The organism is Streptomyces sp. NPDC127092 (assembly GCF_042722475.1).
GTDB lineage: Bacteria > Actinomycetota > Actinomycetes > Streptomycetales > Streptomycetaceae > Streptomyces.
This window is the reverse complement of sequence record NZ_JBHXFE010000050.1, coordinates 8,398-61,180: the sequence shown is the minus strand read 5'-3', so window position 1 is coordinate 61,180 and position 52,783 is coordinate 8,398. Positions and strand designations below refer to the sequence as shown.

Sequence of the window (52,783 nt, the reverse complement as noted above, 5' to 3'; positions counted from 1 at the left end):
GCATCGCGCTCCGCGGCCGTCCGCCGTTGCGTCGGGTGCCACTAGCTCCAGGCGGCCACGAAGTAGCCGACTCCGTAGGGAGCGTCCTCGTAGAGCAGCCGCCCCGCGAGGCCCGCGCCCTCGGCTGCGCCCGCGAGCACCTGCCAGGGGGCCCGCCCGGCGGCCTTCAGTTCGTACGCGAGCTCCGCGTCCAGGCCGAGCAGCGCGGCCGGGTCCGCTGCTCCCAGGGCCCGGGCGGCGGCCCCGTCGAAGGCCTCGGCGCGCTCGTCCAGATAGCCGGGCGCCTTGACCGTACGGCAGGCGCTGCCGTCGCCCATCACCAGCAGGGCGACCCGGTCCGCCGACCCGGCGATCTCGCGGCCGGTCGCGGCGCAGCGCGGGGCGTCGAGCGGCTCGCCGACACCCAGTCCCTCGACCGGCGCGTCCGCCCAGTCGGTGTGCTCCAGAAGCCAGGCCGCGACGGCCAGCGAGGCGGGCAGCGGCCGGTCACCGCCGGGCCCGCTGCCGAGCCGTACGGTCAGGTCGACACCGAACCCCGCGAAGGAACCGGCCGAACCCGCCGGATGCACGCCCCGGCCGTCCTCGGCCGCGGGCCCCACGACGACCAGCCGGTCGGGCCGCGACGCGGCGAGCACCCCGAGTGCGTCGGAACACGCCGTCCGCGTCTCGTCGAGCTCGGACGCGGCCCCGGCCGCGACGGCGGGAACGAGGAGCGGAGGGCAGGGACAGACGGCGGCTGCGACAAGCATGATCCGAGCCTAGCGGGACCGCGCCCCGGCAGGCCGGACGGGCCCGACCGGGCCGACCGGGGCCTAGGGGGCCTAGGGGGCCTAGGGGGCCTTGCAGCGAGCTCGACTCAGCTCAGCCCGGCTCAGCCCGCCCCGGCTCGGGTCAGCTCGCCTCCCGGCCGCGTCCGCGTCCGCGTCCGTGTACGCGTCCGCGTCCGGCTCAGTGGCTGCCGCAGGCCGGCGCGTCCGCGACCGGGAGCGGTTCCGGCACGCCGATCTTCGGGAGGCCCAGCAGGACGCCCGCCGGCTTCGCGGCCGCGGCGGCGGTGCGCTTCTCCCAGGCGTCGCCCGCGCGGGTGCGGCGGACGGCGGTGGTCGGGCCCTCGGCGAGAAGGTGGTGCGGGGCGGCGTAAGTGATCTCGACGGTCACGACGTCACCCGGACGCACGTCCTCGTCCGGCTTGGTGAAGTGGACGAGACGGTTGTCGGGGGCGCGGCCGGACAGGCGGTGGGTCTCGCCGTCCTTGCGGCCCTCGCCCTCCGCGACCATGACCTCCAGGGTGCGGCCGACCTGCTTCTTGTTCTCCTCCCAGGAGATCTCCTCCTGGAGGGCGACGAGACGCTCGTAGCGCGCCTGCACGACCTCCTTCGGGACCTGGCCCTCCATGGTGGCCGCGGGGGTGCCGGGGCGCTTGGAGTACTGGAAGGTGAAGGCGTTCGCGAAGCGGGCCTCGCGCACCACGTGCATGGTCTGCTCGAAGTCCTCCTCGGTCTCGCCGGGGAATCCCACGATGATGTCGGTGGAGATGGCGGCGTGCGGGATCGCGGCGCGCACCTTCTCGATGATCCCGAGGAAGCGCTCCTGCCGGTACGAGCGGCGCATCGCCTTCAGGACCGTGTCCGAGCCGGACTGCAGCGGCATGTGCAGCTGCGGCATCACGTTCGGCGTCTCGGCCATGGCGGCGATCACGTCGTCCGTGAAGTCGCGCGGGTGCGGCGAGGTGAAACGGACCCGCTCCAGCCCCTCGATCTCGCCGCAGGCGCGCAGCAGCTTGCTGAAGGCCTCGCGGTCGCCGAGGTCGGAGCCGTACGCGTTGACGTTCTGGCCGAGCAGCGTGATCTCGGAGACGCCCTCGCCGACCAGCGCCTCGATCTCGGCGAGGATGTCGCCGGGACGGCGGTCCTCCTCCTTGCCGCGCAGCGCCGGGACGATGCAGAAGGTGCAGGTGTTGTTGCAGCCGACGGAGATCGAGACCCAGGCGGCGTACGCGGACTCGCGCCGGGTCGGCAGCGTCGAGGGGAAGGCCTCCAGGGACTCCGCGATCTCGACCTGCGCCTCCTCCTGGACGCGGGCGCGCTCCAGCAGGACCGGCAGCTTGCCGATGTTGTGGGTGCCGAAGACCACGTCGACCCAGGGCGCCTTCTTGACGATGGTGTCGCGGTCCTTCTGCGCCAGGCAGCCGCCGACGGCGATCTGCATGCCGGGCCGGGCGGCCTTCTTCGGCGCGAGGTGGCCGAGGTTGCCGTACAGCTTGTTGTCGGCGTTCTCGCGGACCGCGCAGGTGTTGAAGACCACGACGTCGGCGTCGCCGTTGGAGCCCTCGGGGGCGCGGACGTAGCCGGCGTCTTCCAGGAGACCGGAGAGCCGCTCGGAGTCGTGGACGTTCATCTGGCACCCGTAGGTGCGTACTTCGTAGGTTCGCGTCACGCCCTGCTCGGCCACGGCTCCGGTCCCGTCTTTGCTGCTGGTCACCTGACAAGGGTAAGGGGGGCCGAGGGTTGCCCTGCTACGGCCGACGGCCGCTCGCCTCCAGTACGGCGGTGAGCTGGGCGGCGAGGCCGCCGGCGGCCGGGCGGACGGCCCCCGCGAAGGCCGCCGAGCCGACCGTGAAGGCGTCGGCGCCGGCCTCGGCCAGGGCCCGGATCTGGGCGGGGGTGGTGAGCGAGCCCGCGACGACGAGCCGGCCCGTGGTCGCCGCCCGGGCGGCCCGGAGCAGGTCGAGCGGGTCGGCCTCGGTGGCACGGTGGGCCAGCAGGTCGACGCCCGCGCAGCCCGCCGCCTCGGCGCGGCGGCAATCCGCGGCGATACGGGCCGGGGTGCCGGCCAGCCGGGTCGGATGGCCGTGGGGCTCGCCGACGAACGGCAGGTAGCGGACGGGCGTGCCCGAGATCAGGGCGAGCGTCTCCTCGATCCAGGTGCCGCCCATCAGCCAGTCGACGCCGAGGTCGGCGGCCGCCCGTACGGAGTCGAGGGCCTGGTCACGGCCGGTGGCGACGACCTCCAGGTGGCTGGTGGCGCCGAGCTCCCTGATCTGCTCGTGGAGCCGGCGCAGGGTGGCGAGGTCGACGCCGACGTCCTTGAAGCCGATGTGCGTGATGCCGAGCTCGCGGACGGAGTCGAGGACGTGCAGGCAGTCCGTGACGGTCCGGTCGTCCCGGGTGAGCATGAAGACGAAGTCCATGAGGGTCCCCTTGGCGTGGGCGGTCAGCTCGGTGGCGTGGTGCAGGCGCTCAGCTCGACGGCGTGGCGCAGGCGGTCAGCTCGGCGGCGTGACGCAGGCGGTCAGCTCGGCGGCGTGGCGCAGGGCGGTCAGCAGGCTGGTGTGATCGGCGGTGCCGGTGCCCGCGAGGTCGAACGCGGTGCCGTGGTCGACGCTGGTGCGGACGAAGGGCAGGCCGAGGGTGATGTTCACCCCGTGCTCGAGGCCCAGGTACTTCACCGGGATGAGCCCCTGGTCGTGGTACTGGGCGACGACGGCGTCGAACTCGCCCGCCCGGGCCCGCATGAAGACGGTGTCGGCGGGCCATGGGCCGCTCGCGTCGATGCCCTCGGCCCGTGCGGCGCGCACGGCGGGCGCGATGACGTCCAGGTCCTCGCGGCCGAAGAGGCCGTTCTCGCCGGCGTGCGGGTTCAGTCCGGCGACGGCGATCCGGGGCGGGGCGGTGCCGCCGGTCCGGCGCAGGGCGCGGTGGGCGAGGCGGATGACGTCCAGCTCGCGGGCCACGGTCAGCGCGTCGACCGCGTCGCGGAGCGACTGGTGGACGGTGACCAGGACGACCCGCAGCTCGTCGTTGGCCATCATCATCGCGTAGCGCTCGGTGCCGGAGAACTCGGCCAGGATCTCGGTGTGGCCGGGGTGCGGGATCCCGGCGAGGCGCAGTGCCTCCTTGTTGACGGGTGCGGTGGTCAGGGCCCGTACCTCTCCCGCGAGCGCGAGCTCGATGCCCTTGCGTACGTACGCGAAGGAAGCGGCCCCGGCGGTCGCCGCGACGGTGCCCAGGGCGAGGTCCTCGGGCAGGGCGGGGCCGACCGGAAGCACGTCCAGGACCCCGGGTGTCCGTCCGGCGCCGGCCGCGGCCTGCACGGAACGCACGTGCAGGGGCACGCCGGTGGTACGGCAGGCACGACGGAGGGCGCCGGGGTCGCCGATGACGAGGAGGGGCGCGAAGGCGGCGGAGGGAGAGACGGGCGGGGAGGGAGAGAGGGCTGGGGAGGGTGCTGGGTGGGTGAGGGCCTGGAGTCGAGGGTCGGCGCAGGCCTTGACCGTGATCTCGGGGCCGATGCCGTGGGGATCGCCCATGGTGACGGCGATGGGGCGGTCGGTCGGCGGCTCGGTCGGAGAGCCGGTGACCCGGCCGGTCGTGCGGCGGTCGCTTGAGGGCCCGGTCAGAGGGCCGGTCGCTCGGCCGGTCATCGGGGGCCTCCCGCTGTGAGAAGGGCATGGAGGCGGACGAGGGCGTCGTCGTCGCCGAAGCCGCCCGCCTTGACGAGGACGGGGACTGGGACTGGGACCGGGAGCGGGGTCGGCGTCACGGACCCGCCACCGGTCTCGTGCGGCGCGGCGGGGGCGTGGAGGGTGCCGCGGGCGATGCCGGGTTCGGGTTCGTCGTAGAGCTCGATGCCATCGGCGCCGAGGGCGCCGAGGACGGCCGCGGCGGTCTCGCCTCCGGTGAGGACGAGGCCGTCGGCGCGGCCCTCGGCGACCGTCCGCCGGACCTCCTCGACGAGTCGGGCGAGCAGCGCCGCGGGATCGGCGCCGCGCTCCTCGGGGGTGTGGAGGACGGCCACGGGGTCGGTGAACCGGGCCTGCAGAGCGGCGAGTTGACGGCGGCTCGCGGGGTTGGCGCTGCCGACGACGGTCAGCGGGCTCCGCACCGGCGGGAGTTCGGGCGGTGCGGCGGCCGGGACACGAGGGTGACGGCGGGCCAGGGCGTCGGCGAGGCCCGGGGAGCCGACCCAGAGGACCTGCTCCGGGGTGGGCACGGCGGCCACGATCGCGTCGATTTCGGCGTCGGAGACCGCCGAGCAGACGAGAACCCCGCCCTTCGCGACCGCTCCCGGCAGTTCCTCGGCCCCGACAAGGACGGCCTCCGGGAGGATCCGGGCAAGGTCGGCCGTACGTACCGGGTGCGCAGGGTCGCGAGCGAACTCGCTCTCGTCGACCCGCACACCGCGGACGTACTGGACTCCGTCGACCGTCGTCCGGCCCTCGGCCGGAAAGGCGGGCGCGACGATCGCGGCGCGGCGGCCCGATCCGGCGAGTGCTGCGCGCACTTCGGCGGCCACGTGGCCGCGCAGCGTCGAGTCGACGGTCTTGATCAGCAGGTCGGCGCCCGCATACGCGCCGGCGGCCCGGCGCGTACGGGCGGCCGCCTCGGCCGCGTCGACGAGACGGGTGCCGAGGTCGACGGCGGTGACGCCCTCCCCCGGCGGCGCGGCGATCGGACCGGCGATCGGACCGGCGATCGGACCGGCGATCGGACCGGCGGTGGAACCGCCGATTGGCTCGCAGAGGACCACGGCGCGGTGGCCGGTCCTGCGGAACGGGGCGGCGCCGTCGGCGGCGCTGGTGAGGTCGTCGGCGAGGACGGCGACGGTGGCGGGCGGCATGGGCGGCTGGTCCCTCTGGGTCGCGGACGGAGTGGCTGGCGCGGCGGGCCGGCGGGCCGGCGGGTACGGGCAGTGGGTGCGTCGAGTCGGCCGGGGCGGCAGGTCGGTCGGTGCGGTGGGGCGTCGAGGCGTGGAGGCGGGCGTCGAGGCGGGAGGCGGGCGTCGGGGCGGGAGGCGGGCATCGGGGCAGCGGTGACGCGATCAACACTGGTGCAACATGAAGCCGCAGGACAAACGATTCTTTCTCACTCCACCCGTGAGTAGATTTCACACATGACCCGGCCGGACCTGCCCCCGCTGAACACCCTGCTCCCCTTCGAGGCGACCGTCCGCCACGCGAGCATGACCCGGGCCGCGCGGGAGCTCCACGTCACCCACGGGGCCGTCAGCCGGCAGGTGCAGAACCTGGAGAAGGCCCTCGGCGTCGCGCTGTTCGAGCGCGGGCCGCGCGCCCTGCGGCCCACCCCGCAGGCCCGCCGGCTCGCCGCCGCCGTCCGAGAGGCCCTCGACGTGATCGAGGAGGCCACCCGCGAGGTCTCCGGCCGGGAACCGGACGGTCCGCTCGCCCTCTCCTGCGAGCCGACGCTGCTGATGCGCTGGCTCATCCCCCGCCTGCCCGACCTCACGGCCCGGCACCCGGAGCTGACCGTGCACCTGTCTGCGGGCGGCGGACCGCCCGCCTTCGACCGCGACACCGTCGACGCGGCCGTGCGGCGGGACGACTTCCCGGTGCCGGAGGGAGTGAGCCGGGTGCCGCTCTTCGAGGAGTGGACCGGCCCCGTGTGCCGTCCGGAACTCGCGGAGCGGCTGCTCGACGGCGCGCCCGTCACGCTGCTGCACACCGCCACCCGGCCGTCCGCGTGGGACGACTGGCGCCGCCTGACCGGCCACACGCCCCACGGGACGTCGGAGCAGCGCTTCGAGCACTTCTACCTCGCGCTCCAGGCCGCCGTGGCCGGCGTGGGCGTGGCCGTCGGACCGTACGCGCTGGTCCATGACGACCTCGTACGGGGCCAGTTGGCGGCCCCGTACGGGTTCGTCGCGGACGGTACGGGCTACGGGCTGCTCAGCCCGCGCCCGCCGGAGCGGGACCCGCGGGTCGCCGCGCTGCTCGACTGGCTGCGCGAACAGACGGCGTCCCTGACCCCGCCCTCCCGGTACCGGTCCGGGATCAGCTGAGCGGGACGGTGCGGATGCCCCGTACCGTGCGGGTGTCGGCCGGAGGAACGCTCTTCAGGAGCCCCTTGTCGGAGGAGTAGGCGGCCGACCCCGCGTCGACCGGGGTGGTCGTCGCGGGCCGGGCGGCGGCGCACCGCTGCTTCTCCGCCTCGGACATGGGTCCGGTGCGCTGGAGCAGCCGGTCCGGCGCGCCGCGCGAGGGCCCGTCGATCACGGCGTGCAGCCGGTAGTCGTCCTTCTTGCTCAGGAACCAGCCCTCCACCCGCTCGCGGCTCGGCTGCAGCTCCACCCAGCTGACCTCGCCCGGCTGGATCCGCTCGACGACCGTGCGCCGGTCGCCGCTGAACCACTGCCAGGCGCGCTGCCAGCTCTTCTCGTACGCGAGGGAGAACTGGCCGACCGTCGGCCGCTCCCTGATCCGCTTCTCGTCCTCCGCGCGGTCCCCGGACGTGGGCAGTTTGGCCACGTCGTTGAGGGGCAGGCCGTCGGCGGCGTAGGTCTGGGAGATGCTGTCGTGGCTCCGTTCCGAGAAGGCGACGACCCGGGTGTGTTCGAGGGTGTTGCGGGTGCAGTTGACGAAGGCCTCGCCCACCACCCGGGCCCGGTCGTAGTAGCGGAACGACATCCGCATGTCGGGGCGGAAGACGCAGGCGCTGTCGCCGTTGCAGGCGGCGGCCGCGTTTTGCAGGGTCTTCTCGCGCTCGTTGCCCTTGTACGCCTCCGCCCGCCCGAGGCCGGTCTTGTCGACGGTCCTGTCGAGCGGGACCGGCACCTCGGTCGCCCGGACGCGGGCGATCATCGGGGTGCAGGTCACATGGGTCTTGGAGTCGGTGACCTTGGAGGCGAAGGTGAGGAGCGGCTCGTTCTCGCCGGCCGTGAAGGTGTAGCTGCGCTTGGTCCAACGACCGGGCCCGGGCTTGCCCTTGACGCGGTCGGGGTCACCGGCGGTGGTCACGAGCCGGGCGGCGCCGCCGGAGCCCTCGACGGTGTAGGGCTGGCCGTCGACGACGTCGGCGGCGTTGCACTCCTTCGAGACGGCCGGGCTGTCCTCGTAACTCACCGTCACCTCGGCACCCTTGCGGACTCCGCGCAGGCGCTGCCGCAGGGAGTTGCCCTCCTTCTCGAGGGCGACGCCGTGGGCGGTGTCGGCGCGGCCGGAGGCGGACGGGGAGTAGCGCTGGTTCCGGCCGTCCCAGAAGTCGAGGCCGACGGTGGTGGGGCCGTCGCCCTTCATCACGGGGTCGGCGAAGTCACCGTTGAGGACGTCCACGGCCTGGGAGGCGGGGGCCTGGACGACGGTGGCTTGGGCAGCGGGGCCGTGGGCGACAGCGCGGCCGTGGGCGACAGCGGGGGCGTGGGCGACAGCGGGGCTATGGGCGGCAGCGGGGGCTTGAGCAGCGGAGGTTCGGGCGGCAGCGGCCGTGGCCGGCACTTCGGCGGGCGCCGCGGCACCGGCCGCCGGCCCGGCCGTGAGGGCGGGGAGAAGAAGGCCGGTGGCGCCGACGGCGGCCAGGGTGCGGAGGGAGCAGGTCAGGGAGGAAGACATGGGGACGGACTCCTCGGTGGGGGGTGGTGCGTGCCAGGGGCGGGACGTCGCAGGGAGGGTGCTTCAGGAACCGGCGGGCCGCAGCACCTCGACCCGCTTGGGCGCGACGCCGGGGACGAGGGCGTCGCGGGCGGGCAGGGAGCGGTCGGGCGCGGAGCGGGGGGTCGACGGCGGCCCGGGCTGCGGGTTGTTGCCGCCGGCCGTGTTGCCCGTGGGGCGCGTACGGCCGCACAGATTGGGGGGTGCGGCGTAGGTCTGGGCGACGAAGGTGCTGGAGTTGACCATGGACGGGCTGTCCACGGCGATCCCCAGGATCTGGGCGCCGGTGTTGGCGACGAGGCTGCCGACGACCCGCCGCATGGCGGCGCTCGCGCCGAACACCAGCATGTCGTAGGCCTTGACGGTGGTCTTGTACGTCGTCGCCTCGGTGTTGTCGACCGTCCACGACTTGGAGTACGTGGCCTTGAACGCGGCCTCGAAGGCGAGTTTGGCGGCCATCGAGCCGGCCACCTTGCCACCGGCCGCGACGCCGGTCTTGGTGCCGTTCGTCGAGGTCGGCCCGTCCTTGAGGTTCGGCGTCTTGTGCTCGCTGGTGATGTCGTTGGTGAGGTTGGTGGTGACCTCGCCGGAGGCGGTGATGGTGCCCTCGGCGGTGATTTTGCCGGAGATCTCGCCGCCGATGTTGTCGGTGCTGGACGTGCGCAGGGTGACCGTGCGGTCGACGCTCATGTCGCTGTCCGTGCAGTTGACGACCGCGTTGCCGAGGGACCGTACGGCGGTCGCGAACTCCCGCCCCTGCTTGGGGTCGATGGCGAACCGGCAGGCGTCGGCCTTGGTCTCGCAGTACTTCAGGATGTCGGCGATCTTCGCCGGACGGCCGTCGGCGGTGACGGCACGCGGGGTGGGCGGCTCTCCGGGCCCCTCCTCCGCGCCGACGGCGGGCGGGGCGAGAGGCACGGCGAGGCCGAGGGCCAGGACGGGCAGGAACACGAGCGCGGGACGGCGCGAGGGCATGGGGGGACATCCCTTCGGGACGGAGCGTGGGGGTGGGGGTGGGACTCAGAATCGGCGTGGGAGTGGGGGGGTGGGAGTCGGCGTGGGCCCGGGCGTCGAGCGGGCCCAGGCGTCGAATGGGACCGGGACCGGCCCCAGGAGGGAGGCCCCGAGCGGGGAGGCTCCGAGCCGGGGAAGCTCCGAGCGGGCAGCTCAGGAGCCGAGCAGCGAGCACAGCTGGGACACCGGGAACGGGGACTGGCCCGGGTCGGTCGATCCCTCGGGGAGCGAGGCCGGGAAGCCGGCGCAGGTGCTGGTGACGGCGGACTGGGCGTTGTCGCTCGGGTCGGGCCGGAAGCCGTCGATGGTGGACGTCATGCCGGCCAGGCCCTCCTTCTCGCCGTTGCCCTTGGCCAGCTTGCCCATGCAGGCGCCCGAATCCTCCGCGTCGGGCTTGCACGCCTCCAGGTCCTTGCCGACCTTCTTGATGTCCTTGTCGGCCTGCGTCGCGGCCTCCTTGGTCTTCTTCTGCTGTTCGTCGATCTCCTTGGCCTCGTTGGCGTTGGCCTCGTTGTCCTTGCACGCCTGGTCGTCGGGCTTGCACTCCTCGACGGGTACGGACGGGGGCGCGGCCCAGACGGCCGGCGCTCCGGTCAGGGACAGCGCGGCGGCGAGTGCGGCGGCGCCGAGCACGCGTCGTACGGAGGCGGCTGCGGGCAGGGCGGAAGGCATGGCAACTCCCTGGGGACGGGGGCGAATTCCGGATCGTGTGAAGGGCGCGGGGATCACGGCGGGGACTCGCCAACCAAGATCGCCAAGCGCACGCCGACGCTAACCGGACCGGTGTCGGCGTTCCGGCGCGACACACGGCGTGGCGCGGGCCCGGAACCCGGCTCACCACATCGGCGGAGCGCATCCGCGGTCGGCCGAACGGCCCGCCGGACGGTCGCGCGGAGGACGGCCCGCGCCTGCCCGTCCGACACCCGTCCGGATGGTTCCGGGGTCCCTGCGCGAGAGCCTCGTACCCGCCCCGGCCGGGGCTCCTCACCCTGCCGGGCGCTTCCGATCGGCGGCCTTCCGCCGCGGGTCGGCGGGACCGGCGCACTCGACTCGATCCGGTGAAACCGGCACCGCGGTCTGTTTCCCGAACGGCCGTCGGGCATACGGGTGTTTCGGGCGATCCGGCTCGCGCCCATGATCATTGTCGGTCAGTCTGCTCATGTGTCCGGCGGTCCGTTCCAGGCCGTCGGGCCAGGTCCCGGGCACCCCATGCCCGTGGTCCGCCCTCCCGTACGTCCCCCACGAAGGAGAGCAGACCCATGTCCCGATCACGACGCGTTCCCCTGCGCCGCAGGCTCCGCCGGAGCCTCGCGGCCGTCACCGGGATCGCCGCCCTCGCCGCGCTGCCGGCGCTCGCGCCCCCGGCCCTCGCCAACGAGGGCAATCCGACGGTGCTGAGCTGGGGCGCCGGCCGCACCGGCCAGCTCGGCAACGGCACCCTCGCCGACAGCCTGTCCCCCACCTCGGTCACCAGTCTGTTCCGCGGCGACGTCGACCAGATGTCGGCGGGCGGCACCTCGTCGGCCGACTCGTTCGTCCTCGCCCGTACCGACAAGACCGTGAAGTCCTGGGGCCACAACTCCTCGGGTCAGCTCGGCAACGGCGGCAACGACAACCAGACCGTCCCGGCCACCGTGCCGCGCCTGACGAACGTCAAGGACGTCGCGGCCGGCGGCCGGCACGCCCTCGCGCTCGACACCAGCGGCCAGGTCTACTCCTGGGGCGACAACTCCTACGGCCAGCTCGGCAACAACCGCACCGGCGACAGCCGTACGGTCCCCGACCGTGTCCAGGGCATGCCGAAGGTCAAGCAGATCTCGGCCGGCTGCGACTTCAGCCTCGCGCTCCTGGAGAACGGCAAGGTGTACGCCTGGGGCCGCGGCATCCACGGCCAGCTCGGCAACGGCAGCCGCGCCACCAGCTCCGTGCCACGGCAGGTCGCCGACCTCACGGACGTCGTCGCGATCGACGCCGGCTGCCACCACGCGCTCGCGCTGACCGCCGACGACACGGTCAGGTCCTGGGGTTACAACCTCTACGGCCAGCTGGGCAACTCCAGCACCAAGTCGTCCACCGTCCCGGTCGACGTCGACTGGCTGGAGGGCGTCTCCGAGATCGAGGCGGGCGCCTTCCACAACTACGCCAAGACCAGCGACAGTCACGTCTGGGGCTGGGGCAACAACCAGTACGGCCAACTCCTGGAGGCCGACGAGGCCTTCGACTCCAACGTCTCCCGCACCAACCGCACCGCCCCCGTCGAGATCCCCCGCCTGGAGGGCGTCCAGCACCTCGCGGCGGGCGCGCGGCACGGCGTCGCGGTCACGGCGGACGAGGTGTTCGCGTGGGGCCACAACGGCGAGGGCCAGCTCGGCAACGGCACCACCGTGTCCCGCTTCGAGTCGGTGAAGATCCTCAACGAGGGCTCGAAGGTGAAGGACGTGGTCGCGTCGCTGGGCGGCAACTCGACGTACGCCTACTGAGCGGGGTGCGTACGTGATGACGCGCCCTGACGCGGGGCGGGCCGCGGTCGTGCTCGCGCTGAGCGTCCTCGTCCTGACGGCGGGCCCCGCGAGGGCCGCCGAACCGAGCGACCCGTGGGTGCAGGCCTGGGGCCACAACGGCGCCGGCCAGCTCGGCAACGGATCCACGCTCGACCAGCCGACGCCGTCGGCCGTGAAGGGCCTGGCCCGCAAGGACGTACGCGAACTGGCGGGCGGCGGCTACAACTCCACCATCGCGTTCGCGGTCGCGGTGCTGCACGACGGCACCGTCCGGAGCTGGGGCGGGAACTCCGACGGCCAGCTCGGGGACGGCACGACGACGTCACGGCCCCACCCGGCCGCCGTCGCCGGTCTGTCCGGTGTGACGGAGGTGGCCGCGGGCGGCTACTTCGCCTACGCCGTGAGCGGCGGCCGGGTCCTGGCCTGGGGCGGCAACGCCCACGGCCAGCTCGGCGACGGCTCCACCGACCCGGCCGCCCGTCCGGTCCGCGTACAGAGCCTCGACAAGGTCAAGGACGTCGCGGCCGGCTGCCACCACGCCGTCGCCCTGCGGAAGGACGGCACGGTCTGGACCTGGGGCCGGAACGACGAAGGCCAGCTGGGCGACGGCTCCACGACCGGCCGGAGCACCCCGAAGCGGGTCGCCGGACTCCGGGACGTGGTGGCCGTCGCGGCCGGCTGCCACTGCACCCTCGCCCTCACCGCCGACGGCACCGTGCAGGCCTGGGGCCGCAACAAGAGCGGGGAACTCGGCAACGGCTCGACCGATGCCAGTCCCGTCCCCGTGGCCGTGCGGCACCTGGAGAACGTCTCCTCGGTCTTCTCCGGCGGCTACCACGCGTTCGCCGTCCTCGACGACGGCACCGTCCGCGGCTGGGGCGGCAACTGGGCCGGCCAGCTGGGAGACGGCAGCACCGTCAACCGGACCACGCCCGTCCCGATCCCCGCCCTGACCGGGGTGGTCGCCCTGTCCGGCACCTGGCGCCACACCCTGGCCGTCCTCGACGACCAGTCCGTCCTCAGCTGGGGCGACAACGGTCACGGGCAGCTCGGCAACGGCACCACCACCGCCTCTCCCACACCGGTCCTGGCCCTGCCTCCCGGCAGCGGCGCGACCCGGGTGGCGACCTCCACCTCGTGGACGAGCAGCTACGCCTACTGACTCCCCCGAAACGAAAGGCACGCAGATGACCCCACCCCTGCGTCTCACCCTCCTCGCCGCCCTGTCCCTGGCGGCGGCCCTCCCCCTCACCACCACCCCCGCGAGCGCCGCCGGCACCGACCCCTGGGTCCGAGCCTGGGGCGACAACGCCCAGGGCCAGCTCGGCAACGGCTCCTCCCTGGCCCAGCAGACGCCGGCGGCCGTCAGCGGCATCGCCCGTGACGACGTGCGCAGGCTGTCCGGCGGCGGAGGCATCGCCGGCAACACCAACAACTCCTTCGCGGTCGCGCTCCTCAAGGACGGCACGGTGAAGGCCTGGGGCAGCAACGCCACCGGCCAGCTCGGCAACGGGACCACCACCGCCCAGAGCTTCCCGGCCACCGTCAGCGGCCTGTCCGGGGTCAGCGCGGTCTCCGCCGGCCTCAACCACGTCCTCGCGGTCAAGGGCGGCCGGGTCCTCGCCTGGGGCAGCAACGCCTCCAAGCAGCTCGGCACCGGTCAGGACACCACCAACCCCTACAAGGCCCCGATCCCCGTGCAGAGCCTGGACAAGGTGAAGGACGTCGGCGCGGGCTGCGACTTCAGCGTGGCACTGCGCCAGGACGGCACCGTCTGGACCTGGGGCAAGGGCGACAACGGGCGGCTCGGCACCGGCAGCAACACCACCCGCGAGACCCCGCAGAAGGTCGGGGAACTGGAGAACGTCGAGGCGATCTCCGTCGGCTGCGACCACGTCCTCGCGCTGACCGCCGACAACACCGTCAAGGCCTGGGGCAAGGGGGGCGAGGGCCAGCTCGGCGACGACCGGCGGGCCGACAGCAACACTCCCGTGGACGTCGCCTACCTCGACGCCGTGGCCAGGATCTTCACGGCCAACGCCACGAGCTTCGCCGTCCTCGACGACGGCAGCGTGGCGGGCTGGGGCAGGAACACGGAGCGCCAGCTCGGCGACGGCACGAACGCCAACCGCACCACCCCGGTCGTCCTCGACCACCTCAGGGGCGTGCAGGAGATCTCCGGAGGCGTCGACTTCACCGTCGCCGCGCTCGACGACGGTTCGGTGGTCGGCTGGGGCGCCAACGCGGCGGCCCAGCTCGGTGACGGCACCACGACCGGGACGACGGGGACCTCGACGGTGACGGCGCTGCCGCCGGGCAGCGGCGTCTCGCACGTGTCGGCCACCACGACCGGGAAGTCCGCCTTCGCCTACTGACCGTAGCGGTGCCGTGGCGAGGGGACAGCGGCGTCGTGGCGGCACGGGTCCTGGCCGGGGTCGGCCTGGCCAGGACCCTCCACGAGCTGGCAGGATCGCGCCATGTTCACCGCGATGTCCCGTTCTGCCCGCCGCCGCCTGATCCAGGTCTCGGCGGCGCTCCTGGTGCTGGCCGGGGTCCTCGTCTGGTGGCTGGTTCCGTTCGGTACGAAGACGCCGAGCGGGCACATCACCTTCAGCACCGGCGTGCCCACGGGCGTCTACCAGCGGTACGGCGAGCTGCTCCAGGAAGCCCTCGCGCGCGATCTCCCCAAGGTCTCGATAACGCTGAAGAACAGCGAGGGCTCCCAGCAGAACCTGGCCAGGCTCGCCTCCGGCGAGGCCGATTTCACCGTGGCGACGGCGGACGCCGTGGCCCAGTACCAGCGGGACCGCAAGCCCGGCTTCGAGAAGCTGCGCGGCTGCGCCCGGCTCTACGACGACTACGTCCAGCTGATCGTCCCCAAGGGCTCGCCCGTGGAGAAGGTGGCCGATCTGCGCGGGCTGCGCGTCGGCGTGGGCCAGTCCGGCTCGGGCGTGCGGCTGATCGCCGACCGGGTGCTCGCGGCGGCCGGGCTCACCCCGGACGTCGACATCGTCCCGGTCTCGGCCGGCATCGACACGATGCCGGGCCTCATGGAGCGGCGCCGGCTCGACGCCTTCTTCTGGTCGGGCGGTCTGCCCACGCAGGCCGTGCAGGCGCTGTCCGAGCGGCTGCCGGTCCGGCTGGTGCCGCTGGACGCCGCCCTGGTGGACAGCCTGCACGACGTGGGCGAGTCGACCCGTCACTACCGCTCGGCGACCATCCCGGGCGACGCGTACAGCCTCGCCCAGAGCGGCAACCCGGTGGACACCCTGGCCGTGGCGAACATCCTGGTGACCACGGACGACGCCGATCCGGACCTGGTGGAGGGCTTCACCCGTACGGTGATCGCCAGCCGCGACGGGATCGGCAGCCAGGTGCACCCGGCACAGCTGGTGGACCTGCGGACCGCGATCTACACGGAGCCCGTGCCCTTGCACGAGGGCGCCCGGCGCTACTACCGCTCCGTGAAGCCGTAAGCCTCGGGAGCCGTAAGCCTCGGGAGCCGTAGGCCCCGGTCCGGGGGCGGGCCGGACGCCGTGATCCCGGACGCCGTGACCCCGGACGCCGGACCTCAGACCCCGACGCCCGGCTCGCCGCCCGGCCGGCGGTCCGTCCGCGGGTCCTCGCGCGGCACGGCGACCGTCACCCGCAGGCCGTGGGGCGCGTTGCGGGCGTACGCGATGGTGCCGCCGCCCGCCGCCAGCAGCACGCGCGAGATGGACAGCCCGAGGCCGGAGCCCTTGACGTTCTGGTGCCGGTTGGAGCGCCAGAAGCGGTCGCCGACCCGTTCCAGCTCCTCGTCGGTGAGCCCGGGCCCGTGGTCGGCGACCTCGACCTCGACGGTCGCGCCGTCGGCGGCGAGCCGGACCGTGACGCCGACGTCCTCGCCGGCCGGAGTGAACTTCAGGGCGTTGTCGATCACCGCGTCGAGCGCGCTGGACAGCGCCACCGGGTCGGCCCAGGCCGTGACGGCCGCGGTGTCCGCGACCAGCGCCACGCCCTTGTCCTCGGCGACCGCGCGCCAGGAGGCGACCCGCTCGGCGGCGAGCGCGCCGATGTCGGTGAGCCGCAGGTCGGCGGCCGTGTGCTCGGCGAGCGCGAGGTCGAGCAGGTCGTCGAGCACCTGGGCCAGTCGCTTGCCCTCGGTGCGCACGGACGCGATCTCCTCGTTGCCCTCGGGGAGTTCGAGGGCGAGCAGCTCGATCCGCAGCAGCAGCGCGGCGAGCGGGTTGCGCAGCTGGTGGGAGGCGTCGGCGACGAAGGCCCGCTGCTGGTCGAGGACGTCCTCGACGTGGTCGGCCATCTCGTTGAAGGAGCGGGCCAGGCGGCGCAGTTCGGGCGGGCCGCCGGTGGCGGCGACCCGGGAGTTCATCCGGCCGGTCGCGATGTCGTGGGTGACCGCGTCGAGCACGCGGACGGGCCGGAGCACCCAGCCGGTGAGCCGGAAGGCGGCGCCGACGGCGAGCAGCATGGCGGCGGCCTCGCCGGCGAAGATCAGCAGCCAGTCGCGCAGGATGCGGGAGCGCAGCTGCCCGGTGGGCGATTCGGTGACGACGACGGCGACGACGTCTCCGTCCCGGACGACCGGGGAGGCGATGGTGAGCCAGGCGTCGCCCTGCCAGGGCCACACCTGCGGCGGGTCGTGGCTGCGGCGGCCGAGCAGGGCCTCGTTGAAGGCGCGTCTGCCCTCGCCCTCGTACGGCACGACCCAGTCCTCGGGGGCGGCGGCCATGGCCCGGTTGTCGCGGTAGAAGATGCCGGCCCTGATCCCGTACACCTCGTGGTAGCTGGTGAGTTCGCCGCTGAGGGTGGAGCGGCGCTCGTCGGGGCCGAAGCGGCTCTCGCTGACGAACTGGGCGAGGGCCGCGAACCGGGCCGCGTCGTCGAGCCGGTCGACGACCACCCGCTGCTGCTCCGACGCGGCGGTGCTGGCGGCGAGCGGGAAGCCGAGGGCGAGCAGGACACCGGCCATCAGGACGATGAGGAGCGGGAGGAGTCGGGTGCGCACGAGCGGACGGGCGGGGGTTTACGCGGCGGGCGGGACCAGGCGGTAGCCGACGCCCCGCACGGTCTCGATCAGGGCGGGCATGCGCAACTTCGAGCGCAGGGAGGCGACATGGACCTCCAGGGTGCGGCCGGTGCCCTCCCAGTTGGTCTGCCAGACCTCGCTGATGATCTGCTCGCGGCGGAAGACCACGCCGGGGCGCTGGGCGAGCAGGGCGAGGAGGTCGAACTCCTTGCGGGTGAGCGGCACGGCGTCGCCGTCGACGCTGACCCGGCGGGTGGGCAGCTCGACGGTGACGGAGCCGAGGCGCAGGGTGCTGTCCTCGGTCGAGGTGCCCTGGTCCTCGCCGCCGGAGCTGCGCCGGCTGACGGCGTGGATCCGGGCCAGCAGCTCGCCGGTGTCGTAGGGCTTGACCACGTAGTCGTCGGCGCCGAGGTTGAGGCCGTGGATCCGGGAGCGCACGTCGGCGCGCGCGGTCACCATGATCACGGGAGTGCTGGTGAGCTTCCGGATGCGTCCGCAGACCTGGTAGCCGTCCTGGTCGGGCAGTCCGAGGTCGAGCAGGATCACCCCGTACGAGGGACGCTCGCCGTGCGCGGCGGGCAGCACGGCCTGCAGCGCCTCCTCGCCGTTGCGGGCGTGGGTGACGGTGAAGCCGTGGCGGGCGAGGATCGCGGAGAGCGCGGCGGCGACGTGGTCGTCGTCCTCGACGAGCAGCAGTCTCATGGGCCCTCCTTCGTGATCTCGTGCGGGCTCGTGGGGTGGGGATGCGTGCGCGTGATGACTATCTGTGTACCAGGGCGTGAACAGCGGGGCCATCCCGTTCACGCAGAGTGTCCGGATGCGACCGTATCGTTATGCTCAAACTTCGCTCAGATGTGGTGACGCCCCTTCGCCCCGATCTCTAGTGTCCTCCCCAACCGAGCAGGACGGAGCAAGAAGCCGATGAGCGGAGTGTCAGTGACCAAGGGTTCGGAGGGCGCCGTGCAGGCCACGGACGACCTGGTCGTGCTGTCCGACGTGAACAAGCACTTCGGCGCGCTGCACGTGCTGCAGGACATCGACCTGACGATCCGCCGCGGCGAGGTCGTGGTGGTCATCGGGCCTTCCGGGTCCGGCAAGTCCACGCTGTGCCGCACCATCAACCGGCTGGAGACTATCGACTCCGGCAGCATCACCATCGACGGGAAGCCGCTGCCCCAGGAGGGCAGGGAGCTGGCGCGGCTGCGGTCCGACGTCGGCATGGTCTTCCAGTCCTTCAACCTCTTCGCGCACAAGACGGTGCTCGAGAACGTGATGCTGGGGCAGATCAAGGTCCGCCGCACGGAGAAGAAGGCGGCGGAGGCCAAGGCCCGCGCCCTGCTCGACCGGGTCGGGGTGGGCACGCAGGCCGACAAGTACCCGGCGCAGCTCTCCGGCGGTCAGCAGCAGCGCGTCGCCATCGCCCGCGCCCTCGCGATGGACCCGAAGGTCATCCTGTTCGACGAGCCGACCTCGGCCCTCGACCCGGAGATGATCAACGAGGTCCTGGAGGTCATGCAGCAGCTGGCCAGGGACGGCATGACGATGGTGGTCGTCACGCACGAGATGGGCTTCGCCCGCTCGGCCGCGAACCGCGTGGTCTTCATGGCCGACGGGAAGATCGTCGAACAGGCCTCCCCCGACGAGTTCTTCAGCAACCCGCGCAGCGACCGCGCCAAGGACTTCCTGTCGAAGATCCTCCACCACTGAGCGGCGCGCCCGGAACTCCGTAGTGACAGCGTGCGACTTGCTGCACACTGACGATCAACCAACCACGACCTGAGGGATGTTCACGATGAAGCTCCGCAAGACCGCGGCCGTGGCCGTCGCCGTGCTCGCACTGACCGCGACCGCCTGTGGCGGCAAGGAGGGCTCGGCCGGAGACAAGCCCGCCACGAAGCCCGGTGACGCCTCGGCCCCCAAGCTCCCCACCTACACCGTCGCGAGCGGCGTGTCCCTCGACTCGCCGACCTTCAAGAAGGCCAAGGAGCGCGGCAAGCTGATCATCGGCTCGAAGGCCGACCAGCCGTACCTCGGCTTCGAGGACCAGGCGACCAAGAAGCGCTCCGGCTTCGACATCGAGATCGCCAAGATGATCGCCGCCGACCTGGGCTTCTCCGAGGACCAGATCGAGTGGAAGACGGTCGACTCCAAGCTCCGTGAGACCGCCATCTCCACCGGCCAGGTCGACTACTACGTGGGCACCTACACGATCAACGACAAGCGCAAGGCGCAGGTCGGCTTCGCGGGCCCGTACTACAAGGCCGGCGCCGACCTCCTGGTCCGCAAGGACGAGGCCTCCATCACCGGCCCGCAGTCGGTGAAGGGCAAGAAGGTCTGTTCGATCACGGGCTCGACCCCGCTGCAGGAGATCAAGAAGCCGGAGTACGGCGCGGAGACCGTCGAGCTCGGCAAGTACTCCGACTGCGTCCAGCAGCTGCTCACCAAGCAGGTCGACGCCGTCACCACCGACGACTCCATCCTCAAGGGCTACGCCGCCGCCAACGCCGGCAAGCTCAAGGTCGTCGGCAAGCCGTTCACCGAGGAGCCGTACGGCATCGGCATGAACAAGGACGACAAGGTCCTGCGCGACAAGGTGAACGACATCCTCGCCAAGTACGAGGGCGACGGCACCTACAAGAAGATCTACGAGGCCACCCTCGGCCTCTCCGGCTCCGCGTACGTCGCGCCGCCGGCGATCGTCCGCTACTGACGACGCCCGAGCCCTCAAGAGTGAGCGCCCCGCACGCCCCGTGCGCCGCGGGGCGCCGCGCCCCCTGCCCGTACGCCTGCCGCACGTAAGCCTGCCGCACGCTCGCCCGCCGCCGACTGCCGACGCGGAGTCCTCATGAACGTACTGCTCGACCATTTCGCGGAGTTCCGCAACGGCTTCATAGGAACCGTGGAGATCACCGCCGTCAGCTCGGTCATCGCGCTGCTCCTCGGCATCGTCGTCGCCGGCTTCCGGGTCTCCCCCGTCCCCCCGCTGCGCGCCTTCGGCACCGCGTGGGTGACGCTGCTGCGCAACACCCCGCTGACGCTGCTCTTCCTGGTCTTCGTCTTCGTCGTACCGGAGATCCTCTTCCCGGGCATGAGCCCCTTCGTGCTCGCGTCGCTCGCGCTGGGCTTCTACACGTCCTCGTTCGTGTGCGAGGCCGTCCGCTCCGGCATCAGCACCGTGCCGCTGGGCCAGGCCGAGGCCGCCCGTTCGCTCGGTCTGACGTTCTCCCAGACGCTGCGCCTCGTCGTGCTGCCGCAGGCCACCAGGACCGTACTGCCGCCGCTGAGCTCGATCTTCATCGCCCTGACGAAGAACTCGGCCATCGCCGGCGCCTTCAGCGTCACCGAGCTCTTCGGGTGGCAGACGCTGATGAGCGAGCAGGGCTACGCGATCATCCCGATCTTCCTCTGGGTCGCCGCCGCCTACCTGGTCATCACCTTCGCCATCAGCGGACTCTTCCGTCTCCTTGAGCGCAACCTGGAGGTCGCCCGATGAGCGCCAGCGTTCTCTTCGACGCCCCCGGCCCCAAGGCCCGGATCCGCAACCGGATCTACGCCGTCGTCGGCAGCCTCGCCATCCTCGCGCTGCTCGGGGTCAGCCTGGTGCGGCTGGCCGACAAGGGCCACCTCGCCCCCGAGATGTGGGACATCTTCAACTACGCGGGCATCCGGCAGAACATCGCCGACGCGCTGCTCGCCACCCTGAAGGCCTTCGCCCTCGCGGCCGTCGGCTCCCTCGTGCTCGGTGTGCTGCTCGCGGTCGCCCGGCTCTCCGAGCACAAGCCGGTCCGCTGGTTCGCGACCGCCTTCATCGAAGTGTTCCGCTCGATCCCGCTGCTCATCACGATCTTCGCGGTGTGGGTCGCCTTCCTCACCGACTACTCGATGTGGGCGCTCGCGCTCGGCCTGTCCGTCTACAACGGCTGCGTCCAGGCCGAGGTGCTGCGCGCCGGCGTCAACGCGGTGCCGCGCGGCCAGCGCGAGGCCGCCTACGCGCTCGGCATGACCAAGACCCAGGTGATGACCTCCGTCCTGCTGCCGCAGGCGGTCCGGGCCATGCTGCCGACGATCATCAGCCAGCTGGTGGTCACCCTCAAGGACACCTCGCTCGGCTTCGTGATCCTCTACCCCGAGCTGCTGTACTCTGCCCGGCTGATCGCCTCCAACACCCTGGTCAACGGCCAGTACCCCTACGTCTCCGTGATCGTGGTCTTCGGCGCCATCTACATCGCGCTGTGCCTCGCGCTCTCCGCGCTCGCCACCTGGATCGAGAAGCGGGGCCGCCGGGCGAAGACCGGCGCGCCGGTCTCCGACGCCGAGGCGCGGGCCGTCGTGCTCAGCGCCGAGGCGGGCGGGGCCGGTGGAGTGGCCGGCGCCCTCGGAGCGACCGCCGACGGCCCTGACATCACGAAGAACTGACGGCATGTGACATCATCCGGGGGCAGTGGCGACGCCGCTGCCCCCGTCACTTGACGCACGCACCCCCAGTGGGTTGCATACGTTCTGTGATCAAGCTCCGGGCCCGCGCCACACCCTGCTGTGCTTCCCGTACGCCCGTACGGCCCTGCCCGCCTTCAGGAGTCGCACCGTGGACCCGGTGATCATCGTCGGCGCGGGGCCCGTCGGCCTCGCGCTCTCCCTCGCCCTGGCCGCCCAGGACGTGCCCAGCGTCGTCCTCGACGAGGGCCCCGGCAAGGAGGAACCGCGCCCCGCCCGCACCGCGGTGCTGCGCGCCGACATGGCCGCCTTCGTGGAACGGCTCGGCTGCGCCACGCTCCGTGACGAGGGTGTGCGCTGGGCCGGCTGGCGCTCGCTGCGCCGCCGGCAGCAGACCCGGCACGTACGGCTCGACCTCGGCCTCGGCGTCACGGACGACGGGGCGGACGGAGAGCCCGCGGGCCCCGCCGCCCCGCTGCACATCCCCCAGCACGCCCTGGCCCGCGGGCTGCGCGACGCCATCGCCCGGCAGGACCTCGTCACCCTGGTCACCGAGTCCCGGGTGGACACCGTCGAACAGGACGAACAGGGCGTCAGCGCCCACACCCGGGGCCCCGACGGCACCTGGTGGCGCGGCAGCCATCTGGTCGGCTGCGACGGCGCCCGCTCCACCGTCCGCAAGCTCCTCGGCATCCGCTTCCCCGGCCGGACGGCGGTGGAACGGCACGCGGTCGCCGCCCTGCGCACCGAACTGCCCTGGGCCGGCGAAGCCCTGCTGCACCGTCAGCCGGCGTGGCGGGGCGCGGGCGACGAGATCACCGCGCGGCCGCTGCCCGACGGCGTGTGGCGGATCGACTGGCTGCTGCCGCCGCGCGGCGAGCTGGTCACGCCCGACGCGCTGGTCAGCCGCATCCGCGACACCCTGGCCGGCTGGTGCGAGGGCGCCACCCCGCCGTACGACCTGATCGACACCGGCGTCCACACCGTCCACCACCGGCTGGCCCGGCGCTGGCGGGTGGACCGGGTCTTCCTCGCGGGCGACGCGGCGCACCTGCTGGGCGCGGTCGGCACCCAGGGCCTCGACGAGGGGCTGCGGGACGTCGACAACCTGGCCTGGAAGCTGGCCCACGCCTGGCACCACCGCGACGCCTCACCTGCCCTGCTCGACAGCTACCAGAGCGAGCGGCGCTCGGCCGTCGCCTCCCGGCTGCGCGCCGCCGACCAGTCGCTGCCCGTGCTGCGCGGCGGGGGCGGGCTGCGGACCTATCTGCGGGGCGGCGGGCGCGGCCACGACGCCCTGCTCAGCGACGCGCACCTCGGGCGCGGTCCGCTGGGCGCGCCGCCCGCGTATCCGCACTCGCCGCTGGCGCCCGAGCCCTCCGAGGGCCGGATCCCGGTGGGCACGCCGGACGGCGCTCCGGCCGAGGACGTCCGGGTGACGGCGCCGGACGGGACGACCGTACGGCTGCGTGACCGGCTCGGCCGGGGCCGGCTGCTCGTGCTGCTCGTGGCTCCCGGCACCGGGGTGTGGGACCGCCGGCACTGGGTGAGCGCGGGTGTGATGCCCCGGCTCGCCGAGGCCGTGGACGCCCTGCCGGCCCCGGCCGAACTCCTCGTCACCGAGGCCTATCCGGGTGCCCCCGCCCACGCGGTCCTCCTGGTCCGCCCGGACGGCCACCTGGCGGCCGCGTTCGCCGGAGTACGGCCGGAGGAGCTGCACGCGGCGGCGGACGCGGTACGGGGCGGAGCCCCGGCCGAGGAGGAGGCGCCGCATGCCGACACGTCCGGCGGGGCCAGGAGCGGCGAGCGTACGGCCGACGTCAACTGAGGCCCGGGAGCCGGTCGTCGGGGGCCTGCACCCGTCCTGACGCCGGCGGACGTCGATTGACCGCCGCAGACGCACGTGGTGTACTCCGGAGCGTGACCGACACCGATGTGCGCCTGTGGCGGAGGGTCCATATGGACCTGCTCCGCTACGCGGGCTGCATGTGTCGCCCGTCCTGCTGAATTCGCCTCCCCTTTTCCCAGCTGCGCGCGCCCGCCCGGTCGTGCGCGCTTTCGCGAACCCCAGGACGGTCCTTCGTGTCCCAGACACAACACGCCCCCGCACCCGTTTCCGGCTCATCCGCTCCCACCGAGGCCGAGCTGCTGGACTTCGTCCGGCGCACGGCCGCCGACGCGGCTCTCGTCCTCTCGCTCCCGCTCGATCCCGAGGGCCGCACCTGGGTGCGGCTCGACGGCCCGGGCGGCAGCGAGGCCTGGCTGATCGGCTGGCCGCCGGGCACCGGCACCGGCTGGCACGACCACGCCGAATCGCTGGGCGCCTTCGCCACCGCGCGCGGCACCCTGCGGGAGAACTCCCTCGCGGTACGGCTGCCCGCGGGCGGCTGGAAGAACCTGGAGCTGGCCGACGGCGTCGACCGCAGCCGCGAGCTGCCGGCCGGCCGCGGCCGCGCCTTCGGCCGCCACCATGTGCACGAGGTGCTCAACGAGTCCCGCTCGGAGCACGCGGTCTCGGTGCACGCCTACTATCCGCCGCTTCCGCTGATCCGGCGCTTCAGCCGGACGGGCCCGGTGCTCCGTCTCGAGCAGGTCGAACTCCCGGAGGACTGGCAGTGAGCGACGCACCCCTCGGCGACGCGCCCCTCGGTATCGACGAGCTGCTGGAGCGGGTACGGGCCGGTCTCGACCGTGTCGACGCCCGCACCGCGTACGAGGCGTACGCGGCGGGCGACGCCCTCCTGGTCGACACCCGCTACGCGGCCCTGCGCGAACGGGACGGCCTGGTCCCGGGCGCCCTGGTCGTCGAGCGCAACGAACTGGAGTGGCGGCTCGACCCGCTGGGCAGCCACCGCGTGCCGGAGGCCGACAGCCACGACCTGCGGATCGTCGTCTTCTGCAACGAGGGCTACGCCTCTTCCCTCGCGGCCGAGTCCCTGCGCCGGTTGGGCCTGCACCGCGCGACGGACCTGATCGGCGGCTTCCAGGCCTGGAAGTCGGCGGGCCTCCCGGTCCTGCCACCAACGGCAACGGACACGGCAGGCACGAGCGGCACGACGGACACGACTGACACGACGGGCACGACTGACACGACGGGCCAGGACCTGTCCGGCGGACCGGAGCAGGACGGCCCTTAGCCGATCGGCCCCTTGGCCGGGCAGGCCTTAGCCGGTCGGGCCTCGGCCAGGCGGGCGTGTACCGGACGAGCCTTGGCCGGGCAGGCCTTGGCCGGGCAGGCCTTGGCCGGGCAGGCCTTGGCAGACGAGCCTAGGCAGGCAGGCCTTGCTCGGGCAGGGCTCAGAAGGGCTCCTCCAGCCCCTCGGTGTCCTCGCCCTCCTCCTCCAGGGCCTGGCGGACCACCCGCAGGGCCATGCCCTCCGGGTATCCCTTGCGGGCGAGCATGCCGGCGAGTCTGCGCAGTCGCCGGTCCCGCTCCAGGCCGCGGGTCGCGCGCAGCTTGCGGTCGACGAGCTCGCGGGCCCTGGCCTCCTCCTGGTCGGAGTCGAGCCGGTCGACCGCCTCCTGGATCAGGCCGGGGTCCACGCCCTTGGTCCGCAGCTCGCGGGCGAGGGCGCGGCGGGCGAGGCCCCGTCCGTGGTGGCGGGACTCGACCCAGGCGCCGGCGAAGGCGGCGTCGTCGATGAGTCCGACGTCCTCGAACCTCGACAGCACCTCGTCGGCGATCTCGTCGGGGATCTCCCGCTTGCGCAGGGCGTCGGCGAGCTGCTTCCGGGTGCGGGGGGTTCCGGTGAGCAGGCGCAGGCAGATCGCCCGCGCCCGCTCAGCCGGATCCTGGGACGACAGCTCCTTCTCGGCCCTCGACGAGTCGGGGCTGTCGTCCGGCCATTCGGTGCGACCGGTCACCGGGTCAGCTCTTGGCCGCGGTGGCCTTGGTCGCCTTGGCGGCCTTGGCCGGGGCCGGGACCGCCTTGCCCGCCTCGTCCGCGCCCGCCGCGTCCGTGCCGCTCGCCGCGTCCGCACCCGGCTCGGCCGAGGGCTCCTCGGGCCGGACACCGACGCCCAGCTTCTCCTTGATCTTCTTCTCGATCTCGTTGGCGAGGTCGGGGTTGTCCTTCAGGAAGTTACGGGCGTTCTCCTTGCCCTGGCCGAGCTGGTCGCCCTCGTAGGTGTACCAGGCGCCGGCCTTGCGCACGAAGCCGTGCTCCACGCCCATGTCGATCAGGCCGCCCTCGCGGCTGATGCCCTGGCCGTAGAGGATGTCGAACTCGGCCTGCTTGAACGGGGGCGCGACCTTGTTCTTGACGACCTTGCAGCGGGTGCGGTTGCCGACCGCCTCGGTGCCGTCCTTCAGGGTCTCGATGCGGCGGATGTCGATGCGCACCGAGGCGTAGAACTTCAGGGCGCGGCCACCGGTCGTGGTCTCCGGCGAGCCGAACATGACGCCGATCTTCTCGCGGAGCTGGTTGATGAAGATCGCGGTGGTCTTGGACTGGTTGAGCGCGCTGGTGATCTTCCGCAGGGCCTGGCTCATCAGACGGGCCTGGAGACCGACGTGCGAGTCGCCCATCTCGCCCTCGATCTCCGCACGCGGGACGAGCGCGGCGACGGAGTCGATGACGATGAGGTCGAGGGCGCCGGAGCGGACCAGCATGTCGACGATCTCGAGGGCCTGCTCGCCGTTGTCCGGCTGGGACAGGATGAGGTTGTCGACGTCGACGCCCAGCTTGCGGGCGTACTCGGGGTCGAGGGCGTGCTCGGCGTCCACGAAGGCGACCTGGCCGCCGGCCTTCTGGGCGTTGGCCACGGCGTGCAGGGTCAGGGTCGTCTTACCGGAGGACTCCGGTCCGTAGATCTCGACGACACGGCCGCGCGGCAGGCCGCCGACGCCGAGGGCGACGTCGAGGGCGGTCGACCCGGTCGGGATGACCTCGATCGGCTCCTTCGAGCGCTCTCCCATGCGCATGACGGCACCCTTGCCGAATTGCCGTTCAATCTGTGCGAGCGCGGCGTCGAGCGCCTTCTCGCGGTCGGTTCCTGCCATGGGTTCCACCCGGTTTGCTTGAGTCGATCGCTTCATGGGAAAGACGCTAACCCCTGCCACTGACAATGGGCCCCGACGTCCCCTCCAGCCTGTGGATAACTCGGCGACAAGCCCGTGTTTCCAAGGCCCTGAACCTCCATGAGAATGGATGTTCGATTTTCGTGTCAAGCGCACCACGCCGGTGCCGGGCCGGACGTCACGACCCGGGCGGCGGGCGGGTGCCTATCCTTCCCGCATGGCCCTCACCCTCCGTCCGCGGGACGTGCGCGACGGCGCCGTGGCTCTCGTCGTGCTGCTCGTCGTGGCGGTCTGGACGCTGGTCGCCGCGCACTACGAGCCCGAGCCGGCCGGGCGCACCGCGATCGGCTGGGCGCTGATCCTGGTGGGGTGCGGGGCGCTGTGGTTCCGGCGCAGACAGCCCGTGGCGGTGGCGGTCGTGACCCTCCTCGCCTGCGCCGTCTACTACCCGCTGTCCGCCCAAGACGGCCCGCTCCTGATCGCCTTCGCGCTCGCGCTGTACACCACCGCCGCCGAGGGGCGGTTCGCCGCCGCCGTCGCGCTGGCGGCCGTGACACTGCTCGCCGTCGCCCTCGGCGAGATCCGTCAGCAGCCCGGCCACCGGCAGATCGACGACACCTCGCTCGCGATGATGGCCGGCTGGCTGATCAGCCTGGTCGCGGTCGGCCGCGCCCAGCGCAACCGGGTCGCCTATCTGCACGAGGTGGAGCAGCGTGCCCTCGCCGCCGAGCGGGAGCAGGAGGCCAGGGCCCGGCAGAGCGCCACCGAGGAGCGGCTGCGGATCGCCCGTGAGCTGCACGACATCCTCGGCCACAGCATCTCGCTGATCAACGTCCAGTCGGGCGCCGCGCTGCACCGGCTCGGCAAGAAGCCCGCCCCCGAGATCGCCCTCACCACGGCCGAGGAAGCGCTGCGGGCCGTCCGCGACACCAGCAAGGAGGCGCTGCGCGAGCTGCGCGCCACGCTCGGGGTGCTGCGCCGGGCCGACGAGGCCGCCCCGACCGCCCCGGCCTCCGGGCTCGCGCTGCTGCCGGAGCTGGTGGCGCGGGCCGGGAGCGCGGGCCTCGACGTCCGTACCCGGGTCGACGGCAGGCCCGTACCGCTGGCGCCGCCGGTCGACCTCGCCGCGTACCGGATCGTGCAGGAGTCGCTCACCAACGTGACCCGGCACTCCGGCGCGCGCTCCGTGCTCGTGACGCTCGACTGGGGCGCGGACGAGCTGCGGCTGCGGATCGAGGACGACGGCCGGGGCACCCCGGACGACCGGCCGTCGGGCAGCGGCATCCGGGGCATGGCCGAGCGCGCCCGGGCCTTCGGCGGCGAGCTGACGGCCCGTAACATCCCCGGTGGCTTCCGGGTCGACGCCCGGCTCCCCTTCACCCCCCTCGCCGACAAGGGAGATCCCGCATGATCCGCGTCGTGCTCGCCGACGACCAGACCCTGGTCCGGGCCGGCTTCCGGTCGATCCTGGCCGACGAGGACGACATCGAGGTGGTCGGCGAGGCGGCGGACGGCGAGCAGGCGGTGGCACTCGCCCGCGAGCTGCGCCCGGACGTCGTCCTGATGGACGTCCGGATGCCGGTCGTCGACGGCCTGGAGGCCACCCGCCGCATCACGGAGGACGACCGCCTCGAAGGGGTGCGGGTGGTCATCCTCACCACCTTCGACGTCGACGACTACGTGTACGGGGCGCTGCGCGCCGGCGCCAGCGGCTTCCTGGTGAAGGACACCGAGCCGACGGAACTGCTGCACGGGGTGCGGGTGGTGGCCCGCGGCGACGCCCTGATCGCCCCGGCCGTCACCCGCCGGCTGATCGCCGAGTTCGCGGGCCGGGCGCGCCGCCCCGACCCGAGCCCCCGGCTCAACGCCCTCACCGAGCGGGAGCGCGAGGTCATGGGCCTGGTGGGCGCGGGGCTCTCCAACGACGAGATCGCCACGCGTCTGGTGCTCTCGCCCGCGACGGCGAAGACCCACGTGAGCCGGATCATGACCAAGCTGGACGTGCGGGACCGGGCGCAGCTGGTGATCCTCGCGTACGAGTCGGGGATGATCACGCCGGGCTGGCTGGCCTGACCCCTGACCGGCCCGCCCGCCGGCCAGCCGCCTTCCCCCGACCGGCCCGCCCGCCGACCTGTCACCCCCTAGGGGACACGATCGGCCGGGCGCAACCGTGGGGGTACGCGGACGGGGGCCGGCGCAACCAGGGCGGTAGGCCCGTTGTCCACCGCGGGCCGATGCCACGGCCCTGACCGTACGCCGACGCTGACGGCGTGAATCCCGACGTACTCGATCTCGCGCGGCTGCAGTTCGCCCTCACCGCGGGCGGACACTTCCTCTTCGTCGCCCTCACCCTCGGTCTCGCGACGGTCGTCGCCGTGCTGCAGACGAAGGCCACCGTCTCCCGGAAGCCGCTGGACGCCCGCCTGGTCCGCTTCTGGGGCCAGCTGTACGTGATCAACTACGCGGTGGGGATCGTCACCGGCATCGTGATGGAGTTCCAGTTCGGCATGAGCTGGAGCGGGCTCACCCACTACGCGGGGAACGTCTTCGGCGCCTCGCTCGCCGTCGAGACCATCGTGGCCTTCTTCGTCGAGTCGACCTTCCTGGGCCTGTGGATCTTCGGCTGGCACCGGCTGAACCGCTGGGCGCACCTCGCCGCGATCTGGGTCGTCACGCTCACCGCGTACCTGTCGGCCTACTGGATCCTGGTCTCCAACGGCTTCCTCAACCACCCCGTGGGCCACCGCACCGAGAACGGCATGCTGGTCCTCGACGATCCGGTCGCCGTGCTCACCAATCCGTCCGCGCTGCTCGCCTTCGGGCACGTCGTGGCCGGGGCGCTGCTGACCGCCGGGTTCTTCATGGCGGGAGTGAGCGCCTACCACCTGTTCCGGCGCAGCCCGGAGTGGGAGTTCTTCGGGCGCAGCCTGCGGATCGGGGTGTTCGTCTCGTTCCCCGCGCTGATGGTGACGGCGGTCTTCGGCGGGCTGCAGTTCTCCACCCTGAGTACGTTCCAGCCGATGAAGTCGGCCGTGTTCGGCCAGAAGACCGCCGAGATCGCACGGATCCAGGCCGACATGGTCGCCCGCTTCGGCCCCGGTGACTACGTGCCCTCGATCGGCTGGACCCGCGGCGCGGGGCTGATCATGCTCATCTGCTTCGCCCTGATGATGTACTTCACCTTCGCCGGCGTGATCCTCGCCTTCTTCAGGACCGTCGTCTTCCGCTTCCGGCTCTGGCACCTCGCCCTCATGGCCGCAGTGCCGCTGCCGTACCTCGCGATGATCAGCGGCTGGGTGTTCCGGGAGGCGGGCCGCCAGCCGTGGGTGGTGTACGGACTGCTGAAGACCGAGGACGCGGTCTCCGGCCTCTCCCCCGGCCAGATGCGGCTCTCGCTGGCCGTGTTCACCACGCTCTTCGTCCTGCTCGCCGTCCTCAACGCCTGGCTGCTCGCCCGGCACGCCCGGCGCGGTCCCGTCGCGTCCGGCGGTCTCGGGCACGACGACCGCCGGGGCGGACCGGACGAGCCGGACCCCGCTGACGCCCTGCCCGCCGCCCGCTACTGACCGCCGCGCCCCCAAGCCACCGACCCGCGCCGTCCCGAGGAGCCGACCGACCGTGGACACCCTCGCCCTCGCCCTGCTCGCCCTGTTCGCCTCCGGCTGGTTCGTGCTCGCCGGCGCGGACGTCGGCACCGGCATGCTCCTCCCGTACCTGGGCCGCGATCCGGGCGAACGGCGGCTGGTGATCGCGTCCTTCGCGCCGTTCTTCCTGGGCAACGAGGTCTGGCTGATCGCCACCGCGGGCGTCCTCGCCGGCTGCTTCCCCGAGCTCGAAGGCACGCTGCTCACCGGCCAGTTCCCGGTGCTCGTCCCGCTCCTGGCCGGGTGGATCGTGCGGGACCTCGGGCTGTGGACGCGCGGCCGCGGGCCGGGGCGGCGCTGGCGGGCGCTGTGCGACGGGGCCGTGACGGCGGGCAGCTGGAGCCTGGCGCTCGCCACCGGCTGGCTGCTCGCGGCCCTGCTGACCGGCCGCCCGTACGAACCGGCCGGCGGGCCCGTCGCCGTCCTCACCGCCCTCGCGGTGGCCGCCCTGTTCGCCGCCCACGGGCTCGGCTTCGCCACGCTGCGCCTGACGGGAGTGCCGTACGAGCGCGCCCGGCGGCTCGTCGGGCGGGCGGGCCGCCCCTGGCACTCCTTCGCGCTCACCGCGGTGCTGCTCGGCGGCCTCCCGCTCGCGGCCGGGAGCACCCTGGCGCCCGGCTCCCACACCGCCGACCCGGCGACGCTACGGCTGCTCGTCCCGGCCGTGCTCGTGGTCACGGCGGGCATGGTCGCCGTGCAGGCGTGGATCTGGCGGCTCTTCCGGCACCGGGTGACGGGTCCCTCCTACCTCTGATCGTCCTTCGGCGTCCGGTCCGGCTCGGCCGCGTCCTTCTTGTGGTGCAGCGCCTTCTGCAGGCGGGCGACGACGGCCTCGCCGTACCGCCGGTGACCGTGCACGCGCGGGTCGTCGGTGACGTCGTACCGCTTCACATAGGCGCCCAGGAAGGCCTGGAGCGTGGCGACGGCGGGGATCGCGATCAGCGCGCCGACCGCGCCGAGCAGCGCCGTGCCCGCGATGACCGAGCCGAAGGCCACGGCCGGGTGGATGTCGACGGTCTTGGAGGTCAGCTTGGGCTGCAGCACGTAGTTCTCGAACTGCTGGTAGACCACGACGAAGATCAGCACCCACAGCGCGTACCAGGGGTCCACCGTGAAGGCGATCAGCATGGGCAGGGCGCCCGCCAGATAGGTGCCGATGGTCGGGATGAACTGGGAGACCAGACCGACCCAGACGGCCAGCGCGGGCGCGTACGGCACGCCCAGGACCTCGAAGAGCACGAAGTGCGCCACTCCCGAGATCAGTGCCATCAGACCGCGGGAGTAGAGGTAGCCGCCGGTCTTGTCGACGGCGATCTCCCAGGCCCGCAGCACCTCCGTCTGCTTGGCCGGCGGGAGGACCGAGCACAGCGCGCGGCGCAGGCGCGGGCCGTCGGCGGCGAAGTAGAACGAGAACAGGAAGATCGTCAGGAGCTTGAAGAGCCCGCCGAGGAGGGTGGCGGACACGTCCAGGACGCCGGCCGCGCTGTTCTGCACGTACTTCTGCAGCCAGCCGGAGCGCAGCACGCTGTCCTGCACCTCGACCCGGGACAGCTCGGTGTGGAAGTGCTGGTTGGTCCAGTTGATCAGCGAGTCGAGGTACTTGGGGAAGTTCTCGACCATGTCGACGATCTGGCCCGCGAGCATCGAGCCGAGCAGCACGACGAAGCCGACGCCGGTCACGAGCACGGCGAAGAAGACGAGGAAGGTGGCAAGACCCCGGCGCATCCCGCGGGCCGCCATGCGCCCGACCGCCGGTTCGATGGCGAGGGCCAGGAAGAAGGCGAGCAGGATGTTGACGAGCAGCCCGACGAGCTGGTGGAAAGCCCAGCTGCCGAGCTGGAAGCAGGCGTAGAGGGCGAGCGCGAGCACCAGGGCGCGGGGCAGCCAGCGCGGCATCCGCGCCGCCGTGGCGGGGCCGGCCGGAGCGGAGCCGCCGGTTCCCGATCCCGATCCGGCTCCCGCTCCTGCTCCCGCCGGAGCGGGAACCGGTGTGGAGGGTGTCCCGGCGGTCTGCCGCTCGGGTGGGGTGGTCGTCAGGGCGCCGTTGCACGCGGCCGGGGCCGCCGGGGCGTCGGGCCCGGAGGGCGTCGTCCCACGGTCGTCCTTCCCGCCGCCGGTCGCACCGGCCGCGCGGGTCTCACCGGCCGCACCGGTCTCACCGGCCGCACGGGCCTCGGCGGTCCGGTTCGTCTTGTTGGTCTTGTCAGTCTTGTCGGTTGTGTCGGTCTGGTGGGTCTCGTCGGTCTCGTCGGTCTCGTCGTCGTGCGCGTCAGTCGGGGCCACCCCGCCAGTCTCGCGCACCGCGCGGACATTCCGGCCAGGGCCCGTCACATCATCGTTTCTCGTCCGGCACGCCGACGGCCGCGCAGACCGCCCGCCACACGTCCTTGGCCTCCCAGCCCGCGTCGAGCGCCTGGTGCACCGTCCGCCCGCCGAGTTCCGTCATGACGTGGTCCCGGGCGAAGGACTCGACGTAGGACGTTCCGAAGTGCTCGGTCATCCGTTCCCAGAATGTCGTCAACCGCATGAACCCAGTATCCCGCCCTCAAGGGTGCAGCCCGGTCCGTAGGCCTTGTCAGACGCGCGTTCCGGCCTACGGTCGGACCATGGCCGGAAATCCTCCAGAAACCCCCGCTCCGTCCGCCTCGCCCCTCGCGCGCGCCGAGCAGTTCGTCTGGCTGACCGCCCGCGTGCTCGAACAGCGCCGGTTCGCCTACCACTTCCTGGGCGGCGGCGCGGATCCCGTCGAGGCCGCGCTCACCGCGTACCTCAACGAGGACGGCGGCTACGGGCACGCCCTCGAACCCGACCTGCGCGGACCGGTCAGCCAGCCGCTGCACACCGCGCACGCGCTGCGCGTGCTCGACTCCATCGGCCGGTGCGGCGGCCTGCGGGTCGAGCGGATCTGCCGCTACCTGACCGAGGTGTCGACCCACGACGGCGCGCTGCCCGCCGTCCATCCCTCGCAACGCGGCTACCCGGCCGCCCCGTTCGTCCCGGTCGTCGACGCGCCGCCGAGCGAGCTGCTCACCACCGGCCCGGTGGTCGGTCTGCTGCACCGCAACCAGGTCTGGCACGCCTGGCTGTTCCGGGCCACCGAGTTCTGCTGGGCGGCCGTGGACGCCCTGGACAAGACCCATCCGTACGAGGTGCAGGCCGCCGTCGCCTTCCTCGACGGGGTCCCGGACCGTGCCCGCGCGCAGGCGGCGAGCGACCGGCTGGGGCGGCTCGTGCGCGAGCGGCGGCTCGTGGTGCTCGACCCGGACCGGCCGGAGGACTATCCGGTGCCCGAGGGATACGCCCCGGGCGAGCACCACCATCCGTACGACTACGCGCGCGTGCCCGACTCGCTGGCCCGCCGCTGGTTCACGGACGAGGAGATGAGCCGCTCCCTGGACCACCTCGCGGCGGCACAGGAGGACGACGGCGGCTGGCCCGTCACCTGGCGCCAGTGGGCGCCCGGCACCGCCCTGGAGGCGCGTCCGATCGTCACCGTGGAGGCCCTGCGCGCGCTGCGCGCTCACGGCCGCCCGATCGGCTAGGGCCTGTCCGGCGGAAGGGCGCCGTCGTCCGCCGGGCCGGGCGGGTTCAGCCGCCGAGGGCCCGGACGCCGGCCGTGACGAGCACCGCCGCGCCCACGATCACCAGGAAGGGAGCGCGCAGCAGCAGCGCCAGGGCCGCGGCGGCGAGCCCGGCGGCGCGGGCGTCGACGGTGAGGGCTCCCTGGGTGCTGAAGGTCTGCTGGGCGGTGAGGGCGGCGAGCAGGGCGACCGGGACGAGCGCGGCGAGCCGCCGGACGACGGGCCGCTCCAGGGTGTCGGCGGGGACGAGCAGGCCGAGCAGCTTCACCAGGTAGCACCCGGCGGCGGTCAGCGCGACGGCGATCCAGACGTTCATCGGCCCTCCTCCCGCGGGCGGCCGGCCGTCCGGCGGCCGCGGAACCAGAGCACGGCGGGCGCGGCGAGCGCGGCGGCGAGGACCGGGACGCCGGCCGGCAGCACGGGCAAGAGACCGAGACCGAGCAGAACGGCGAGGGCGGCGGTGGCGCGCTCGGTCGCGCTCCTGAGCATGGGCGCGAGCAGGGCGAGGAAGACGGCCGGCCCGGCGGCGTCCAGGCCCCACGCGGCGGTGTCGCCGATGGCCTCCGCGCCGAGGGCGCCGAGCAGGGTGGTGAGGTTCCACAGCACGTACAGGGTGAGTCCGGTCACCGTGAAGCCGATGCGTGCGGACCGGCGGTCCGGCTGGGCGAGGGCGACGGCCGTGGTCTCGTCGATCACCCACTGCGCCGCGAACGGCCGGGCGAGCCGGCGCAGCGCGAGCAGCTGGGAGAGGCGCAGCCCGTAGAAGGCGTTGCGGGTGCCGACGAAGAACGCCCCGGCGGCGGCCGTGAACGGGTTCCCGCCCGCGGCGAGGGCGCCCACCAGCGCGAACTGCGAGGCGCCGGTGAACACCAGCAGGCTCAGCGCGCAGGTCTGGAGGAGGCTGAGGCCGGAGCCCGCCGAGGTCACGCCGAAGGCGAACCCGGAGAGCCCGACGGCGACGCCGACGCCGAGGGCGTCGCGCACGACGGCGGCGTCGCTCCTGGAGGCGGTCGCGTCACGGAGTGCGTCCGGGGGTGCTGTCTGTTCTGCCACGTCAGGGACGGTACGGACGGAGGGCGGGCCCGGTCTTGTACGTTCTTGCGACGACCGCGGGCGGGCGGCGGCGTGCGGGTGGCGGCGTACGCGTGGCTGCTTTCTCTGCGGCGGCGTACGGGCGGCTGCGGGCGGGCGGCTGCCTCCTGCGGCGGCGCGCCGGGGAACGCGGGCCGGCGGCTGCGTACCGGCGACCGCGGGCCGACGGCTGCCGTCCTGCGCCCGCCGCGCTGCTACGCGCGCAGGCCGCGGGCCCGCTGGTAGGCGCCCGGGGGCACGCCCACGCTGCGGGTGAAGTGCCGGTTGAGGTGCGGCTGGTCCGTGAAGCCCACGGTGACCGCGGCCTCCGCCGGAGGCGTCCCCGCGTCCAGGAGGCGCCGTGCCCGGCGCACCCGGGCGTCGGTCAGCCAGGTGTGCGGCGGCATGCCGTACGCGGCGCGGAAGGCCCGCAGGAGGGCGAAGGGGCTGGTCCCGAGCTCGGCGGCGAGCCGTTCCAGGGTCGGCGGGTCGGCCATCCGCTCCTCGAGGACGGCACGCGCGCGTGCCGCGTTCCGCGCGCCGGCCGACAGCGGCGACAGCGGGCGGACCCGGCCGCCGTGGCTGCGCAGCATCCGCGCGGTGACCAGCCGCAGCAGGCTGTCGGCGGCGAGCGCGTTGCCCTCCTCGGCGGCCCGGTGCACCTCGACGACGAGCCGGGCCGCGTACGGGTCGTCGACGACGGGCTGGGTGAAGCCGATGTCGCCGCGCAGCGCGACGGTGTCGTCCGCGATGTCCCGGATCAGCCCGGCGTCGGGATAGATCGTCCGGTACGTCCAGCCCTCGGGCACCCCGGCGTGGCCGGTGTGCGGGGTGTCGGGGTTGACCAGCGCGATCTGGCCCGGCCCGGCGCGGACGAGGTCGCTGCCGTAGTGGAAGGCCTCGACGCCCTCCGTGACGGCGGCGAGGACGAAGCTTTCGTGGGTGTGCCGGGAGAAGGACTTCCGGACATAGTGGGCGTGCAGCAGATCGACGCCCGGGAGTTCGAGCGGCCGCCAGTACCGCGCCCGTTCCCCGCGGTCGGCGGCCCGTCCCGGGGCCTCGGCGGGCGCGCCGCTGTGGTCGCCCTCGGCGACGGCGTGCCCGCGCGGCGCACCGGTCCGGGGCACGGCCCGGTCCGACGGGCGGGCCGGGCCGCCGCGGGCCCGCGCCGTCAGCCCGTCGCGCGCCGTACCCCCGTCGCTCGCCACGGCCGGGGCGGTTCCGGCCCCCACGGATGTTCCGACCCCCGCGGGTATCCCGGCCTCCCGGGATGTCCCGGCCCCGGGCGGGTTCGGCGTGCCGGCGCTCGTCATGTCCCCATTCTGCGCCGGGGGCGCGGCCGACCACGAGCGGGTTTCCCCAGGTCCGGGCGGTTGTCAGTGGCGGGGTGCACGATGGAGGGCATGGTCAGGTCCGCGCTCGACGACTTCTCCCCCGCGACCCGCAGCTGGTTCACCGGGGCCTTCACCGCGCCCACCGCTGCGCAGGAAGGCGCCTGGCGGGCCATCGGCGAGGGCTCGGACGTGCTCGTGGTGGCGCCGACCGGCTCGGGCAAGACGCTCGCCGCCTTCCTCGCCTCGCTCGACCGGCTCGCGGCGACTCCGCCGCCCGCCGACGCCAGGAAGCGCTGTCGCGTGCTGTACGTGTCGCCGCTGAAGGCGCTCGCCGTCGACGTGGAGCGCAATCTGCGCTCCCCGCTGACCGGCATCCGCCAGGAGTCGGTGCGGCTGGGTCTGCCGGAGCCGGACGTGAAGGTGGGGATCCGCTCGGGTGACACCCCGGCCGCCGAGCGCCGGGCGCTCGCGACCCGGCCGCCGGACATCCTGATCACCACGCCGGAGTCGCTGTTCCTGATGCTGACCTCGGCCACGCGCGACGCGCTCGCGGGCGTGGAGACGGTCATCCTCGACGAGGTGCACGCGGTCGCGGGCACCAAGCGGGGCGCGCACCTGGCGCTCTCCCTGGAGCGGCTCGACGAGCTGCTGCCGCGGCCCGCCCGCCGGATCGGCCTGTCGGCGACGGTACGGCCGGTGGAGGAGGTGGCGCGCTACCTCTCGCCGCAGCGGAAGGTGGAGATCGTCCAGCCGCGGTCGGGCAAGGAGTTCGACCTCTCCGTGGTCGTGCCCGTGGAGGACATGGGCGAGCTGGGAGGCTCGCCCGCCTCGGAGGCCTCCGAGGGCGGCGACCGGCCCTCGATCTGGCCGCACGTCGAGGAACGGATCGCCGACCTGGTGCAGGCGCACCGCTCGACCATCGTCTTCGCCAACTCCCGCCGCCTCGCGGAGCGGCTGTGCAACAGGCTGAACGAGATCGCCTACGAGCGGGCCACCGGCGAGGCCCTGCCCGACGGCGCACCGCCCGCCGAGATCATGGCGCAGTCGGGCGCGGCCCAGGGCGCGCCGCCGCTGCTCGCCCGCGCGCACCACGGCTCGGTCTCCAAGGAGCAGCGTGCCCTGGTCGAGGAGGACCTGAAGGCGGGCCGGCTGCCGGCGGTGGTGGCCACGTCCAGCCTGGAGCTGGGCATCGACATGGGCGCGGTGGACCTGGTGGTCCAGGTGGAGTCGCCGCCCTCGGTCGCCTCCGGGCTCCAGCGCGTGGGCCGCGCGGGGCACCAGGTCGGGGCCGTCTCCACGGGTGTGGTCTTCCCGAAGTACCGGGGCGACCTGGTGCAGTCGGCGGTGGTGACCGAGCGGATGCGTTCGGGGTCCATCGAGTCGCTGCGGATCCCGGCGAACCCGCTGGACGTGCTCGCCCAGCAGCTGGTGGCGATGGTCGCCCTGGACTCGTGGCAGTTCGACGACCTGCTCGCGACGGTCCGCCGGGCGGCGCCGTTCGCGGCGCTGCCGGAGTCCGCGTTCACGGCGGTCCTGGACATGCTGGCCGGGCGCTATCCGTCGGACGCCTTCGCCGAGCTGCGCCCGCGCGTGGTGTGGGACCGGGTCACGGGCACGGTGACGGGCCGGCCCGGCGCCCAGCGGCTCGCGGTCACCTCGGGCGGCACGATCCCCGACCGCGGCCTGTTCGGGGTGTTCCTGACGGGCGCCGACCCCAAGAAGGGCGGCGGGCGGGTCGGCGAGCTCGACGAGGAGATGGTCTACGAGTCGCGCGTCGGCGACGTGTTCACGCTGGGCACGACGTCCTGGCGGATCGAGGACATCACCCGTGACCGGGTCCTGGTGTCGCCCGCGCCGGGCGTGCCGGGGCGGCTGCCTTTCTGGAAGGGCGACCAGCTGGGCCGGCCGCTCGAACTGGGCCGCGCGGTGGGCGCCTTCCTGCGTGAGGTAGGCGCCCTTGCCCCCGAGGACGCCCGGCTGCGGCTGCTGGCCGCCGGGCTCGACGCCTGGGCGGCGGAGAACGTGATCGCGTATCTCGCCGAGCAGCGCGAGTCCTGCGGCCATGTGCCGGACGACCGGACGATCCTGGTGGAGCGCTTCCGGGACGAGCTGGGCGACTGGCGCGTGGTCGTCCACTCACCGTTCGGCGCGCAGGTGCACGCCCCGTGGGCGCTGGCGCTCGGCGCGCGGCTCGCCGAGCGGTACGGGATGGACGCCCAGGTGATGCACGCCGACGACGGCATCGTGCTGCGCCTGCCGGACGCGGACCTGATGGGCCTCGACCTGCTGGACGGCGAGCCGGTGGACCCGGGCCGCTTCGCGGACACCACGTACGACAGCGAGCAGGCGCCCGTCGGCGCCGCCGACGTCGCCTTCGACAAGGGCGAGGTCGAGCAGATCGTCACGGACCAGGTCGGCGGCTCCGCCCTGTTCGCCTCCCGGTTCCGCGAGTGCGCGGCGCGCGCCCTGCTGCTGCCCAAGCGCAACCCGGGCAAGCGCACGCCGCTGTGGCAGCAGCGGCAGCGGGCGGCGCAACTGCTCCAGGTGGCGAGCGAGTTCGGCTCGTTCCCGATCGTCCTGGAGGCGGTCCGCGAGTGCCTGCAGGACGTCTTCGACGTCCCCGGCCTGCGGGAGCTGATGGGGGACATCGAGTCCCGGCGGGTGCGCCTGGTGGAGGTCACCACGCCGGAGCCGTCGCCGTTCGCCCGCTCCCTGCTCTTCGGCTACGTCGCCCAGTTCCTGTACGAGGGCGACTCGCCGCTCGCCGAGCGGCGGGCGGCGGCGCTCTCCCTGGACTCCCGGCTGCTCGCCGAGCTGCTCGGGCAGGCGGAGCTGCGGGAGCTGCTGGACGCGGACGTGCTCGCCGAGCTCGAGCGCGAGCTGCAGTGGCTGACCGAGGACCGGCGGATCAAGGACGTGGAGGGCGTCGCCGACGTGCTCCGTGTGCTCGGGCCGCTGACCGACGCGGAGCTCGCCGAGCGCGGCGCCGAGGCTGGCTGGGCGCAGGAGCTGTCCCGGGCGCGGCGGGCGATCCGGGTGCGGATCGCGGGCGGGGACCACTGGGCCGCGATCGAGGACGCGGGCCGGCTGCGGGACGCGCTGGGCACGGCGCTGCCGGTGGGCGTTCCGGAGGCGTTCACGGAGCCGGTGAAGGACCCGCTGGGTGATCTCCTCGCCCGTTTCGCCCGCACGCACGGCCCGTTCACGTCCTCGCAGGCCGCGGCCCGCTTCGGGCTCGGCCCGGCGGTCACGGACGGCGCGCTGCAGCGCCTCGCCGCCGCGGGCCGGGTCGTCCAGGGCGAGTTCCATCCTTCGGGCATCGGCCAGGAGTGGTGCGACGCCGCCGTGCTGCGCCGGCTGCGCCGCCGCTCCCTCGCGGCCCTGCGGCACGAGCTGGAGCCGGTGCCGCCGGCCGCGCTCGCCACGTTCCTCCCCCAGTGGCAGCACCTGGGGAGCAGCAGTCTGCGCGGCATCGACGGCCTGGCCCGCGCGATCGAGCAGCTCCAGGGCGCGCCGGTGCCGGCCTCGGCGCTGGAGAAGCTGATCCTGCCGTCCCGGGTGCGGGACTACTCGCCCGCGCTCCTCGACGAGCTGACCACGACCGGCGAGGTCGTCTGGGCGGGCGCGGGGGCACTGCCCGGCAAGGACGGCTGGATCTCGCTCTATCTGGCCGACGCCGCGCCGCTGCTCCTGCCGCCGCCGCACCCGCTGGAGCTCACCGGGCTGCACGAGTCCGTCCTGACGACGCTCTCCGGTGGCTACGGACTGTTCTTCCGCCAGATCGCCGACCAGGTGCGGGCCACCACCCACCCGGACGCGACGGATCCGCAGCTCGCGGACGCCCTGTGGGACATGGCCTGGTCGGGGCGGCTCACCAACGACACCCTGGCCCCGCTGCGCTCGCTGCTCGGCTCGGGCCGCACGGCCGGTTCCACCGCGCACCGCGCCCGCCGCACGGTCCCGCGCGGCCGGTACGGCACGCTGAGCGCCGCCGCCCGCCCGGCCTCCCGCACGGGCCCGCCCACGGTCAGCGGCCGCTGGTCGCTGCTGCCCCCGCTCGAGCCCGAGCCGACCCACCGCGCCCATGCCCTGGCCCGCACGCTGCTCGACCGGCACGGGGTGGTGACCCGGGGCGCGGTGGCCGCCGAGGGCGTCGAGGGCGGCTTCTCCGCGACGTACCGGATCCTGTCGGCCTTCGAGGACAGCGGTCAGGCCCGTCGCGGCTATGTGGTGGAAGGGCTCGGCGCCGCCCAGTTCGCCATGGACGGGGCGGTGGACCGGCTGCGCGCGGCGGCGAACGCCCGGGACCGTGGCGCGGAGGAGGGCGCGGGCCCGAAGGCGGTCGTCCTGGCGGCGGCCGATCCGGCCAACGCGTACGGGGCGGCCCTGTCCTGGCCGGAGCCGCCGACCGGCGCCGGGCACAAGCCGGGCCGCAAGGCGGGCTCGATGGTCGTTCTGGTCGACGGCGAGCTCACGCTCTACATGGAGCGCGGCGGCAAGACGCTGCTCTCCTGGCCCGAGGAGCCCGATTCCCCGGCGCTGCGGGCGGCGGCCGAGGCCCTGGCGGCTTCGGCGACGGCGGGTTCGCTCGGCACGGTGACGGTGGAGCGGATCAACGGAACGACCGCCCTGACCTCCCCCCTCGCCCGCCCCCTGGAAGCCGCCGGCTTCCACGCCACGCCCCGGGGCCTGCGCCTGCGCGCCTGACCGGCCCGGCGCTCCGGCCCGGGCGCCCGGGGCCCAGGGCCCAGGATCGCACGTGCTGTCGGCGCCCGGACTGTCGTGGGGCCCGAGCCTCCATGGGGCCCGGGCCGCCACGGGGCGCGGGGCGCGGCATCATGGCTCCATGCCCGAAGGAGACACCGTCTGGTACGCGGCGCACCAGCTGGACTCGGCGCTCGCCGGGCGGGTGCTCACGCGCTCCGACCTGCGCGTGCCCCGTTTCGCGACGGCCGATCTCACCGGACGCCGGGTCCTCGACGTGACCCCGCGCGGCAAGCACCTCCTGACCCGGATCGAGGGCGGCCTCACCCTCCACTCCCACCTGCGGATGGACGGTTCGTGGCAGGTGTACGCCACCGGGGAGCGCCCGCGCGGCGGCCCGGCGCATCAGATCCGGGCGATTCTCGGGAACGCGGAGTTCACGGCGTACGGATACCGCCTGCCGGTCCTGGAGCTGATCCGTACGGCTGAGGAGTCCAAGGCCGTCGGTCATCTCGGCCCGGATCTGCTCGGCCCCGACTGGGACCCGGCGGAGGCGGTGCGCCGGCTGGTCGCCGATCCCGCGCGCACCCTCGGCGAGGCCCTGCTCGACCAGCGCAACCTCGCCGGGATCGGCAACGTCTACAAGTCGGAGCTGGCCTTCCTGGCCGGCGTCACGCCCTGGCTGCCGGTCGGCGAGCTTGCCGAGGGCGTCCCGGAGCGTCTGGTGGCCACCGCGCACCGGCTTCTGGAGGCGAACAAGGACCGTCCGGGCCGGCGGACGACCCCGCCCCGGCGCGGAGGCGAGCTCCTCTACGTCTACGGCCGCGGCGGCCGCCCGTGTCCGCGCTGCGGCACCCCGGTGCGCAGGGCGGAGCTGGCCGACCGCGTGACGTACTGGTGCCCCGGCTGTCAGAAGGGTCCGCAACAGGAGCCGCCGCACTAATTGACGGGCCGTCAGATACGGTCGTACGGTCCCGGCATGGCCCTCACCGCGTACGACCTCACCGGCCGCACCGCGTTCGTCACGGGCGCGGCGAGCGGCATCGGCCGCGCGTCCGCGACGCTCCTCGCCGAGGCGGGCGCGACCGTCCACTGCGCGGACCGTGACGAGACCGGCCTGAAGGAGACCGCGGCCCTGATCGCCCGCCAGGGCGGCACCGCACACGTCCACCCGCTCGACGTCACCGACCGGGCCGCCCTCGCCGCCGCCGTACGCGCCGCGGGCCCGCTGCACGTCATGGCGGCGGTCGCCGGGATCATGCACACGAGCACGGTCCTGGAGACCCGCGACGAGGACCTCGACCGGATCCTGGCGGTGAACTTCAAGGGCGTGCTGTACGCCTGCCAGGAGGCGGTCCGCTCGATGATCGAGCACGGTGTGCCCGGCTCCGTCGTGACCATGGCCTCGGGGGCGATGGACACCGCGAGCCCGGGCCTGCTCTGCTACAGCGTCGCCAAGGCGGCCGTCGTGCAGCTGACCAAGACGCTGGCCGCCGAGGTGGGGCGGCACGGCATCCGGGTGAACGCGGTCGCGCCGGGCTGGGTCCGCACGCCCATGACGGACCGCCACGAGCCGGCCGCCCAGGAGCAGGCCGAGGCCGCGATGGTGCGCGTCTCACCGCTCGGCCGGGTGGGCGAGCCGACGGACGTCGCCCACGCGGTCCTCCATCTCGCCTGCGACGCCTCGTCGTTCACGACGGGCCAGATCCTGCGCCCCAACGGCGGCGTTGCGATGCCCTGGTGAGCGAGAGCCAACACGACAAGCCCCACCGACGAGCCGGCGAGCCGTCCACAGACGAGCCACCCACCGACGCCCAGCCGACCAACCGTCAGCCGCCCGACCGCCCCCCGGTCCCGCCGGACCGACCGGACCCCCCACCCCTCCCGGTAGAGGCGGCCACGTGCACCGGCAGCAGGCTCAGCCCCCAGCCGCCCGCGGCCACCGCCCCCTCGACCGGCCCCGTCTCCCCCGGCACCAGCAGCAGGCGCGCCACCGCCCACCACCAGAGCCCACCGGCCACCAGTCCGGCCGCGACCAGCGTGAGCGTCACCAGCGGAACCCGTCGCCGTACCATGGCCGCCTCCTCCGGTCGACGCTAGTCCCGCAGGATCACCCGGCGGGAGGGCGCACAAGAGGCAACCCCGGCGCACGGGACGCGTATGGCCCTGCGTGACGCCACGATCAGGCGCTCTCCGCCTGGAACATCCACGAATGCTTCTCGAGGTCGGCCGTGAGCCCGATCAGGATGTCCTGCGTCACCGGATCCGGCTCCTCGGTCGCCTCGATCCGCTCGCGCATCCGTGTCACGACCGCGCCCAGCGCGGCGACCAGGATGTCCACGGCCTCCGCGTCCTTGATCCAGCCCTCCGGGACGGTGCCGATGGCGCTCGCGGACGCCACGGTCGAGGCGCGCCCGTCCGGGGTCACGCCGATCGCCGAGGCACGTTCGGCCACCGTGTCGGAGTGCAGCCGGGCCGTGGTGACGACCTCGTCGAGCTGGAGGTGGACGGAGCGGAAGCGGGGACCGATGACGTTCCAGTGGACCTGCTTGGCCACCAGGGCGAGGTCGACCAGGTCGACCAACGCTCCCTGCAGTGCGTTGCCCACCGTCTTGAGGGCGGTGTCGGACAGGGAGCTCTTCACGACGGACATGCGACATCTCCAAACGGTCGTACGTTCCCCCACCATGGCACGCATCACCCGAATCCGGCATCTCAAACAAACCGGACCGGAGTTCGTGCGCGAGCGAACCGGAGTTCGTGCGCGAGCGAGGTGCGGGACGCGAACGAGGCAAGGAAAAAGCCCCGGCCATGCGCCCGTAAGGGCACACGCCGGGGCTTTGCCCCACTTCGTTCGTGCTGCTCGGCTCAGGCGGCGACGACGTCCACGGCCTCCGCGGGCGCCTTGATGGTCACCCGCTCGGTGGGCACACCGGCCACCGACGTCACCGACACCGAGTTGAGCATCGGTCGCACCGGCGCCGGCACCGGTTCGCTCGCCGCTGCCGACTCGGCCAGTTCGGCCAGCGACAGCTCGTCGCTCACTTCACGCATGAGCTCGGACATCCGTACGTCCAGCGCGTCGCAGATCGCGGAGAGCAGCTCGGAGGAAGCCTCCTTCTGCCCCCGCTCCACCTCGGAGAGATAGCCGAGCGAAACTCGGGCGGACGAGGAGACTTCGCGCAGAGTACGGCCCTGGCGCTGGCGCTGCCGACGCAGCACGTCACCCAACAGGCGACGGAGCAGAATCATCGGTGGCTCCCTCCTCGGACCGCGTAGCCGCATCCTTCACGCCCCACCGTACAGCCTCGCGCCGCGGCCGTGCGGGGAGCGATGTCGTGTTCACTCATGGCTGCAAACATCAATCTCCCCCGTTCTGTTCCGTATCCTGTGCCCGCGCATTTTCCGAGTGTTCGTCGCCGAGCAGTTCACTGAGCAATTCGAGCACGCTCCGTACACTCTCTCTACGGATTTCCGCTCGATCGCCGTTCAACCGCAGCGACGCCACCTTCCCCGCCCCGGCCGCCCCGGCGGACTCGCCCCCGGGGCCGGCGACCGCCACGTACACGGTCCCGACCGGCTGTCCGTCCTGCGGTTCCGGCCCCGCGACGCCGGTCGTCGCGATGCCCCAGTCGGCGCCGAGCCTGACCCGCACACCGGCCGCCATCTGCAGCGCGACCTCCGGGTCGACCGCGCCGCGCTCCGCCAGGAGGGTCCCGTCCACGCCGAGGATCTGCTCCTTCAGGGGCGTGGCGTAGGCCGTGACGGAGCCGCGGAAGCCCTTCGAGGACCCGGGCGCGGCGGTGAGCTCCGCGGCCACGAGACCGCCCGTCAGGGACTCCGCGACGGCCACGGTCTCACCACGCAGCGCGAGCAGCCGGAGCACCCGGGCGGCCTCGTTCATCGTCCGTCCGCCTCCGTGCTGCCGGCGCCGGCCGCCGCCGCGCGCTCCGCCGCGAGTCCCCTGCGCCTCAGGACGACCGCCTGTCGCACGTAGTCCAGGCCGGTGACGACCGTCAGCACGACGGCCACCGCCATCACCCACCAGCGCAGGGTGGCGAGTGGACCGGTGAGCATCAGGACGTACATGCCCACGGCCGTGCCCTGGGCGAGCGTCTTCATCTTGCCGCCGCGACTGGCCGGGATCACTCCGTGCCGGATCACCCAGAAGCGCATCAGCGTGATGCCGAGTTCACGGGCCAGGATCACGCCCGTCACCCACCACGGCAGGTCGCCCAGCGCGGACAGGCTGATCAGTCCGGCCGCCATGATCGCCTTGTCGGCGATCGGGTCGGCGATCTTCCCGAAGTCGGTGACCAGGTTGTACGTCCTGGCCAGGTGCCCGTCGAAGACGTCCGTGATCATGGCGACGGCGAACGCCGCCCAGGCCCAGGCCCGCCACGCGGGGTCGTGCCCGCCGTCCTGGAGCAGCAGCACCACGAAGCCGGGCACGAGCACCAGCCGGACCATGGTGAGGATGTTCGCGATGTTCCACAGGCTGGCCTGGTTGACGGCCGCAGCGCCCAGCTTGCCGCGCGGCGCCGGCCTACCGGTCCCGCCCGTCGCGGATGCCGGGACTCCGGTCATCTGCCCGCCTCCTCATCCAGACAGTCGGCCACGAGGTCGACACCCTCGGTGTCGACGACCTTGGCCCTGACCATACGGCCCGGGGCCAGGCCGAGGCCCTCGGCCGAGTCCGCGGGGAGGAGCACCTGGCCGTCGGTCTCGGGCGCCTGGTGGGCGGCCCGGCCGATCCAGCCGTCCTCCTCCTCGTCGAAGGATTCGACCAGTACTTCCAGGGTCTCGCCGATCCGCTCTTCCGCGCGCTGGGCGGTGAGCTCCTCGGCGAGCCGGGACAGGTGGGCGAGGCGCTCGTCGATCACGTCCTGGTCGAGCTTGTGCTCGTAACCGGCCGCCTCGGTGCCGTCCTCGTCGGAGTAGCCGAAGACGCCGATGGCGTCAAGGCGGGCATGCGTGACGAAGCGTTCCAGCTCGGCGAAGTCCGCCTCGGTCTCGCCGGGGAAGCCGACGATGAAGTTGGAGCGGGCACCGGCGGCCGGCGCCTTGGAGCGGATGGTGTCCAGGAGCTCCAGGAAGCGGTCGGTGTCGCCGAAGCGGCGCATCGCCCGCAGCACGTCCGGCGCGCTGTGCTGGAAGGACAGGTCGAAGTACGGCACGACCTTCTCGGTCGAGGTGAGCACGTCGATGAGGCCGGGGCGCATCTCGGCGGGCTGCAGGTAGCTGACCCGGACGCGCTCGATGCCGTCGACGGCGGCCAGCTCGGGCAGCAGGCTCTCCAGGAGGCGGATGTCGCCGAGGTCCTTGCCGTACGAGGTGTTGTTCTCCGATACCAGCATGACCTCCTTCACGCCCTGCTCGGCGAGCCAGCGGGTCTCGTTCAGCACGTCCGAGGGGCGGCGCGAGACGAAGGAGCCGCGGAAGGACGGGATGGCGCAGAAGGTGCAGCGCCGGTCGCAGCCGGAGGCCAGCTTCACGGAGGCGACGGGGCTGGTGTCCAGGCGGCGGCGCAGGGGCGCGCGCGGCCCGGAGGCGGGCGCGAGCCCGTCGGGCAGGTCGGCCGGCACGTTCTCGGGCGCCAGAGGCGCCTCAGGGGCCTCAGGAGCCTCGGGGGCGGCCACGGAGCCGTGCCCGGGCAGTGCCACGGACGCGGCGGCCTGCTGGCGCTCCACGGGCGACAGCGGCAGCAGCTTGCGCCGGTCACGGGGGGCGTGCGCCTCGACGCTGCCGCCGCTGAGGATGGTCTGGAGGCGGCCGGAGATGTCGGCGTAGTCGTCGAAGCCCAGCACGCCGTCGGCCTCGGGAAGGGCCTCGGCGAGCTCCTTGCCGTAGCGCTCGGCCATGCAGCCGACGGCGACGACGGCCTGGGTGCGGCCGTGGTCCTTCAGATCGTTGGCCTCGAGGAGGGCGTCGACGGAGTCCTTCTTGGCGGCTTCGACGAATCCGCAGGTGTTGACGACGGCGACGTCTGCGTCCTCGGCGTTCTCGACGAGCTCCCAGCCGTCCGCTGCCAAGCGGCCTGCGAGCTCCTCCGAGTCCACCTCGTTACGGGCGCAGCCGAGAGTGACAAGGGCGACGGTACGGCGTTCGGGCATGGACTCAAGACTACTTCGTCCCGGCCGTACCTCCGTCGCGCAGGGTTCACCTGCGCGACGGGCGTCACATCGTGCGGGGCTCAGCCGGCCTGCGGGTCGCCCTTGGTGTAGGACAGGCGCTCGACCTGGCCGGACTCGAACGAGTCCTCGATCTTCTTGCCGTTGACGTAGAGCTCGATCGGCCCGGCGTTGCCGAGGATCAGGTCGATGCGCTCGTCGTCCTGGAAGGTCTTGGACTCGCCCTCCAGGAGGAGCCCGTCGAAGAGCAGCTTGCCGTCGGCGCCCTTGGCCGAGATCCAGCTCTTGTCGTCGGTCGCGGTGAGCCTGACCGTGACCTTGTCCTGCGGGACCGCCGCGATGGCGCTCTCGGAGGGCACGGGCTTCGGCGGGGCGGGCTTGACCGGCTTGGGCTTGGCGGGGGCGGTGGTGGTCTTGGTCGCCGGGGCGGGGCCTTCCGCGGACGCGCCCGCGCCGCCGGTGCTGTCGGTCCCGTTGAACATCGTGAAGCCGACGAAGCCGACGACGGCGACGATCGCCGCGACCATGGCGGCGGTCCAGTTGGGACGGCGCGGCTCGGGGCGGATCCGCTCCGCCTCGAACAGCGGTGCGGCGGGGGTCGGCGCGGGGCGGCCGCCGTGCCCGGCGTCGTACTGTTCGATCAGCGGTGCCGGATCGAGCCCGACGACACGCGCGAGGGTGCGGATGTGCCCGCGGGCGTAGACGTCGCCGCCGCAGCGCGAGAAGTCGTCCTCCTCGATCGCGTGCACGATCGGGACGCGCACCCGGGTGGAGGCGCTGACCTCTTCGACGGTGAGACCGGCGGCGACACGGGCCTGCTGGAGGGCACGACCGATCGAATCCCGGTCATCTGCCGGGAAGTTCCGGTCGTCCTCGGGGGATTCGGGGGAGTTGCCGATGGACACGAGAGCGCCTTTCGAGCGTGTAGCCACCTGCTGGATGTTCAGTCTATGGGTGGTACGAAAGGGTGGGGCAACCGGGCGGGCGTCGTTTGTACGCCATGAGGCTGGGATGTACGCCGTGAGGCGGGGACGTACGCCGTGAGGCTGGGACGAGGTTCTTCCCCTCCCTCCAACTTGACGTACGCCCAAGGGAAACGGTTGCCCACCTTCCCTTACGAGTGAGTCTCGGCCGGGTCTCGTTACGGCCGCTGCGCCACCCGGGCCCGGTCAGGCCCCGTCCTCCCCGCGGATCACGGCGAGCACCGCGTCCAGTTCGTCCGGCTTGACCAGCACGTCTCGCGCCTTGGATCCCTCGCTCGGCCCGACGATGTTCCGCGACTCCATCAGGTCCATGAGCCGGCCGGCCTTGGCGAAGCCCACGCGCAGCTTGCGCTGGAGCATCGAGGTGGAGCCGAACTGGGTCGAGACCACCAGCTCGGCGGCCTGGCACAGCAGGTCGAGGTCGTCGCCGATCTCCTCGTCGATCTCCTTCTTCTGCTTGGTCCCCACGGTGACGTCGTCCCGGAAGACGGGCGCCATCTGGTCCTTGCAGTGCTGGACGACGGCGGCGACCTCGTGCTCGGTGACGAAGGCGCCCTGCATGCGGACCGGCTTGTTCGCGCCCATCGGCAGGAACAGCCCGTCGCCCTTGCCGATGAGCTTCTCGGCGCCGGGCTGGTCGAGGATGACGCGGCTGTCGGCGAGCGAGGAGGTGGCGAAGGCGAGCCGTGACGGCACGTTCGCCTTGATCAGACCGGTGACCACGTCCACCGACGGCCGCTGGGTGGCGAGCACCAGATGGATGCCTGCCGCGCGGGCCAGCTGGGTGATGCGCACGATCGCGTCCTCGACGTCCCTCGGCGCGACCATCATCAGGTCGGCGAGCTCGTCGACGATCACCAGGAGGTACGGGTAGGTCTTGAGCTCGCGCTCGCTGCCGGGCGGCAGCTGGACCTTGCCGTCCCGGATCGCCTGGTTGAAGTCGTCGATGTGCCGGAAGCCGAAGGCCGCGAGGTCGTCGTAGCGCAGGTCCATCTCGCGCACCACCCACTGCAGGGCCTCGGCGGCCTTCTTGGGGTTGGTGATGATCGGGGTGATCAGGTGCGGGATGCCCTCGTACGCGGTGAGCTCGACCCGCTTGGGGTCGACGAGCACCATCCGGACGTCCTCCGGCGTCGCCCTTATCATCACCGAGGTGATCAGGCAGTTGATGCAGGACGACTTGCCGGAGCCGGTGGCGCCGGCCACGAGGATGTGCGGCATCTTCGCCAGGTTGGCCATCACGTAGCCGCCCTCGACGTCCTTGCCGAGCGCCACCAGCATCGGGTGATCGTCCTCCGCCGCCTCCGCGAGGCGCAGCACGTCGCCGAGGTTGACCATCTCCCGGTCGGTGTTCGGGATCTCGATGCCGACCGCGGACTTGCCCGGGATCGGCGAGATGATCCGCACGTCGGGGCTGGCCACGGCGTACGCGATGTTCTTGGTGAGCGCGGTGATCTTCTCGACCTTGACGGCCGGACCGAGCTCCACCTCGTAGCGGGTGACCGTCGGGCCGCGGGTGAAGCCGGTGACGGCCGCGTCGACCTTGAACTCGGCGAAGACGTTGGTGAGCGAGTCCACGATGGCGTCGTTGGCGGCGCTGCGCGTCTTGCCCGGCCCGCCGCGCTCCAGCAGGTCCATGGAGGGCAGGGAGTACGTGATGTCGCCGGCGAGCTGGAGCTGCTCGGCCCGGGCCGGCAGCTCGGTCGGCTCGGGCGCCGGCTTCGTCAGGTCGGGCACCGCCCCGCCCGTCCGGTCCTTCGCGGCGCCCCGCGCCGTCGGCAGGGGCACGGAGGACGGCGCTTCCTCGGCGTCGGCGGCGGCCACGTCGGCGTCCGCGGCGGAGGCCGCCACGGCGGCGGCCCGCTCGGCGGTGACGTCCCGGGTCAGGTCGGCGACCAGCGGGGACGGCGGCATGCCGTTGAGGACGGCGCCGTCCAGCGCGGCGGCCGCCGCGGCGGCCACGTCGACCGGGTCGAGGCCCGTGGTGTCGAAGGCGGAGGCGGGCGGGGTACGGCGCCGGCCGCGCCGCTCCAGGGCCACGGCCTCCGCGCGGTCGGGGTCGTACTCGCCGGAGCCGGGCGCGCGCCGGCGCACCGGCCGGGCCGCCCGGGGCGCGTCGTCACGCCAGTCGTCGCCGTACTCCTCGTGTCCGCCGGTCCCCTCCGGCGCGTGCTCCGGCTCGACGAGACCGAGCCGGGCGCCAAGGGCGCGCAGCCGCTGCGGAATGGCGTTGACGGGCGTGGCCGTGACCACGAGCAGACCGAAGACCGTGAGCAGCACCAGCATGGGCACCGCCAGGACCTCGCCCATCATGAAGACCAGCGGTTTGGACGCGGCCCAGCCGATGAGGCCGCCGGCGTCCTGCATGGCCTGGGTGCCGTCGCCGCGGCCGGGCGAGCCGCACGCGATGTGCACCTGCCCGAGCACGCCGATGACCAGCGCGGACAGACCGATGACGATCCGCCCGTTGGCCTCCGGCTTCTCCGGGTAGAGGATCAGCCGCACGCCGATCGCGCCGAGCAGCAGCGGGACCAGCAGGTCGAGCCGCCCGAAGGCGCCGGTGACCAGCATCTCCACCAGGTCGCCGACGGGGCCGCGCAGATGCGACCAGGTGCCGGCGGCGACGATCAGGGCGACGCCGAGCAGCAGCAGCGCGAGGCCGTCCTTGCGGTGCGCCGGGTCGAGGCCCTTGGCGCCCCGCCCTATCCCCCGGAACATCGCTCCCACGGCGTGCGCGAGTCCGAGCCAGATCCCGCGCACCAGCCGGTAGACGCCACCGGTGGGTGACGGAGCCGGGCGGGGCGCGGCCTTCTTCGCCGCCGTCTTGCGCGCGGGTGCGCGCTTGGCGGGCGCGGCCTTCTTCGCCGGCGCCTTCTTCGCGGGGGGTTTGGCGGGCGACTTGGCGGCCACCGCCTTCTTCGCGGTACCGCTCGTACGGCCGGCGGCTCGCGGCTTCGCGGTGCCCGCCGTGCCCTGGGAACCCTTGCCGGACGTACGTGAGGCCATGGTGCTGAGGTTACCTGCGCAACCGGCCGGGGAAACAGCGCTCCCTGCGCTCACCCGTTCGTGTCGTTCCCGCCACGGCGGGAAACTGACGCCCGCTCACGCCGGGCACCGCTCCGATGACGGTGCGTCAGCTCCGCGCGGGCCGGTGCGTCAGCCCGCCACGGCCGGTGCGTCAGCACCGCCAGGGCCGGTGGGTCAGTTCCTCGCGGGCCGGTGCGTCAGCTCTGCGAGGGCAGGGTGGGCGCGCCGCCCGTACCCGGCTCGAGGGCGTCGAGGGCCCGGCGCAGACCCGTGAGCTTGCGCTCCAGGTGTGCGGCGGTGGCGACGGCCGCCGCGTCCGCGGAGTCGTCGTCGAGCTGCTTGGACAGCGCCTCGGCCTGCTCCTCGACCGCGGCGAGCCGGGCCGAGAGCTCGGCGAGCAGTCCCGCCGACTCCTTGGTCTGGCCGTTCGTGCCGCCGCCCTCCAGCTGGAGGCGGAGCAGCGCGGCCTGCTCGCGGAGCTGACAGTTCTTCATGTACAGCTCGACGAAGACGGAGACCTTGGCGCGCAGCACCCACGGGTCGAAGGGCTTGGAGATGTAGTCGACCGCGCCCGCCGCGTACCCGCGGAAGGTGTGGTGCGGGCCGTGGTTGATGGCGGTGAGGAAGATGATCGGGATGTCCCGGGTCCGCTCGCGCCGCTTGATGTGCGCGGCCGTCTCGAAACCGTCCATGCCGGGCATCTGGACGTCCAGCAGAATGACCGCGAAGTCGTCGGTCAGCAGCGCCTTGAGCGCTTCCTCCCCGGACGATGCCCGCACCAGTGTCTGATCGAGCGCGGAGAGAATGGCCTCCAGCGCCAGCAGATTCTCCGGCCGGTCATCGACCAGGAGGATCTTGGCCTTCTGCACCATGCCCCGTCCTCCTCGCCCCGGCACTGGCTCTCTCCGGCTCTGCGTGCCGGGGGAAGCACCGGGCGCCGCCCCAGAAGACGACTCCCATGCGCCGTCCGTCCTTGTGCCGGTCATCGTAGCCGCACCCCGCCCGTCGCCACACCCTGTCACCGCATTGTCACGGAGCACGCAAGAGCGTGCCCCTCCGTCGAACGCGGTGGGAGACCAGAAGGTTCCCCGTCCGGCGGGCTCTCACACCCGTGTGGCGACGGCCGGCCAGCGGGCCGTCGCCCCTCAGGACGGGCCTCCCGACGGGACGAGCCCGTGGGGAGGCCCCTGGGAAGTCCCCCGGGAGTCCCCGGCGACCCGAGGGTCCCTGGGGACTCCCTGGCGAGCCCTCGGGGCCCCGCTAGCGCCCCTCTCCCCGCATCCACTGCTCCATCACCGTCAGCAGGTAGTCCGGGTCGACCGGCTTCGTCACGTAGTCCGAGGCCCCGGACTCGATCGCCTTCTCCCGGTCGCCCTTCATCGCCTTGGCCGTCAGCGCGATGATCGGCAGCCCCGCGAACTGCGGCATCCGCCGGATCGCCGTGGTCGTCGCGTATCCGTCCATCTCGGGCATCATGATGTCCATCAGCACCACCGAGACGTCCTCGTGCTGCTCCAGGACCTCGATGCCCTCGCGCCCGTTCTCCGCGTACAGCACCGCGAGCCCGTGCTGCTCCAGGACGCTGGTGAGCGCGAACACGTTACGGATGTCGTCGTCGACGATCAGGACCTTCTCACCCGCGAACGTGAACACCGGACGCGGCTCGGGCTCCGGCCGCTCCTCCTCCGCCGCCTGGTCGCCCTTCCCGGGCTGCCCCGGCACCTGCGCCACCTGGTCCACCGTCTTGCGGCGGTGCCGGAACAGCGCTCCCGCCCCCGACCTGGCCTCGGCGTGCGCCGGTGCGGGCGCGAAGTGCACCAGACCCTCCGCGGTCTCCGGCTCGGCACCGAGCCGGCCCCCCGGCCCCACAGAGTCGGGCACACGCCCCGACACCCCCGGCCCTACCCGGCCCAACAGCCTTTCCAAC

Annotated in this window: 48 protein-coding genes; 21 read left to right on the top strand and 27 right to left on the bottom strand. The window is 73.2% G+C overall.

The window, feature by feature from the left end; genetic code table 11:
- Window positions 1-41 precede the first annotated feature (41 nt).
- The 5 genes from ACFWJO_RS31725 to ACFWJO_RS31705 all read right to left on the bottom strand — a co-directional run bounded on the left by ACFWJO_RS31725 (window position 42) and on the right by ACFWJO_RS31705 (window position 5,619).
- Entirely contained in the window at window positions 42-749 is a 708-nt protein-coding gene (locus tag ACFWJO_RS31725; RefSeq protein WP_386870726.1) for a class III extradiol dioxygenase subunit B-like domain-containing protein, read from the bottom strand.
- A 199-nt stretch (window positions 750-948) separates the two neighbouring features.
- Window positions 949-2,397 (bottom strand): tRNA (N6-isopentenyl adenosine(37)-C2)-methylthiotransferase MiaB, encoded by a 1,449-nt coding sequence (miaB, locus tag ACFWJO_RS31720; protein WP_386870738.1) that lies wholly within the window; start codon window positions 2,395-2,397, stop codon window positions 949-951.
- A gap of 118 nt (window positions 2,398-2,515) precedes the next feature.
- Window positions 2,516-3,190, bottom strand: a complete 675-nt coding sequence (locus tag ACFWJO_RS31715) for a hypothetical protein (RefSeq protein ID WP_386870724.1) — start codon at window positions 3,188-3,190, stop codon at window positions 2,516-2,518.
- 75 nt (window positions 3,191-3,265) lie between these two features.
- Entirely contained in the window at window positions 3,266-4,423 is a 1,158-nt protein-coding gene (gene pdxA, locus ACFWJO_RS31710) for a 4-hydroxythreonine-4-phosphate dehydrogenase PdxA (RefSeq protein ID WP_386870722.1), read from the bottom strand.
- On the bottom strand, window positions 4,420-5,619 hold the full coding sequence (locus tag ACFWJO_RS31705; protein ID WP_386870720.1) for a four-carbon acid sugar kinase family protein: 1,200 nt from the start codon (window positions 5,617-5,619) through the stop codon (window positions 4,420-4,422). Before ACFWJO_RS31705 ends, pdxA begins: the two co-directional genes overlap by 4 nt.
- Window positions 5,620-5,892: 273 nt before the next feature.
- Here ACFWJO_RS31705 and ACFWJO_RS31700 point away from each other — a divergent pair, with 273 nt between their 5' ends.
- Window positions 5,893-6,798 carry a LysR substrate-binding domain-containing protein gene (locus ACFWJO_RS31700; protein WP_386870718.1) on the top strand — a complete coding sequence of 302 codons (906 nt, stop codon included), beginning with the start codon at window positions 5,893-5,895 and terminating at the stop codon, window positions 6,796-6,798.
- Here the strand turns inward: ACFWJO_RS31700 and ACFWJO_RS31695 are convergent.
- The 3 genes from ACFWJO_RS31695 to ACFWJO_RS31685 all read right to left on the bottom strand — a co-directional run bounded on the left by ACFWJO_RS31695 (window position 6,791) and on the right by ACFWJO_RS31685 (window position 10,069).
- Window positions 6,791-8,344 (bottom strand): hypothetical protein, encoded by a 1,554-nt coding sequence (locus ACFWJO_RS31695; protein ID WP_386870717.1) that lies wholly within the window; start codon window positions 8,342-8,344, stop codon window positions 6,791-6,793. The genes ACFWJO_RS31700 and ACFWJO_RS31695 overlap by 8 nt on opposite strands.
- Before the next feature lie 63 nt (window positions 8,345-8,407).
- The gene (locus tag ACFWJO_RS31690) at window positions 8,408-9,358 is read right to left on the bottom strand and encodes a hypothetical protein (RefSeq protein WP_386870715.1); all 951 of its coding nucleotides are present in this window, start codon (window positions 9,356-9,358) and stop codon (window positions 8,408-8,410) included.
- 192 nt (window positions 9,359-9,550) lie between these two features.
- Window positions 9,551-10,069, bottom strand: coding sequence for a hypothetical protein (locus tag ACFWJO_RS31685; protein ID WP_386870713.1), 519 nt, complete (start codon window positions 10,067-10,069; stop codon window positions 9,551-9,553).
- Window positions 10,070-10,656: 587 nt separating this feature from the next.
- On the opposite strand from ACFWJO_RS31685, the gene ACFWJO_RS31680 reads away from it, so the two are divergent.
- The 4 genes from ACFWJO_RS31680 (at window position 10,657) to ACFWJO_RS31665 (ending at window position 15,374) form a co-directional block, all read left to right on the top strand.
- Window positions 10,657-11,877: an RCC1-like domain-containing protein gene (locus tag ACFWJO_RS31680; protein WP_386870711.1), complete on the top strand. Its 1,221-nt coding sequence runs from the start codon at window positions 10,657-10,659 to the stop codon at window positions 11,875-11,877.
- A 16-nt stretch (window positions 11,878-11,893) separates the two neighbouring features.
- A complete protein-coding gene (locus ACFWJO_RS31675) occupies window positions 11,894-13,060 on the top strand; it encodes an RCC1 domain-containing protein (protein ID WP_386870709.1) in 1,167 nt (388 codons plus the stop codon).
- 25 nt (window positions 13,061-13,085) lie between these two features.
- Window positions 13,086-14,273, top strand: a complete 1,188-nt coding sequence (locus ACFWJO_RS31670) for an RCC1 domain-containing protein (RefSeq protein WP_386870707.1) — start codon at window positions 13,086-13,088, stop codon at window positions 14,271-14,273.
- A 102-nt stretch (window positions 14,274-14,375) separates the two neighbouring features.
- Complete coding sequence (locus ACFWJO_RS31665; RefSeq protein ID WP_386870705.1) at window positions 14,376-15,374, top strand: TAXI family TRAP transporter solute-binding subunit; 999 nt, start codon at window positions 14,376-14,378, stop codon at window positions 15,372-15,374.
- A 95-nt stretch (window positions 15,375-15,469) separates the two neighbouring features.
- Here the strand turns inward: ACFWJO_RS31665 and ACFWJO_RS31660 are convergent, their stop codons facing one another.
- Window positions 15,470-16,906 (bottom strand): ATP-binding protein, encoded by a 1,437-nt coding sequence (locus ACFWJO_RS31660; protein WP_386870703.1) that lies wholly within the window; start codon window positions 16,904-16,906, stop codon window positions 15,470-15,472.
- 18 nt (window positions 16,907-16,924) lie between these two features.
- Entirely contained in the window at window positions 16,925-17,629 is a 705-nt protein-coding gene (locus ACFWJO_RS31655; RefSeq protein ID WP_386870702.1) for a response regulator transcription factor, read from the bottom strand.
- Window positions 17,630-17,848: 219 nt separating this feature from the next.
- Here ACFWJO_RS31655 and ACFWJO_RS31650 point away from each other — a divergent pair, with 219 nt between their 5' ends.
- From ACFWJO_RS31650 to ACFWJO_RS31615, 8 genes are all read left to right on the top strand, one after another.
- Window positions 17,849-18,634: an amino acid ABC transporter ATP-binding protein gene (locus tag ACFWJO_RS31650; RefSeq protein ID WP_386870700.1), complete on the top strand. Its 786-nt coding sequence runs from the start codon at window positions 17,849-17,851 to the stop codon at window positions 18,632-18,634.
- Between the two features lie 85 nt (window positions 18,635-18,719).
- Window positions 18,720-19,637, top strand: a complete 918-nt coding sequence (locus tag ACFWJO_RS31645; RefSeq protein ID WP_386870698.1) for a glutamate ABC transporter substrate-binding protein — start codon at window positions 18,720-18,722, stop codon at window positions 19,635-19,637.
- Between the two features lie 135 nt (window positions 19,638-19,772).
- On the top strand, window positions 19,773-20,420 hold the full coding sequence (locus tag ACFWJO_RS31640) for an amino acid ABC transporter permease (RefSeq protein ID WP_384419046.1): 648 nt from the start codon (window positions 19,773-19,775) through the stop codon (window positions 20,418-20,420).
- Window positions 20,417-21,343 (top strand): amino acid ABC transporter permease, encoded by a 927-nt coding sequence (locus tag ACFWJO_RS31635; protein WP_386870696.1) that lies wholly within the window; start codon window positions 20,417-20,419, stop codon window positions 21,341-21,343. The genes ACFWJO_RS31640 and ACFWJO_RS31635 overlap by 4 nt, the downstream gene beginning before the upstream one ends.
- Window positions 21,344-21,512: 169 nt before the next feature.
- A complete protein-coding gene (locus ACFWJO_RS31630; protein WP_386870695.1) occupies window positions 21,513-23,189 on the top strand; it encodes an FAD-dependent monooxygenase in 1,677 nt (558 codons plus the stop codon).
- Between the two features lie 92 nt (window positions 23,190-23,281).
- Window positions 23,282-23,368, top strand: coding sequence for a putative leader peptide (locus ACFWJO_RS31625; RefSeq protein ID WP_386870736.1), 87 nt, complete (start codon window positions 23,282-23,284; stop codon window positions 23,366-23,368).
- Window positions 23,369-23,443: 75 nt separating this feature from the next.
- Entirely contained in the window at window positions 23,444-23,980 is a 537-nt protein-coding gene (locus ACFWJO_RS31620; protein ID WP_386870693.1) for a cysteine dioxygenase, read from the top strand.
- The gene (locus ACFWJO_RS31615; protein ID WP_386870734.1) at window positions 23,971-24,498 is read left to right on the top strand and encodes a rhodanese-like domain-containing protein; all 528 of its coding nucleotides are present in this window, start codon (window positions 23,971-23,973) and stop codon (window positions 24,496-24,498) included. The genes ACFWJO_RS31620 and ACFWJO_RS31615 overlap by 10 nt, the downstream gene beginning before the upstream one ends.
- A 160-nt stretch (window positions 24,499-24,658) precedes the next feature.
- Here the strand turns inward: ACFWJO_RS31615 and recX are convergent, their stop codons facing one another.
- On the bottom strand, window positions 24,659-25,342 hold the full coding sequence (recX, locus tag ACFWJO_RS31610) for a recombination regulator RecX (protein ID WP_386870691.1): 684 nt from the start codon (window positions 25,340-25,342) through the stop codon (window positions 24,659-24,661).
- Complete coding sequence (gene recA / locus ACFWJO_RS31605; RefSeq protein ID WP_386870689.1) at window positions 25,230-26,363, bottom strand: recombinase RecA; 1,134 nt, start codon at window positions 26,361-26,363, stop codon at window positions 25,230-25,232. Before recA ends, recX begins: the two co-directional genes overlap by 113 nt.
- Window positions 26,364-26,598: 235 nt before the next feature.
- Between recA and ACFWJO_RS31600 the strand changes: the two genes are divergently transcribed.
- The 4 genes from ACFWJO_RS31600 to ACFWJO_RS31585 all read left to right on the top strand — a co-directional run bounded on the left by ACFWJO_RS31600 (window position 26,599) and on the right by ACFWJO_RS31585 (window position 30,779).
- Window positions 26,599-27,792 (top strand): sensor histidine kinase, encoded by a 1,194-nt coding sequence (locus ACFWJO_RS31600; protein WP_386870687.1) that lies wholly within the window; start codon window positions 26,599-26,601, stop codon window positions 27,790-27,792.
- Window positions 27,789-28,454, top strand: coding sequence for a response regulator (locus ACFWJO_RS31595; RefSeq protein ID WP_386870685.1), 666 nt, complete (start codon window positions 27,789-27,791; stop codon window positions 28,452-28,454). Before ACFWJO_RS31600 ends, ACFWJO_RS31595 begins: the two co-directional genes overlap by 4 nt.
- A gap of 197 nt (window positions 28,455-28,651) precedes the next feature.
- On the top strand, window positions 28,652-29,947 hold the full coding sequence (locus ACFWJO_RS31590; protein ID WP_386870683.1) for a cytochrome ubiquinol oxidase subunit I: 1,296 nt from the start codon (window positions 28,652-28,654) through the stop codon (window positions 29,945-29,947).
- A gap of 52 nt (window positions 29,948-29,999) precedes the next feature.
- Entirely contained in the window at window positions 30,000-30,779 is a 780-nt protein-coding gene (locus tag ACFWJO_RS31585; protein WP_386870681.1) for a cytochrome d ubiquinol oxidase subunit II, read from the top strand.
- Here the strand turns inward: ACFWJO_RS31585 and ACFWJO_RS31580 are convergent.
- A complete protein-coding gene (locus tag ACFWJO_RS31580) occupies window positions 30,770-31,921 on the bottom strand; it encodes an AI-2E family transporter (protein ID WP_386870732.1) in 1,152 nt (383 codons plus the stop codon). The genes ACFWJO_RS31585 and ACFWJO_RS31580 overlap by 10 nt on opposite strands.
- A gap of 436 nt (window positions 31,922-32,357) precedes the next feature.
- A complete protein-coding gene (locus tag ACFWJO_RS31575) occupies window positions 32,358-32,552 on the bottom strand; it encodes a DUF3046 domain-containing protein (RefSeq protein ID WP_128976838.1) in 195 nt (64 codons plus the stop codon).
- A gap of 79 nt (window positions 32,553-32,631) precedes the next feature.
- Here ACFWJO_RS31575 and ACFWJO_RS31570 point away from each other — a divergent pair, with 79 nt between their 5' ends.
- Entirely contained in the window at window positions 32,632-33,567 is a 936-nt protein-coding gene (locus tag ACFWJO_RS31570; protein ID WP_386870679.1) for a hypothetical protein, read from the top strand.
- A 46-nt stretch (window positions 33,568-33,613) separates the two neighbouring features.
- On the opposite strand, the gene ACFWJO_RS31565 is transcribed toward ACFWJO_RS31570, so the two are convergent.
- The 3 genes from ACFWJO_RS31565 to ACFWJO_RS31555 form a co-directional block, all read right to left on the bottom strand.
- A complete protein-coding gene (locus ACFWJO_RS31565) occupies window positions 33,614-33,922 on the bottom strand; it encodes an AzlD domain-containing protein (protein ID WP_386870677.1) in 309 nt (102 codons plus the stop codon).
- On the bottom strand, window positions 33,919-34,659 hold the full coding sequence (locus ACFWJO_RS31560) for an AzlC family ABC transporter permease (protein WP_386870675.1): 741 nt from the start codon (window positions 34,657-34,659) through the stop codon (window positions 33,919-33,921). The genes ACFWJO_RS31565 and ACFWJO_RS31560 overlap by 4 nt, the downstream gene beginning before the upstream one ends.
- A gap of 233 nt (window positions 34,660-34,892) precedes the next feature.
- Window positions 34,893-35,663: an AraC family transcriptional regulator gene (locus tag ACFWJO_RS31555; RefSeq protein ID WP_386870730.1), complete on the bottom strand. Its 771-nt coding sequence runs from the start codon at window positions 35,661-35,663 to the stop codon at window positions 34,893-34,895.
- Window positions 35,664-36,080: 417 nt separating this feature from the next.
- Between ACFWJO_RS31555 and ACFWJO_RS31550 the strand changes: the two genes are divergently transcribed.
- The 3 genes from ACFWJO_RS31550 to ACFWJO_RS31540 all read left to right on the top strand — a co-directional run bounded on the left by ACFWJO_RS31550 (window position 36,081) and on the right by ACFWJO_RS31540 (window position 42,459).
- Window positions 36,081-40,718 (top strand): ATP-dependent helicase, encoded by a 4,638-nt coding sequence (locus tag ACFWJO_RS31550; protein ID WP_386870673.1) that lies wholly within the window; start codon window positions 36,081-36,083, stop codon window positions 40,716-40,718.
- 139 nt (window positions 40,719-40,857) lie between these two features.
- The gene (locus ACFWJO_RS31545; protein ID WP_386870672.1) at window positions 40,858-41,658 is read left to right on the top strand and encodes an Fpg/Nei family DNA glycosylase; all 801 of its coding nucleotides are present in this window, start codon (window positions 40,858-40,860) and stop codon (window positions 41,656-41,658) included.
- Window positions 41,659-41,694: 36 nt separating this feature from the next.
- Window positions 41,695-42,459 carry an SDR family NAD(P)-dependent oxidoreductase gene (locus ACFWJO_RS31540; RefSeq protein ID WP_386870670.1) on the top strand — a complete coding sequence of 255 codons (765 nt, stop codon included), beginning with the start codon at window positions 41,695-41,697 and terminating at the stop codon, window positions 42,457-42,459.
- 85 nt (window positions 42,460-42,544) lie between these two features.
- Here the strand turns inward: ACFWJO_RS31540 and ACFWJO_RS31535 are convergent, their stop codons facing one another.
- The 10 genes from ACFWJO_RS31535 to ACFWJO_RS31490 form a co-directional block, all read right to left on the bottom strand.
- Window positions 42,545-42,790 (bottom strand): hypothetical protein, encoded by a 246-nt coding sequence (locus ACFWJO_RS31535; protein ID WP_386870668.1) that lies wholly within the window; start codon window positions 42,788-42,790, stop codon window positions 42,545-42,547.
- Between the two features lie 107 nt (window positions 42,791-42,897).
- The gene (locus ACFWJO_RS31530) at window positions 42,898-43,368 is read right to left on the bottom strand and encodes a Dps family protein (RefSeq protein WP_386870666.1); all 471 of its coding nucleotides are present in this window, start codon (window positions 43,366-43,368) and stop codon (window positions 42,898-42,900) included.
- A gap of 215 nt (window positions 43,369-43,583) precedes the next feature.
- Window positions 43,584-43,967 carry a helix-turn-helix domain-containing protein gene (locus tag ACFWJO_RS31525; RefSeq protein WP_019889909.1) on the bottom strand — a complete coding sequence of 128 codons (384 nt, stop codon included), beginning with the start codon at window positions 43,965-43,967 and terminating at the stop codon, window positions 43,584-43,586.
- Window positions 43,968-44,076: 109 nt separating this feature from the next.
- Entirely contained in the window at window positions 44,077-44,619 is a 543-nt protein-coding gene (locus tag ACFWJO_RS31520) for a CinA family protein (protein WP_386870664.1), read from the bottom strand.
- Window positions 44,616-45,302: a CDP-diacylglycerol--glycerol-3-phosphate 3-phosphatidyltransferase gene (gene pgsA / locus ACFWJO_RS31515; protein WP_386870663.1), complete on the bottom strand. Its 687-nt coding sequence runs from the start codon at window positions 45,300-45,302 to the stop codon at window positions 44,616-44,618. The genes ACFWJO_RS31520 and pgsA overlap by 4 nt, the downstream gene beginning before the upstream one ends.
- Complete coding sequence (gene rimO / locus ACFWJO_RS31510; protein ID WP_386870661.1) at window positions 45,299-46,828, bottom strand: 30S ribosomal protein S12 methylthiotransferase RimO; 1,530 nt, start codon at window positions 46,826-46,828, stop codon at window positions 45,299-45,301. The genes pgsA and rimO overlap by 4 nt, the downstream gene beginning before the upstream one ends.
- Before the next feature lie 80 nt (window positions 46,829-46,908).
- Complete coding sequence (locus ACFWJO_RS31505; protein ID WP_386870659.1) at window positions 46,909-47,751, bottom strand: helix-turn-helix domain-containing protein; 843 nt, start codon at window positions 47,749-47,751, stop codon at window positions 46,909-46,911.
- 264 nt (window positions 47,752-48,015) lie between these two features.
- Window positions 48,016-50,835, bottom strand: a complete 2,820-nt coding sequence (locus tag ACFWJO_RS31500; RefSeq protein WP_386870657.1) for a DNA translocase FtsK — start codon at window positions 50,833-50,835, stop codon at window positions 48,016-48,018.
- A gap of 218 nt (window positions 50,836-51,053) precedes the next feature.
- Window positions 51,054-51,728 carry a two-component system response regulator gene (locus ACFWJO_RS31495; protein WP_386870655.1) on the bottom strand — a complete coding sequence of 225 codons (675 nt, stop codon included), beginning with the start codon at window positions 51,726-51,728 and terminating at the stop codon, window positions 51,054-51,056.
- Window positions 51,729-52,116: 388 nt separating this feature from the next.
- A partial coding sequence (locus tag ACFWJO_RS31490; protein ID WP_386870653.1) for a response regulator occupies window positions 52,117-52,783 on the bottom strand: 667 nt, incomplete at its 5' end.

Bases quoted from the DNA above. Each gene is read 5' to 3' on its own strand.
- ACFWJO_RS31725 (WP_386870726.1), bottom strand. From the start codon at position 749: ATGCTTGTCGCAGCCGCCGTCTGTCCCTGCCCTCCGCTCCTCGTTCCC.
- miaB (WP_386870738.1), bottom strand. From the start codon at position 2,397: ATGAACGTCCACGACTCCGAGCGGCTCTCCGGTCTCCTGGAAGACGCC.
- ACFWJO_RS31715 (WP_386870724.1), bottom strand. From the start codon at position 3,190: ATGGACTTCGTCTTCATGCTCACCCGGGACGACCGGACCGTCACGGAC.
- pdxA (WP_386870722.1), bottom strand. From the start codon at position 4,423: ATGACCGGCCGAGCGACCGGCCCTCTGACCGGGCCCTCAAGCGACCGC.
- ACFWJO_RS31705 (WP_386870720.1), bottom strand. From the start codon at position 5,619: ATGCCGCCCGCCACCGTCGCCGTCCTCGCCGACGACCTCACCAGCGCC.
- ACFWJO_RS31700 (WP_386870718.1), top strand. From the start codon at position 5,893: ATGACCCGGCCGGACCTGCCCCCGCTGAACACCCTGCTCCCCTTCGAG.
- ACFWJO_RS31695 (WP_386870717.1), bottom strand. From the start codon at position 8,344: ATGTCTTCCTCCCTGACCTGCTCCCTCCGCACCCTGGCCGCCGTCGGC.
- ACFWJO_RS31690 (WP_386870715.1), bottom strand. From the start codon at position 9,358: ATGCCCTCGCGCCGTCCCGCGCTCGTGTTCCTGCCCGTCCTGGCCCTC.
- ACFWJO_RS31685 (WP_386870713.1), bottom strand. From the start codon at position 10,069: ATGCCTTCCGCCCTGCCCGCAGCCGCCTCCGTACGACGCGTGCTCGGC.
- ACFWJO_RS31680 (WP_386870711.1), top strand. From the start codon at position 10,657: ATGTCCCGATCACGACGCGTTCCCCTGCGCCGCAGGCTCCGCCGGAGC.
- ACFWJO_RS31675 (WP_386870709.1), top strand. From the start codon at position 11,894: ATGACGCGCCCTGACGCGGGGCGGGCCGCGGTCGTGCTCGCGCTGAGC.
- ACFWJO_RS31670 (WP_386870707.1), top strand. From the start codon at position 13,086: ATGACCCCACCCCTGCGTCTCACCCTCCTCGCCGCCCTGTCCCTGGCG.
- ACFWJO_RS31665 (WP_386870705.1), top strand. From the start codon at position 14,376: ATGTTCACCGCGATGTCCCGTTCTGCCCGCCGCCGCCTGATCCAGGTC.
- ACFWJO_RS31655 (WP_386870702.1), bottom strand. From the start codon at position 17,629: ATGAGACTGCTGCTCGTCGAGGACGACGACCACGTCGCCGCCGCGCTC.
- ACFWJO_RS31650 (WP_386870700.1), top strand. From the start codon at position 17,849: ATGAGCGGAGTGTCAGTGACCAAGGGTTCGGAGGGCGCCGTGCAGGCC.
- ACFWJO_RS31645 (WP_386870698.1), top strand. From the start codon at position 18,720: ATGAAGCTCCGCAAGACCGCGGCCGTGGCCGTCGCCGTGCTCGCACTG.
- ACFWJO_RS31640 (WP_384419046.1), top strand. From the start codon at position 19,773: ATGAACGTACTGCTCGACCATTTCGCGGAGTTCCGCAACGGCTTCATA.
- ACFWJO_RS31635 (WP_386870696.1), top strand. From the start codon at position 20,417: ATGAGCGCCAGCGTTCTCTTCGACGCCCCCGGCCCCAAGGCCCGGATC.
- recA (WP_386870689.1), bottom strand. From the start codon at position 26,363: ATGGCAGGAACCGACCGCGAGAAGGCGCTCGACGCCGCGCTCGCACAG.
- ACFWJO_RS31600 (WP_386870687.1), top strand. From the start codon at position 26,599: ATGGCCCTCACCCTCCGTCCGCGGGACGTGCGCGACGGCGCCGTGGCT.
- ACFWJO_RS31595 (WP_386870685.1), top strand. From the start codon at position 27,789: ATGATCCGCGTCGTGCTCGCCGACGACCAGACCCTGGTCCGGGCCGGC.
- ACFWJO_RS31580 (WP_386870732.1), bottom strand. From the start codon at position 31,921: ATGCCGCGCTGGCTGCCCCGCGCCCTGGTGCTCGCGCTCGCCCTCTAC.
- ACFWJO_RS31575 (WP_128976838.1), bottom strand. From the start codon at position 32,552: ATGCGGTTGACGACATTCTGGGAACGGATGACCGAGCACTTCGGAACG.
- ACFWJO_RS31570 (WP_386870679.1), top strand. From the start codon at position 32,632: ATGGCCGGAAATCCTCCAGAAACCCCCGCTCCGTCCGCCTCGCCCCTC.
- ACFWJO_RS31565 (WP_386870677.1), bottom strand. From the start codon at position 33,922: ATGAACGTCTGGATCGCCGTCGCGCTGACCGCCGCCGGGTGCTACCTG.
- ACFWJO_RS31550 (WP_386870673.1), top strand. From the start codon at position 36,081: ATGGTCAGGTCCGCGCTCGACGACTTCTCCCCCGCGACCCGCAGCTGG.
- ACFWJO_RS31545 (WP_386870672.1), top strand. From the start codon at position 40,858: ATGCCCGAAGGAGACACCGTCTGGTACGCGGCGCACCAGCTGGACTCG.
- ACFWJO_RS31540 (WP_386870670.1), top strand. From the start codon at position 41,695: ATGGCCCTCACCGCGTACGACCTCACCGGCCGCACCGCGTTCGTCACG.
- ACFWJO_RS31535 (WP_386870668.1), bottom strand. From the start codon at position 42,790: ATGGTACGGCGACGGGTTCCGCTGGTGACGCTCACGCTGGTCGCGGCC.
- ACFWJO_RS31530 (WP_386870666.1), bottom strand. From the start codon at position 43,368: ATGTCCGTCGTGAAGAGCTCCCTGTCCGACACCGCCCTCAAGACGGTG.
- ACFWJO_RS31525 (WP_019889909.1), bottom strand. From the start codon at position 43,967: ATGATTCTGCTCCGTCGCCTGTTGGGTGACGTGCTGCGTCGGCAGCGC.
- ACFWJO_RS31520 (WP_386870664.1), bottom strand. From the start codon at position 44,619: ATGAACGAGGCCGCCCGGGTGCTCCGGCTGCTCGCGCTGCGTGGTGAG.
- pgsA (WP_386870663.1), bottom strand. From the start codon at position 45,302: ATGACCGGAGTCCCGGCATCCGCGACGGGCGGGACCGGTAGGCCGGCG.
- rimO (WP_386870661.1), bottom strand. From the start codon at position 46,828: ATGCCCGAACGCCGTACCGTCGCCCTTGTCACTCTCGGCTGCGCCCGT.
- ACFWJO_RS31500 (WP_386870657.1), bottom strand. From the start codon at position 50,835: ATGGCCTCACGTACGTCCGGCAAGGGTTCCCAGGGCACGGCGGGCACC.
- ACFWJO_RS31495 (WP_386870655.1), bottom strand. From the start codon at position 51,728: ATGGTGCAGAAGGCCAAGATCCTCCTGGTCGATGACCGGCCGGAGAAT.